At 38.6% G+C, this 57671-nt stretch carries 45 protein-coding genes, 1 tRNA gene and 19 pseudogenes (2 of these 65 only partly in view); 41 read left to right on the top strand and 24 right to left on the bottom strand.

The features are described 5' to 3' along the window. The 4 genes and pseudogenes from coaA to MAQA_RS05705 all read left to right on the top strand — a co-directional run. Positions 1-841, top strand: the 3' portion of a protein-coding gene (coaA, locus tag MAQA_RS05720) for a type I pantothenate kinase (RefSeq protein WP_036072116.1). The gene continues 80 nt to the left of window position 1, outside the view; only the last 841 of its 921 coding nucleotides appear in the window; its start codon lies beyond the left edge, outside the window; it ends in the stop codon at positions 839-841. A 100-nt stretch (positions 842-941) separates the two neighbouring features. Then, positions 942-1665 (top strand): annotated as a pseudogene (locus tag MAQA_RS05715) (ABC transporter ATP-binding protein). Then, positions 1662-2793 (top strand): annotated as a pseudogene (locus MAQA_RS05710) (ABC transporter permease). The pseudogenes MAQA_RS05715 and MAQA_RS05710 overlap by 4 nt, the downstream one beginning before the upstream one ends. 82 nt (positions 2794-2875) lie before the next feature. Next, positions 2876-3473: pseudogene (locus tag MAQA_RS05705) on the top strand (TetR/AcrR family transcriptional regulator). A 40-nt stretch (positions 3474-3513) separates the two neighbouring features. Here the strand turns inward: MAQA_RS05705 and kdpDN are convergent. From kdpDN to ltaS, 4 genes and pseudogenes are all read right to left on the bottom strand, one after another. Next, positions 3514-4663, bottom strand: a pseudogene (gene kdpDN, locus MAQA_RS05700) (KdpD-like non-kinase potassium sensor). Between the two features lie 165 nt (positions 4664-4828). Beyond that, positions 4829-5578, bottom strand: coding sequence for an SDR family NAD(P)-dependent oxidoreductase (locus MAQA_RS05695; RefSeq protein WP_036072114.1), 750 nt, complete (start codon positions 5576-5578; stop codon positions 4829-4831). Between the two features lie 99 nt (positions 5579-5677). Then, positions 5678-6923: pseudogene (locus tag MAQA_RS05690) on the bottom strand (dicarboxylate/amino acid:cation symporter). Between the two features lie 112 nt (positions 6924-7035). Then, on the bottom strand, positions 7036-9036 hold the full coding sequence (ltaS, locus tag MAQA_RS05685) for a lipoteichoic acid synthase (protein ID WP_036072112.1): 2001 nt from the start codon (positions 9034-9036) through the stop codon (positions 7036-7038). 194 nt (positions 9037-9230) lie between these two features. Between ltaS and MAQA_RS05680 the strand changes: the two genes are divergently transcribed. From MAQA_RS05680 to MAQA_RS05665, 4 genes and pseudogenes are all read left to right on the top strand, one after another. Then, complete coding sequence (locus tag MAQA_RS05680) at positions 9231-9842, top strand: DNA-3-methyladenine glycosylase (RefSeq protein WP_036072109.1); 612 nt, start codon at positions 9231-9233, stop codon at positions 9840-9842. A 54-nt stretch (positions 9843-9896) separates the two neighbouring features. Further along, positions 9897-10570 (top strand): annotated as a pseudogene (locus tag MAQA_RS05675) (class A sortase). Between the two features lie 115 nt (positions 10571-10685). Beyond that, positions 10686-11417, top strand: a complete 732-nt coding sequence (locus MAQA_RS05670) for an MBL fold metallo-hydrolase (RefSeq protein ID WP_036072107.1) — start codon at positions 10686-10688, stop codon at positions 11415-11417. A gap of 15 nt (positions 11418-11432) precedes the next feature. Beyond that, the gene (locus MAQA_RS05665) at positions 11433-12428 is read left to right on the top strand and encodes a lipoate--protein ligase (protein ID WP_036072105.1); all 996 of its coding nucleotides are present in this window, start codon (positions 11433-11435) and stop codon (positions 12426-12428) included. A 59-nt stretch (positions 12429-12487) separates the two neighbouring features. Here MAQA_RS05665 and MAQA_RS13650 read toward each other — a convergent pair whose 3' ends face one another. The 3 genes from MAQA_RS13650 to MAQA_RS05655 all read right to left on the bottom strand — a co-directional run bounded on the left by MAQA_RS13650 (position 12488) and on the right by MAQA_RS05655 (position 15381). Beyond that, positions 12488-13828: a MucBP domain-containing protein gene (locus tag MAQA_RS13650; RefSeq protein ID WP_149023318.1), complete on the bottom strand. Its 1341-nt coding sequence runs from the start codon at positions 13826-13828 to the stop codon at positions 12488-12490. Between the two features lie 148 nt (positions 13829-13976). Next, positions 13977-14414, bottom strand: a complete 438-nt coding sequence (locus tag MAQA_RS13645; protein ID WP_052008485.1) for a hypothetical protein — start codon at positions 14412-14414, stop codon at positions 13977-13979. Between the two features lie 403 nt (positions 14415-14817). Beyond that, positions 14818-15381: a helix-turn-helix domain-containing protein gene (locus MAQA_RS05655; RefSeq protein ID WP_036072103.1), complete on the bottom strand. Its 564-nt coding sequence runs from the start codon at positions 15379-15381 to the stop codon at positions 14818-14820. Between the two features lie 505 nt (positions 15382-15886). On the opposite strand from MAQA_RS05655, the gene putP reads away from it, so the two are divergent. Continuing rightward, entirely contained in the window at positions 15887-17359 is a 1473-nt protein-coding gene (gene putP, locus MAQA_RS05650) for a sodium/proline symporter PutP (protein WP_036072101.1), read from the top strand. Between the two features lie 60 nt (positions 17360-17419). On the opposite strand, the gene MAQA_RS05645 is transcribed toward putP, so the two are convergent. Together MAQA_RS05645 and MAQA_RS05640 are read right to left on the bottom strand one after the other, a co-directional pair. Then, complete coding sequence (locus tag MAQA_RS05645; protein WP_036072100.1) at positions 17420-18214, bottom strand: SDR family NAD(P)-dependent oxidoreductase; 795 nt, start codon at positions 18212-18214, stop codon at positions 17420-17422. A gap of 17 nt (positions 18215-18231) precedes the next feature. Next, a complete protein-coding gene (locus MAQA_RS05640; RefSeq protein WP_036072098.1) occupies positions 18232-19074 on the bottom strand; it encodes an aldo/keto reductase in 843 nt (280 codons plus the stop codon). Between the two features lie 131 nt (positions 19075-19205). On the opposite strand from MAQA_RS05640, the pseudogene MAQA_RS05635 reads away from it, so the two are divergent. Then, a pseudogene (locus tag MAQA_RS05635) lies at positions 19206-19563 on the top strand (winged helix-turn-helix transcriptional regulator). A gap of 14 nt (positions 19564-19577) precedes the next feature. Here the strand turns inward: MAQA_RS05635 and MAQA_RS05630 are convergent. Then, entirely contained in the window at positions 19578-20546 is a 969-nt protein-coding gene (locus tag MAQA_RS05630; RefSeq protein ID WP_036072095.1) for a glycosyltransferase family 2 protein, read from the bottom strand. Positions 20547-20562: 16 nt separating this feature from the next. After that, positions 20563-22690: pseudogene (locus tag MAQA_RS05625) on the bottom strand (glycosyltransferase family 39 protein). Between the two features lie 214 nt (positions 22691-22904). On the opposite strand from MAQA_RS05625, the gene MAQA_RS05620 reads away from it, so the two are divergent. From MAQA_RS05620 to nfsA, 4 genes and pseudogenes are all read left to right on the top strand, one after another. Further along, positions 22905-22975: transfer RNA gene (locus MAQA_RS05620), tRNA-Gly, on the top strand. Positions 22976-23068: 93 nt separating this feature from the next. Further along, positions 23069-24172 (top strand): annotated as a pseudogene (gene queG / locus MAQA_RS05615) (tRNA epoxyqueuosine(34) reductase QueG); the annotation flags it as partial. Between the two features lie 43 nt (positions 24173-24215). Continuing rightward, positions 24216-24725: a tRNA (uridine(34)/cytosine(34)/5-carboxymethylaminomethyluridine(34)-2'-O)-methyltransferase TrmL gene (gene trmL, locus MAQA_RS05610; RefSeq protein ID WP_036072092.1), complete on the top strand. Its 510-nt coding sequence runs from the start codon at positions 24216-24218 to the stop codon at positions 24723-24725. 16 nt (positions 24726-24741) lie between these two features. Beyond that, entirely contained in the window at positions 24742-25479 is a 738-nt protein-coding gene (gene nfsA, locus MAQA_RS05605; RefSeq protein ID WP_036072090.1) for an oxygen-insensitive NADPH nitroreductase, read from the top strand. A gap of 39 nt (positions 25480-25518) precedes the next feature. On the opposite strand, the gene MAQA_RS14420 is transcribed toward nfsA, so the two are convergent. From MAQA_RS14420 to MAQA_RS14410, 4 genes are all read right to left on the bottom strand, one after another. Continuing rightward, positions 25519-25683, bottom strand: a complete 165-nt coding sequence (locus tag MAQA_RS14420; RefSeq protein WP_149023317.1) for a lmo0937 family membrane protein — start codon at positions 25681-25683, stop codon at positions 25519-25521. 71 nt (positions 25684-25754) lie between these two features. Continuing rightward, complete coding sequence (locus MAQA_RS05600) at positions 25755-26225, bottom strand: low molecular weight protein-tyrosine-phosphatase (protein ID WP_036072088.1); 471 nt, start codon at positions 26223-26225, stop codon at positions 25755-25757. A gap of 139 nt (positions 26226-26364) precedes the next feature. Beyond that, positions 26365-26718 carry a hypothetical protein gene (locus MAQA_RS14415; RefSeq protein WP_149023316.1) on the bottom strand — a complete coding sequence of 118 codons (354 nt, stop codon included), beginning with the start codon at positions 26716-26718 and terminating at the stop codon, positions 26365-26367. Continuing rightward, a complete protein-coding gene (locus MAQA_RS14410) occupies positions 26684-26965 on the bottom strand; it encodes an SMI1/KNR4 family protein (protein ID WP_149023315.1) in 282 nt (93 codons plus the stop codon). The genes MAQA_RS14415 and MAQA_RS14410 overlap by 35 nt, the downstream gene beginning before the upstream one ends. A gap of 183 nt (positions 26966-27148) precedes the next feature. Here MAQA_RS14410 and MAQA_RS05590 point away from each other — a divergent pair, with 183 nt between their 5' ends. The 4 genes and pseudogenes from MAQA_RS05590 to MAQA_RS05575 all read left to right on the top strand — a co-directional run bounded on the left by MAQA_RS05590 (position 27149) and on the right by MAQA_RS05575 (position 29593). Next, positions 27149-27622, top strand: coding sequence for a Dps family protein (locus MAQA_RS05590; protein ID WP_036072086.1), 474 nt, complete (start codon positions 27149-27151; stop codon positions 27620-27622). Between the two features lie 168 nt (positions 27623-27790). Next, on the top strand, positions 27791-28093 hold the full coding sequence (locus MAQA_RS05585) for a HesB/YadR/YfhF family protein (protein ID WP_036072083.1): 303 nt from the start codon (positions 27791-27793) through the stop codon (positions 28091-28093). 79 nt (positions 28094-28172) lie between these two features. Further along, a pseudogene (locus MAQA_RS05580) lies at positions 28173-29343 on the top strand (MBL fold metallo-hydrolase). 13 nt (positions 29344-29356) lie between these two features. After that, positions 29357-29593 carry a DUF3006 domain-containing protein gene (locus tag MAQA_RS05575; protein WP_173400306.1) on the top strand — a complete coding sequence of 79 codons (237 nt, stop codon included), beginning with the start codon at positions 29357-29359 and terminating at the stop codon, positions 29591-29593. A gap of 91 nt (positions 29594-29684) precedes the next feature. Here MAQA_RS05575 and MAQA_RS05570 read toward each other — a convergent pair whose 3' ends face one another. Both MAQA_RS05570 and MAQA_RS05565 read right to left on the bottom strand, forming a co-directional pair. Continuing rightward, on the bottom strand, positions 29685-30917 hold the full coding sequence (locus MAQA_RS05570) for a CynX/NimT family MFS transporter (RefSeq protein ID WP_420911931.1): 1233 nt from the start codon (positions 30915-30917) through the stop codon (positions 29685-29687). A 5-nt stretch (positions 30918-30922) separates the two neighbouring features. Then, positions 30923-31597: a FadR/GntR family transcriptional regulator gene (locus MAQA_RS05565; protein ID WP_036072078.1), complete on the bottom strand. Its 675-nt coding sequence runs from the start codon at positions 31595-31597 to the stop codon at positions 30923-30925. Between the two features lie 149 nt (positions 31598-31746). On the opposite strand from MAQA_RS05565, the pseudogene MAQA_RS05560 reads away from it, so the two are divergent. Both MAQA_RS05560 and MAQA_RS05555 read left to right on the top strand, forming a co-directional pair. After that, positions 31747-32806 (top strand): annotated as a pseudogene (locus MAQA_RS05560) (AI-2E family transporter). Positions 32807-32865: 59 nt separating this feature from the next. After that, positions 32866-33249: a GNAT family N-acetyltransferase gene (locus tag MAQA_RS05555; protein ID WP_052008484.1), complete on the top strand. Its 384-nt coding sequence runs from the start codon at positions 32866-32868 to the stop codon at positions 33247-33249. Positions 33250-33310: 61 nt separating this feature from the next. Here the strand turns inward: MAQA_RS05555 and MAQA_RS05550 are convergent, their stop codons facing one another. The 3 genes and pseudogenes from MAQA_RS05550 to MAQA_RS05545 all read right to left on the bottom strand — a co-directional run bounded on the left by MAQA_RS05550 (position 33311) and on the right by MAQA_RS05545 (position 35030). Then, a complete protein-coding gene (locus MAQA_RS05550) occupies positions 33311-34027 on the bottom strand; it encodes an alpha/beta hydrolase (RefSeq protein WP_241463121.1) in 717 nt (238 codons plus the stop codon). Further along, a complete protein-coding gene (locus MAQA_RS15435) occupies positions 33964-34182 on the bottom strand; it encodes a hypothetical protein (protein WP_241463110.1) in 219 nt (72 codons plus the stop codon). Before MAQA_RS15435 ends, MAQA_RS05550 begins: the two co-directional genes overlap by 64 nt. 21 nt (positions 34183-34203) lie before the next feature. Beyond that, positions 34204-35030: pseudogene (locus MAQA_RS05545) on the bottom strand (alpha/beta hydrolase). Between the two features lie 139 nt (positions 35031-35169). On the opposite strand from MAQA_RS05545, the gene MAQA_RS15430 reads away from it, so the two are divergent. The 12 genes and pseudogenes from MAQA_RS15430 (at position 35170) to MAQA_RS05485 (ending at position 45061) form a co-directional block, all read left to right on the top strand. Continuing rightward, a complete protein-coding gene (locus MAQA_RS15430; protein ID WP_036072074.1) occupies positions 35170-35442 on the top strand; it encodes a hypothetical protein in 273 nt (90 codons plus the stop codon). 7 nt (positions 35443-35449) lie between these two features. Continuing rightward, positions 35450-35632: pseudogene (locus tag MAQA_RS15425) on the top strand (DUF4064 domain-containing protein); the annotation flags it as partial. 309 nt (positions 35633-35941) lie between these two features. Then, positions 35942-36886 carry an alpha/beta hydrolase gene (locus tag MAQA_RS05530; RefSeq protein WP_036072072.1) on the top strand — a complete coding sequence of 315 codons (945 nt, stop codon included), beginning with the start codon at positions 35942-35944 and terminating at the stop codon, positions 36884-36886. A 110-nt stretch (positions 36887-36996) separates the two neighbouring features. Next, positions 36997-37785 carry a glucose-1-dehydrogenase gene (locus tag MAQA_RS05525; RefSeq protein ID WP_036072070.1) on the top strand — a complete coding sequence of 263 codons (789 nt, stop codon included), beginning with the start codon at positions 36997-36999 and terminating at the stop codon, positions 37783-37785. A 15-nt stretch (positions 37786-37800) separates the two neighbouring features. Then, a complete protein-coding gene (locus tag MAQA_RS05520) occupies positions 37801-38652 on the top strand; it encodes a GRP family sugar transporter (protein ID WP_036072067.1) in 852 nt (283 codons plus the stop codon). A gap of 16 nt (positions 38653-38668) precedes the next feature. Then, positions 38669-40122, top strand: a pseudogene (locus MAQA_RS05515) (catalase). A 105-nt stretch (positions 40123-40227) separates the two neighbouring features. Further along, on the top strand, positions 40228-40473 hold the full coding sequence (locus MAQA_RS05510) for a hypothetical protein (RefSeq protein WP_036072066.1): 246 nt from the start codon (positions 40228-40230) through the stop codon (positions 40471-40473). A 132-nt stretch (positions 40474-40605) separates the two neighbouring features. Then, the gene (locus MAQA_RS05505) at positions 40606-40923 is read left to right on the top strand and encodes a lmo0954 family membrane protein (protein ID WP_036072065.1); all 318 of its coding nucleotides are present in this window, start codon (positions 40606-40608) and stop codon (positions 40921-40923) included. Positions 40924-40941: 18 nt separating this feature from the next. Next, positions 40942-41896 (top strand): annotated as a pseudogene (locus MAQA_RS05500) (PspA/IM30 family protein). Positions 41897-42464: 568 nt separating this feature from the next. Further along, the gene (gene nagA, locus MAQA_RS05495; RefSeq protein WP_036072064.1) at positions 42465-43598 is read left to right on the top strand and encodes an N-acetylglucosamine-6-phosphate deacetylase; all 1134 of its coding nucleotides are present in this window, start codon (positions 42465-42467) and stop codon (positions 43596-43598) included. An 18-nt stretch (positions 43599-43616) separates the two neighbouring features. Beyond that, positions 43617-44321 carry a glucosamine-6-phosphate deaminase gene (locus tag MAQA_RS05490; RefSeq protein ID WP_036072062.1) on the top strand — a complete coding sequence of 235 codons (705 nt, stop codon included), beginning with the start codon at positions 43617-43619 and terminating at the stop codon, positions 44319-44321. Between the two features lie 17 nt (positions 44322-44338). Next, a complete protein-coding gene (locus MAQA_RS05485; protein ID WP_036072061.1) occupies positions 44339-45061 on the top strand; it encodes a GntR family transcriptional regulator in 723 nt (240 codons plus the stop codon). A gap of 47 nt (positions 45062-45108) precedes the next feature. On the opposite strand, the gene MAQA_RS05480 is transcribed toward MAQA_RS05485, so the two are convergent. Further along, positions 45109-46047: an LCP family glycopolymer transferase gene (locus MAQA_RS05480; RefSeq protein WP_036072059.1), complete on the bottom strand. Its 939-nt coding sequence runs from the start codon at positions 46045-46047 to the stop codon at positions 45109-45111. 221 nt (positions 46048-46268) lie between these two features. Here MAQA_RS05480 and MAQA_RS05475 point away from each other — a divergent pair. The 3 genes and pseudogenes from MAQA_RS05475 (at position 46269) to MAQA_RS05465 (ending at position 49603) form a co-directional block, all read left to right on the top strand. Continuing rightward, positions 46269-47338, top strand: a pseudogene (locus tag MAQA_RS05475) (MraY family glycosyltransferase). A 114-nt stretch (positions 47339-47452) separates the two neighbouring features. Next, on the top strand, positions 47453-48361 hold the full coding sequence (locus MAQA_RS05470) for a peptidase U32 family protein (protein WP_036072056.1): 909 nt from the start codon (positions 47453-47455) through the stop codon (positions 48359-48361). Positions 48362-48376: 15 nt separating this feature from the next. Further along, positions 48377-49603, top strand: coding sequence for a peptidase U32 family protein (locus MAQA_RS05465; protein ID WP_036072054.1), 1227 nt, complete (start codon positions 48377-48379; stop codon positions 49601-49603). 100 nt (positions 49604-49703) lie between these two features. Here MAQA_RS05465 and yjbH read toward each other — a convergent pair whose 3' ends face one another. Together yjbH and MAQA_RS05455 are read right to left on the bottom strand one after the other, a co-directional pair. Then, on the bottom strand, positions 49704-50486 hold the full coding sequence (gene yjbH / locus MAQA_RS05460; protein WP_036072052.1) for a protease adaptor protein YjbH: 783 nt from the start codon (positions 50484-50486) through the stop codon (positions 49704-49706). Between the two features lie 204 nt (positions 50487-50690). Beyond that, positions 50691-51298, bottom strand: a pseudogene (locus MAQA_RS05455) (CYTH domain-containing protein). Between the two features lie 132 nt (positions 51299-51430). Between MAQA_RS05455 and yjbM the strand changes: the two are divergent. From yjbM to fabI, 4 genes and pseudogenes are all read left to right on the top strand, one after another. Further along, positions 51431-52094: pseudogene (gene yjbM / locus MAQA_RS05450) on the top strand (GTP diphosphokinase). A 24-nt stretch (positions 52095-52118) separates the two neighbouring features. Then, the gene (locus tag MAQA_RS05445; protein WP_036072050.1) at positions 52119-52916 is read left to right on the top strand and encodes an NAD kinase; all 798 of its coding nucleotides are present in this window, start codon (positions 52119-52121) and stop codon (positions 52914-52916) included. 9 nt (positions 52917-52925) lie between these two features. Continuing rightward, positions 52926-53831 carry an RluA family pseudouridine synthase gene (locus tag MAQA_RS05440; RefSeq protein WP_036072048.1) on the top strand — a complete coding sequence of 302 codons (906 nt, stop codon included), beginning with the start codon at positions 52926-52928 and terminating at the stop codon, positions 53829-53831. A gap of 62 nt (positions 53832-53893) precedes the next feature. Continuing rightward, positions 53894-54683, top strand: a pseudogene (gene fabI / locus MAQA_RS05435) (enoyl-ACP reductase FabI). A gap of 76 nt (positions 54684-54759) precedes the next feature. On the opposite strand, the gene MAQA_RS05430 reads toward fabI, so the two are convergent. Then, a complete protein-coding gene (locus MAQA_RS05430) occupies positions 54760-56232 on the bottom strand; it encodes an LM6179_1298 family efflux MFS transporter (protein WP_036072046.1) in 1473 nt (490 codons plus the stop codon). Positions 56233-56368: 136 nt separating this feature from the next. On the opposite strand from MAQA_RS05430, the gene MAQA_RS05425 reads away from it, so the two are divergent. Then, a complete protein-coding gene (locus tag MAQA_RS05425; protein ID WP_036072043.1) occupies positions 56369-57424 on the top strand; it encodes a M42 family metallopeptidase in 1056 nt (351 codons plus the stop codon). Between the two features lie 18 nt (positions 57425-57442). Further along, on the top strand, positions 57443-57671 hold the start of the coding sequence (locus MAQA_RS05420; protein WP_036072040.1) for a glutathione peroxidase. It continues 242 nt past the right edge of the window; only the first 229 of its 471 coding nucleotides appear in the window; the start codon lies at positions 57443-57445; its stop codon lies beyond the right edge, outside the window.

Genomic DNA, 57671 nt, shown 5'->3' with positions numbered 1-57671 from the left:
GCAAGAAGAGCTTGAACAAATTCGCGGGTTAAATGACCGGATTTCACTTTCTGATATTGCTGAAATTTATTTGCCACTAGTTAAATTACTTGCGATTCAATATCATGAGGCTATTTTTATTCATGGTGAAAAAATGGATTATCTGAAGAAAAAAGAAGACCGACCGCCATTTATTATCGCGCTTGCAGGAAGTGTAGCGGTTGGGAAAAGCACTACAGCGCGTGTTTTAAAGCTGATGCTTGATCGCTGGTTTTCGAAAACACGTGAAGTGGAACTGGTCACAACAGATGGCTTTTTATATCCTAATGCTGAGCTTGAAAAGCGTGGCATTATGAATAAGAAAGGCTTCCCGGAAAGCTATGACAAGAAAAAATTTATGGATTTTCTGATTGATTTGAAAAATAATAAAAAAAATATGGAAGTTCCGCTTTATTCGCATCTCACTTATGATGTATTACGAGATACGCGGAAGCTAGCGAACCCAGACATTGTGATAGTGGAAGGCATCAACGTGCTACAAGCAGATTTGGATCAAATCTTTTTTCCAAGTGATTTTTTTGACTTCTCGATTTACTTAGATGCTGCAGAAGAAGACATCAAGCGTTGGTACTTAGAACGTTTCTTCATGCTTCGTGAAACTGCCTTTCAAGATGAAAGTTCCTATTTCCATAAATATAGTGACTACAGTGATCAAAAAGCAGATATTTATGCACGTGAAGTGTGGGACACGATTAATGGTCCGAATTTAAAAGAAAATATTGAGCATACCAAATATCGAGCTGATTTGCTTCTTTATAAAGGGAGCAACCATTTGATCAGTGATGTTTACTTGCGGCGATAACCATTTCGATTTCGAAATGGTTTTTACTTTACAAAAAGCTACTTTTCTTTTAAGGTGTAAGTGAGTACTCACTCATTTTATTCTGAAGGAGTGAAAGAAAATGGAAACCGTTATTGAAGCAAACGCATTAAATGTAGGTTTTAAGCATAAGCAAATATTATTTGATTTATCACTATCTGTGAGGCGTGGCGAAATTTATGGTTTGATCGGCCCGTCTGGGGCAGGGAAAACAACACTTGTCAAAACGATTATTGGTATGGAAAAAGCACAGAGTGGGAGCATTGAAGTTTTAACACATGCAATGCCAAATCTTGCAGTAATGGAAAACATTGGTTATATGGCACAATCGGATGCTCTTTATACAGATCTCACAGCTAAAGAAAATCTGGACTTTTTCGCTTCGCTCTATCAGCTAAAAGGGGAAAATAAGAAAAAGCGTATGGAATATGCTGCAAATCTGGTTAACCTCACTCCAGATTTAGGGAAAAAAGTGGCAAATTTTTCTGGAGGAATGAAACGAAGGTTATCTCTCGCTATTGCCGTACTACCAGATCCGGAAGTGCTAATTTTAGATGAACCAACTGTTGGAATTGATCCAGAATTGCGCCTTTCAATATGGGAAGAACTTCAAACGCTTAAAAAAAAGCGGGAAGGCGATTCTTGTTACGACGCACGTCATGGATGAAGCGGAAAAATGCGATCGCCTCGCCATGATTCGCGGTGGACATGTGATTGCGACGGGAACCCCAGATGAGCTGAAACAAGAGACAGGAAGTCAGAACTTAGAAGCAGTATTTCTTAAATTTGGGAGGGAGACGAAATGAGAGTTTTAGCTATCGTGAAGCGTATTGTGAACCAGTTTAAACGAGATAAACGAACGCTTGCACTAATGATGCTCGCGCCGCTCCTTTTAATCACACTCTTAAACTTTATGTTTAACGGCGAAAGTGTAAACCCTAAAATTGGTGTTAGTGGACTAAACAAAAGTTTGGTCACTTCACTTAAAAAGAAAGATCTTGATATAAAAGAATATTCATCAGCAAAAAATCCCACTCAAAAGATCAAAAGTGATAATCTCGATGCATTTTTAGATCTGCAAGGGGAAAAACTCGCGATTACTTATGAAAATAGTGACCCATCCATTACGACACAAATCAATGCAAAACTACAAGGGGCTCTCATGGCAGAACAATCCGCTGAAATGAAGCAAGCCGCTCAATTGTTCAAGCAAACGATGAAACAACTTGAAAAAAGTGGGGCAGGAGTGGAAGTATCAAAAGCCGCTAATTTAACTGGCGGCACGCAACATGTGGAAGTAAAAGCGAGCTACGTGATTGGAGATAAAGATACCAGCTACTTTGATACAATCGGCCCGATTTTCATTGGCTTTTTCGTCTTTTTTCTTTGTCTTTTTAATTGCCGGGATTTCTTTCTTGCGTGAGCGAACAACAGGTACGCTTGAACGGCTATTAACTACCCCAATTCGACGCTTTGAGATTGAACTTGGCTACATGATCGGCTTTGGCATTTTCGCACTGATTCAGTCTGTTCTTGTGGCTCTATACTCTGTTCATGTTCTTGGAATGATGCAAAATGGTTCAATCTGGTATGTGCTTATAATCACACTTACACTAGCGATGGTTTCTCTTGCGCTTGGAATGTTGCTCTCTACGTTTGCAAACAATGAATTTCAAATCATTCAGTTTATCCCAATTGTGATCGTGCCTCAAGCTTTATTTTGTGGTATTTTCCCACTTGAAGGAATGGCTGACTGGTTACAATGGCTTGCCCATATCATGCCGATGTACTACGGGGCAGAAGCGCTCAAAGATATTATGATTCGCGGAGAAGGCTTTACTGGTTTTGCCAATAGCTTTTACATCTTGCTTGGTTTTGCAGCCCTCTTTTTGATTTTAAATATCTTTGCCCTGAAAAAATATCGCAAAATTTGACTAAGGAGCGAAAATAAAGTGGAGAAAAAAACAACCTGATTTATTAAAACAAATTCTCGATGTGACAGAAAAGGATCAGCATATGAGTGAGAAGCAAAAAAAATATTTTACAAGCTGCAACCGAGCTTTTTGCAGAAAAAGGTTTTTCCGCAACGAGTACAAGTGAAATTGCAAAACGAGCGGGTGTTGCGGAAGGAACGATTTTTCGGCATTATAAAACGAAAAAAGATTTGCTGATGGCGATTACGATGCCGACGCTTGTTGAAGGTGTTATCCCGTTTCTGGCAAAAGAATTTGCAGAAGAGGTTTTCGAGCAGGAATATCCCGATTTTAGGGCTTTTATTGAACAATTGATTCGAAATCGCTTTGAATTTGCTCGCGAGAACGGAAAACTACTTAAAATTTATTTTATGGAACTTATGTATCACAGTGAACTTCGCGCACAGTTTTCCGATATTTTTATGACCCATGTGAAGGATAAATTTGATCACGTAATTGATTATTATAAAGGGAAAGGGGAACTAAAAAATCTACCGAATAGTACGATCATGCGTGCTTTAATTACTAATATCGTTGGCTTTATGATCACTCGGTTTGTAGTTATGCCAGATGCGGAGTGGGAAGATGAACGTGAAATCGAGTTTACGATTGATTATGTTTTAACAGGTATTTTGAAATAAAAAAAGAGGCAAGAAAAACGAATGTTTTTCTTGCCTCTTTTTAACTTTTTCTAGAGTTAGCGACGATATGAATATCAACACCATCAGTTTGACGCATGATGGCATTTACAATGGAACCTTTTGCCAATTCTTCCACACGTGATTTGACTGATTGGCCCAAGATAATCTGTGTGATGTGTTTCTGATTGGCAACATCCGTAATAACTTGCGAGATCTTACGTTCTTGAATCGGTTCTACCAAAAAGTGAGCGTGAAATTGTTCGGCCAGTTCTTGCCATTCTTTATATTCATTTTGGATTTGTTCTGGAAGATCAGATAAATTTCGATCGATTGCCGTTAAAATAAAAAGTTCACTTCGCAGTCGGTCAGCGATGCGAAAGCCGCGACGAATCAATTTTTCAGCATTTGCATCATTTTTAATACAAACGAGAATTTTTTCATTCATCATGGCTGCACGCAAACGTGCGGCTTTTTTATCGGCTTTATCATCAACATCATCTGCAACTTCACGGAGTGCAATTTCACGAAGTGCGGATAGATTTTTGGTTGTAAAGAAATTTTCAAGTGACTGTTCAATCCTTTTCTTTTTTATAGATTTTGCCTTCTTTCAGTCGCTTTTGAAGTGTCTCAGCAGTGACATCAATCAAAATCACTTCATCTGCCGCATCGAGAATACTATCAGGGATTCGTTCGCGGACTGAAACACCTGTAAGCTCTCTAACGACACCGCGGAGGCTTTCTAAATGTTGGATATTGACAGCAGTTATTACGTTAATACGATGTTCAAGGATTTTTTGAACATCTTCATAACGCTTTTCGTTGAAGGAGCCCGGCATATTTGAGTGGGCAAGTTCATCAATGATGACTACTTCTGGATCGCGTTCGATAATTGCGTCTACATCTAAATCATTGTAGACTTTTCCGTTGTAGGTCACTTCACGCAGTGGAAGCTGTTCAAGACCTGGAATAAGCGCCGCTGTTTCTTCGCGGCCATGTGTTTCAACTAGACCAATGACAACATCAATATTTTCCTTTTGCAGTTCATGGGCTTCTGTTAACATTCGGTAAGTTTTGCCTACACCTGGAGCTGAGCCAATGTAAATTTTTAGCTTTCCCCGTTTTAATTTTTCAATTTGTTTCAGCAACTCTTCCGGACTTTTTCTATGAAAGGAAATATTATGGTTGCTCATCTCATACACCCCCAGAAATAATAGGATCGAAGATGTTAAAAACTCGATTGAAGTTCCATCTTTTCACACTTCATTCATTGTAGCACAATCTTAATTTAGAAAGAAGGGGGAGAACAAAAAAAGAAGAGTAGCAAAAAGCTACTCTCCTTTCGTCATTTTCGAGAATTATTGTGCGTAATATCCCCCATCAACTGGAAGCTCGATTCCTGTTACGAAATTAGATTCGTCACTTGCAAGGTAAAGCACGCCATAAGCAATATCGATTGATTTGCCAAGTCGTGGAAGCGGAGTCAATGATTGGAACCAGTCGTGTGTTTGCTCATTTTCAAAGAGTTCTTTTGTCATTGGTGTTTCAATATATCCTGGGTGTACGGAGTTACAACGGATATTTTTCTTCGCAAAGTCAACAGCAACAGCTTTCGTTAACAAACGAACACCGCCCTTAGAAGCTGTATAAGCACTCGCACCTGATCCTCCAGTTAATCCAGCGATGGAAGAGATATTCACGATAGAACCGCCACCATTTTTTTCCATGTGCGGAATAACATGACGCATACCAAGGAAAGTACCCTTTAAGTTGACGTCAATGACCTGATCCCATTTTTCGAGACTAGTTTCTACAATGTTAAGGTCTGTGCTGATTCCGGCGTTATTGACAAGTATATCAACCTTACCAAATTTTTCTATTGCAAGATCTACTACTTTTTTCCAGTCTTCATCTTTGGCAACATTATGCACCATTACTTCTGATTTTGGACTGATTGCTTTAATTTCTTCCCCTGTTTTTTCCATTAGATCTTTTTGCATATCCGTTGCAATAACGATAGCTCCTTCTTTTGCAAATAAAAGGGCTTCTTCTTTTCCTTGACCACCTGCTGCACCAGTAATAATTGCTACTTTGTCTTGTAATCTCATCTTGTTTTTCCTCCTTTTGAAAAACGATATAACGCTTACATTTTTATTATAAACCACAAAAAAGAGCAGTTCCATTAAACTGCTCAAATTTGAGTACCTTTATTTAGTAATGATTTTTTTCTTTAGCCAATTTTTCCCTTCAACGAAACGGGAAACAAGCATGGCACAGACAGTATTTCCAGTTGAATTGAGTAAAGTAGCAGGAACATCAATAATGGTGCTGATGATCATGATGGTAGCAACAAGCTCAGCTGGGAAACCGAAAACTGCACAAATTAAGAGTTCTCCTGTCATACCACCACTTGGAATCGCGCCCATAACAGCACCGACTAGAAAGGCTACACCAAGCATGGCTAGAATGCTTCCAAAGCTCGACATATCTTTCCCGAATAAAGTGAACAAAAAGGCGATTTTGAGCATGCCACCGATCACTGAACCGTCTTTGTGGGTATTTGCACCAAGTGGAATGACAGTTTCTGCAATATCATCTGGAACACCCATTTTTTTGGTCGCAACAAGATTAACAGGAATACATGCAGCACTTGAAGAAGTTGCAATAGCTGTAATGGCAGGCGTAAGAACATTTCTCCAAAAAGTTCGGATACCCGCTTTTCCACCCGCAATAAAGGCATAGAGTGTATTTAAACCGAAGAAACAGACAAATGCTAGCGCAAGATAAAGTAAAAAGGCATTTAGATAACCACTGATGATTTGAGGTCCAAGTTTGCCAACCGTAACTGCAAAGTAGCATCCAAGTCCGATTGGTGCTGCGTACATAATGATCTGTACAATTTTTAAAACGACTTCAGTCGCAGAACGAAGAAGATCAGCTACGGGACGTCCTTTTTCACCAGACATGGTTGTTGCAAGTCCAAATAAAATAGAGAAGATGATAAGTGGCAATAAATTAGACTTCGTAAATAAATCAAGAAAATCAGAAACCGTAAATGTATCCACTAGAACTTGTCCAATTCCTTTACCACTTGTAGCATCGACTTTTGGTAAGTTAGCAAGCAAAGATGACGTATCTACATTATGTAAAGGATTAAATAATTTAACACCAATCAGGGCAACAATTGCTGCAATAATCGCTGTTGAGAAAAATACAATAAAGATTGTGCCAATAATTTTACCAAGTCGTGCCATTTGTCTCATATTGGCGATAGCTGAAGAAACGCTTAAAAAAAACAAGTGGCACAATGACAACGAACATCAAATTCAGAAAAATATCACCGATCGGTTTTACAATGACGGTGCCTTCACCGAAAATAACGCCAGCGATCCCTCCAAGAATGATCCCTGATAGCAAACAGATCGTAAAAGCATAATTTCGTAAAATTTTCATATTAACCTTTCCTTTCTCATTAAAAAAAACCCCTCTTAAAAATATAGCAAAGTTAAGCAAGAAAGAAAAGAGCAAAAAAGCTTCCTAAACCTTAGGTTTAGGAAGCTTTTTTTTAGTTACTACTTTCGTTTGTCGACTTATTTGATGTGGATTTACTATCTGATTTGTTCTTTTTCGTTTTTTTATTGTAATTGTAATCATTTGGATCCGTCTTTTTGAACCCTTCAGGTGTATAGAAACGTAAAAGGTCACCTTGTAAAACAGAATCGGAAAGTTGCAGTTCTTTCGATACGGTTTCTTTTGTTTCTTTCATTTCAGGTGTTTCTGTTTCAATCACTTCGCCTGTTTGTTGATTATAATATTTACCACCAATTAAGGAATAGGTTGGGCTAATAAAGTCACCATTCCTAAATGGTACAAGTTGTTTGTGTTCCTTCGAAAGTAAATCTGATCCCATTTGTAGATAGTTCTTTGTATCAATACCTAGCAAGCTAAGTACAGTCGGTAAAACATCAATTTCGCCGCCATACTGTTCTTGGATACCACCTTTAACACCAGGAACGTGAACCATGAATGGAACGCGTTGTGCTTGCGCATTTTCAAATGCATTATAGTCTTTGCCAAGAATCTTCGTCATTGCTGCAGCGTGGTTATCAGAGATTCCGTAGTGGTCACCATACATGATAATCACGGAATTGTCATACAAACCTTTTTGCTTCAAGTAGTCAACAAAAGATTTCACAGATTCATCCAAGTAATGTGCAGTTTGGAAATAGGTATCTACGGAGGAATCTCCTGTATTTGCAGGCTCAATCGTTGCATCCTCATCGCTAATTGGATAAGGGAAGTGGTTCGTTAACGTAATGAACTTCGCATAAAAAGGTTGTTTTAGTGAGTCAATATAGGGCTCTGATTCTTTAAAGAAAGGTTTATCTTTTAGTCCGTAGTTGGAAACATCGTTGTCATTCATGTCATAGTAGCTAGCATCAAAGAAGTTTTTATATCCGAAGTGTTTATAAACTTCGTCACGGTTCCAGAAGCTCTTATAGTTACCATGGAAGACAGCTGAATCATAACCCTGCTGTCCAAGTATTGCCGGGGCAGATTGGAAAGTATTAGAACCTTTCGTTGTAAATGCTGAGCCTTGAGGAAGTCCGTAAAGCGAATTCTCAAGCATCATTTCTGCATCAGCCGTTTTTCCTTGTCCAGTTTGATGGAAGAAATTCGTAAAGCTCAATGTATTTTTATCTTTGAAGAACGAATTGATAAACGGCGTAACTTCTTGCCCGTTTAACTTATAGTTCACTAAAAACTGTTGGAAACTTTCAAGGTGAATGTAAATAACATTTTTCCCTTTAGCTTTTCCAAAGTATTCCATGTTCGGGGCTGCGTATTTCGATTTTGTATAGTTTAAAACTTCGTTTACATCACTGCTATCAGCAAGCGCCCGTTGTGTTTGCGATTCTGTGCTTTTAACAGCATCATAAATTTGGTAGTTGGTCATACCGAGATATTTCACAATATAGTTTCGGTCAAAAGTTCTTGTCAAAAGTTCAGGACGATCAATTTCGGCCATTCCTAAATTGGCAAGGAACATAGCTACACCAAGTGTTAAAACCCCAACCACTTTTCTTGCACGAATTCTTGCCGTGCGATCTGGTTTCGCAAATTTAAAAATAAGCAAACCGATTAAGAATAGGATATCTACAAAGAATAAAATATCTGTCCAGTGCATGAGTGCTAGGACACTACCACCCATATCGCCCATATTTTGCATTTGTTTTGGATTTAAATTTGGAAGTGTGATGAAATCTGAGAAGAATCGATAATAGACCATATTTGCATACAGCACAAAGGTCAGTAAAAAGTCGATGATAATAATCCAAATAAAGGAACGACGTCCCTTTGCGAAAAGAGCAAGACCCATAAAGAATACCGCGGTACTCAAGGGGTTAATAATAAGTAAAAATTGTTGCATTGCATTTTCTATACCGAGTTTAAACTGCGTTTCATAAGCAATTACTGATTTTAGCCAGAATAAAATGACGGCTAGAATAAAAAATCCATAATTCTTGCTGAGGAATGTCTGGATTTTTCCTTTTCCATCCTTCATGTTACACCTCTCCTACATTCTATTTAATAGTTATTGTTTTTCTATACGTCGTAAAAATTCATAAAATGTTAAAACTATACGTCTAACATTTTAACACAATTTTAACATAAGGGAAATGATAACACATGCGTCTCAAGTTGGAAAAAAGAAATCGTTTTTTGTATGATAGGAGAAAAAGATAAAGAGGTAATCGAATGAAACAGTCAGCTGCTTTTTTTGAAAAGAAAAATACGATTGAAGTCGCACGGGATTTGCTTGGCACGATTCTTGTGCATGACACGGGACGACACTGTTATAAAGGCATTATTGTTGAAACAGAAGCTTATTTGGGGGGCTTAGACCAAGCAGCTCATAGCTATACAAACAGGAGAACAAAACGAACAGAGATTATGTTCGGGAAGCCTGGTGGGATTTATATGTACCAAATGCATCAGCAAGTGTTACTTAATTTCATTACGATGGAAGAAGGAATCCCAGAAGCCGTTTTGATTCGCGCGATCGAGCCGCTTACGGAGCTATCGACTATGCAAGAAAATCGCGCTGGAAAAGGTGGTCTTGAGCTTACAAATGGCCCAGGAAAACTCACACAAGCGTTTGAATTTAAGATTTCGGACTACGGAAAAACTCTATTTGATAGTAATATCTGGCTAGAAACAGGGAAGCCTCCTAAGCAAATTGATGCGTCTCCAAGAATTGGCGTTCCTCGAAAAGGACTAGCTACTTATTATCCACTACGCTTCACAGTTCACGGGAATCCCTATCTATCTGGGAAAAAGCAATTGATTAGAAGCGATCATGGATTTTAATTTGAAGTTAGAGAATCTCTAAGCTATAATAAAAAGGCATTGAGGAGGAAAAGTATGAGTAGAACAAAGAAAATTATTGCTATTATCATTTTGATCATCGGATTGTTACTTATTTTTTCACCGTTTATCAAAACTGCTATTGTCAAATACATGAGTTGGCACGGTGACCTTACTAGTTATTCTGCAAAAGATATCGAAAAAAAACAATAATAAAAAAAGCAACCTTTGATTACGATAGTGTTGAACTTCCGTCTATGTCAAGTGTCATAAAAGGCGCAACAAATTATGACAAAAATGCTGTTGTTGGTTCCATTGCAGTCCCATCGGTTAATATTAACTTGATGATCTTAAAAGGAACAAATACATCAAATTTAATCGCTGGAGCAACAACCATGCTTCCTGACCAAACGATGGGGAAAGGAAATTACCCGCTTGCAGGGCACCACATGCGCAATCAATCTGTATTATTTGGTCCGCTTATGGATGTGAAAAAAGATGCTAAAATTTATACGACAGACCTGAAAAATGTCTATGAGTATAAGGTTTCTGAAACGAAGATAGTAAATGAAACAGAAGTTAGTGTGCTTGAAGATGCAGGAGATAATCGAATCACTTTAATCACTTGTGATAAAGCAACGGAAACGAGCAAACGACTTATTGTTGTCGGTAAGCTTGTCAAAACGGAGAAACTAACAAAAGAATTGCAATCCAAATACTTTGCAAAATAAGCGTAAAACCTTTCTGGGGAATCCTAGAAAGGTTTTTTATCATGCAAAAACTTGTTGCTTTGGTTTCAAGGTGAAATTGTTGTATGATAAGAAGGTGAAGAGAGGGTGAAATCAAATGAAATTAACAGTTTTTGGACACTGGGGTGGCTATCCGAAAGCAAACGATGGCACTTCTAGTTATTTACTTGAGGAAGACGGTTTTAAACTCTTAGTTGACATTGGTGCAAGTGCAGTTTCGATCATGCAAAATTATTTAGATCCTGATACGATCGATGCAGCGATTATTTCCCATTATCATCCTGACCATGTCGCAGATTTAGGGATTTTGCAGCATGTGCGGTTATTGTCACCTAATCAAGAAAAACCGCCTGTTCTCCCTGTATATGGACATAAGGAAGATGATCGTGGCTTTTCTTATCTTGAAATGGAAGGCGTTACAAAAGCACATGAATATCGTGAAAATGAAGTGCTGACAGTTGGGCCTTTCACTATTTCATTTTTGAAAACGATTCATCCTGTACCTTGCTATGCGATGCGTATCGAAGCGAATGGAAAAGTGCTGGTTTATACAGCAGATAGTGCTTATCAAGAAAGTTTTATTCCGTTTGCAAAAGAAGCTGATTTGCTCATTACGGATACAAACTTCTTTAAAGAGATGGCAGGTAAATCCAAAGTGCATATGGCAAGCGTTGAAGTCGGAAAACTTGCGCAACAAGCGAATGTCAAGTCACTTCTTCTTAGTCACTTACCGCAAGTGGGCGATCTGGAAAAGTTGAAGCAAGAAGCAAGCGAAGTTTATTCTGGACCAGTCGAAATTGCAACAAAAGGTTTCACAAAAAATATATAAAAAGGGGAAAAGCAGATGTATTTTGTCGACAATAACAACGAAAAAGATCCACGAATTAATTTAGCAGTAGAAGAATTTATTTTAACAGAGTTAAATCTTGATGAACCCGTTCTTTTGTTCTACATTAATAAACCTTCGATTATCATTGGCCGCAACCAGAATACTATAGAAGAAATTAATACGGATTATGTTGAAAAAAATGATATTATCGTTGTGCGTCGCCTTTCCGGTGGTGGTGCTGTTTATCACGATGAAGGAAACCTTAACTTTAGTTTTATCACAAAAGATGATGGTGATTCCTTCCATAATTTTGCGAAATTCACACAGCCTATTGTGGAAGCCCTTCAAAAATTAGGGGTCAATGCAGAACTAAAAGGGCGGAATGATTTACTTATTGATGGCTACAAAGTTTCAGGAAATGCACAATTTGCGACAAAAGGGAAAATGTTTTCGCATGGGACCTTAATGTATGACTTAAACTTAGAGCACGTGGCGGCATCTCTTAAGCCTCGTAAAGATAAGCTTGAGTCTAAAGGAATTAAATCTGTACGTAGCCGAGTAGCAAATATTGCTGACTTTATGGATAAAGAAATGACGACAGAAGAGTTTCGTGATTTATTGCTACTTTATATTTTTGACGTGAATGATGTTTCGGATGTGAAAGAATACAAGTTGACAGATGCGGACTGGGAGCGAATTCACGAGATTTCAAAAGCCCGCTATGCAAACTGGGATTGGAATTACGGAAAATCGCCTAAGTTTGATTTGGAACGCACAAAACGCTTCCCAGTTGGTTCCATTGATATTCGATTGAATGTTAATAAAGGGAAGATATCTGCTATCAAAATTTTTGGTGATTTCTTTGGGGTGGCAGATGTAACAGAACTTGAGAAAAAACTTGTAGATGTACCTTATAAAAAAGAAGAACTAGAAGCTGTATTATCAGATATAGATATCCAAAGTTATTTTGGGAACATAACAAAGGAAGATTTTTTAGAGCTACTCTACTAAGGCTAAATAACTAAGCAAAAACCGACTGATTATTTAATCAGCCGGTTTTTTTGATTTTATTATAAATGGAATGACTGGCCATTCATGCGTTTTCGTTTCAATAAAAACCAACTAGTTAGAATAAAAATGAATCCACTTAGTACATATAAAAGAGCGGAGGACGTATCCCCAGTTTTAGGTAAAAGCTTCTGAGTGTTCTTTTTATTGGTTATAGGTTTTGCAAGAGATGTTTTCACAACCGTATTTTGAAAACTTGGCAAATCAGAAGAAACGCTTGCAAGCGGTATAATCCTATCCTTTTCTAAGCATGAAATTTCTTTTAAATGCTTTGTGGGTTTTTCGATTGGATCAAGAGGCATGACTTGATTTTGATTGATGATTGGTTTCTCTGGCAGGATACTTGCCTTAGCTTCTTCGTAAACAAAAGTAACGGCTTGATTAACCTCTGAAAATTGACCATCTACATTTGTCGGAATGGATTTTAGATGCCAACCATCTATCTTCTTAGGAACCACATGAAATGGATCGCCAAGTTTCCCAGTCAAGGAATCAGCAGGAGCTAGTTCGTTTCCACTGGTATCCACATATTTCACAGTAACAGGTTTTCCGTCCACTTTTTCGTAAATATAAGTAACGGTTTGATTAGCTGCTGTATATTTTCCGGATGGACTTCCTTCCACTTTTTTAAGTTGATAGTTGTCGATTTGTTTTTGAACGGTTTGATAGTTATCATCAATGTTCCCACTCAATACTTCTTGGGAAGCTAGCTCTTTACCCATTTCATCTTTATAAAAAACGTGAACACGACCAGTTTTTGCTGCTGGGCGAACTTGTATCGGCTGTGTGACTTTCAGTGAATAATCCATCGGGACACCACTATTTGAAGTAGTATGGAGTTCCACATTGTAAGTTGCTGTTGTTAATCCCTCTGGTAAATTGCTAAAGGAAATCGTTTTATGATCATCTGAAATTTTTCCAGCATCAGAAACGCTTGTAACGGGCATAGGGTTTCCGTTAAAATCTAACGTTGGATTGTTAGAAACAGCCGTCTCTCCTTTTTGTACAGTTACTGGAGGCAAGTTGATCGTTTGATTTTGTAATTGCATCCCTTGATAGTCTCCGATTTTGACCATGCTTTCATAGAAATTTTTCATGGGACTCAAATCTGTGATGTGGTTGCCATCGAAATAGGCCAGTTGTAAATGGCGTAAAGACTTCAGAGCTTCAATGGAAGTTAGATTGTTTTGATTAAGATAGAGAACATTCAAGTTTTTCATTGTTGAAATAGGAGCAATATTTGAAAGATGATTATGATTTAACTGAAGGTTTTCGATATAATCATTACCCGTTAAAGGCGAGAGATCAGATACTTGATTCCAAGACAAGTTGATAAATTTCAAACCTTTTATATTTACAAAATTTTCAAATTGACGATCGTTGATTTGTGGATTCGAAGGATAGAGCCATGCCCCTGAATCATAGGTAAAAGCAGTTAGGTTTTTAATTTTATAAATAGGTGAAAAATCTTCAATTGGATTGTAACTTATATCAACAGATTCTAAAGCAGGAAGTGTTGCGAGTGCAGAGATATCTGTTAATCCATCTTGAACAGCAATAACTTTTTTTTAGCAATGGAAAGTTAGCGATGGCATCTAAGTTTTTGGTCTGGTTATAAGAAAAAACAAATTCATTAATGTTTGAGGCATATTGCAAACCAGTAAGATTAGAGACAGGCCCTGGTACAGTTGCATTTGCTCCAGCTAGATTCGTAAGGTCAAGTTTTCCAGTGATTGAAGCAAGATCTCCTTTGGTCAAAGAATCAGCAAATGGCTTATCTAAACGCTTTTTTAAACCTGCTAGTAAGTTTTTGTCAGGAATAGCAACCGTATCATTTGAAGCTGCTTTCGCTTGATAACTCGGTACTATTAGACCTATTACGATTGCTAAGGCACAGAACAATTTCATTCCTTTTTTTATACAGAACATAAGTATAACTCCTCTCAAGTAGTGTCTTTCCACATTTATAGTATCTCTTTTGCAGAAAATTTGAATAGAAAATTTCAAATATGAATATTTTGTAATTTCATTTCAAGGTCTGGAATGATTTCACAACAAATTTGCGCTATGAGCTGATAAAAATTAGGATTGTCGACTACATCTAGTGCAATAAAACTTTTTAAAAGTTCTGTTTCGTGATAAGCGGGAAGGGAGAGGGCGAAAGCAGAAGCGTGAAAGGTGATTTTGCTGACAATTAATTCAAAGGTATTAGCATGTTTTTTTTACGGTTTGAATAGAAATGGAGGCGAATTTATGACTTTCTTTAAAACGATGAGCTTCTAATAAAAGAAGGGATGCATTATACAAGATAGCATTAGCAATATAGCATTTGTCAGTGATTGCAAATTTTTTTCAACTGTACTTCTGTTTTTTTCGCAAAGTAAATCACCTCATTCATTTTAAATGTTCCTAAAGCATTGTTTAGCAAAACAAATTCATAGATGCCCCAATTGTTTACTTTCCTTAAATAACTTTTGATTGTTTCAAGTTTTCCTTGTAAATCAGCTAGGTTAAAGCCGTTATTAAAAAGGGAAAGATACACTGTGGCAAGCTCGTTGAGGTGATGAAAGGCAAGTTCATTGTTATTTTCAAGAATCTTGGAGGTCTCTTCAATAATTTTAGAAAGCTTTAAAGTATCACCAGCCGTAAAAGCATTGGCAAAATCATGAGAAAGACCTTTTTTGAGCATAAATATTTCAGATGTGTCCTTTAAAATAAATTCTTCATAGCTTACATTTAAGCGATGCAAAATCATTAAAAAGTTTTCAATGTTCGTTGTTGTTTCACCTCGCTCAAATTTGCTGTAGTGTGATAAATTCATAATTCCAGACGCAGTATATTTTTGAGTTAGATTTTTATCCAGTCTGATTTGTTTAACCATAAAACCAATATTCATTTATTTTTACCTACCTTTATGTGAAAGTACGATCATGAGAAGGCTTAAAATAGGGATACAACTATCACATGGCTATTCTCAGCACAATAAATATTACCATAATTCCAAAAATTAGAAAGAGAAAAAAATTACATAAAATAAAGTAAAGTGAGAGAAAGATTTACAGGATTTTAAGCTAATTAATGATAGTACTTACTAAAACAGAGTATAGATTTGTTTGCGATGATTAATATTCAAAGTTTCTGGAATTCCTCTATACTCCCTTTTTGTAAGGAAAAGCGAATTGCAGCTTTATTGCATTTAGATGTAGGTCTTTTGCCTTATTTTTTGTTCTCGATAATAGTAACTCACAGGCAGTTCTAAGAGGGAGCGAGACAATCCTATAGGACTATTTTCAACTTGCAATCAGTTTTCAGTATTGTTAAGGTAAAAAACATATCACTTAGCAAAATTAGAAATTTGAACATTTTGAATTTTTGCTTATCAAAAAGGAGTGGCTTATTTCATGGAATTTGGAGTATATTTTTCAGTTGGGGTCTATTTACTATTAATGGTCGCAATTGGAATTTATGCGTATAGGAAAACGAACGATATGTCTGACTATATGCTAGGGGGACGCTCACTAGGACCAGCAGTAACAGCTCTTTCAGCAGGTGCAGCGGATATGAGTGGCTGGATGATCATGGGGCTTCCAGGCGCAATCTATAGCACAGGTCTTGCAACAGCGTGGCTCGCACTGGGACTCGTTTTAGGCTGTTATTTAAATTACATCATTGTGGCCCCACGACTGCGTGTTTATACAGAAGTAGCAAAAGATTCTCTTACACTTCCAGACTTCTTCAAAAATCGCTTTCAAGATAAAAGCAACGTACTTCGGGTAACCTCAGGCCTCATTTTAATCATTTTCTCGACATTATATGTAACAAGTGGAATTGTCTCTGGTGGAAAATTATTTGAATCCACGTTTGGAGCACAATACTTAACAGGTGTTTTGATTACGATGGGAATCGTTGTGATCTATACGTTTATTGGTGGCTTTCTCGCCGTCAGTTTAACGGATTTTGTCCAAGGCGCACTGCTTTTACTGGCTCTTGTCGTCGTACCGATTGTCACACTCACAAATATCGGGGCAGGAGAAGGAGTCAAAGTCTATCATCAAATAGTTGGAGCTAATCCTGATTTCTTCAATATTGTCACGGATGTTTCGATTTTAACTATTATCGGCTACTTAGCTTGGGGACTTGGCTATGCCGGTCAACCACACATTATCGTCCGTTTTATGGCGATCAAAAGTCATAAACAAATGAAGTCCGCAAGAAGATACGGTGTTTCTTGGATGATTGTCAATATGCTTGGCTCAATGGGAGCCGGCCTAACGGGTCTGTTTTATTTTAAACAGCAAGGCCTGACACTTGCTGACCCAGAAACCGTTTTTCTAAAACTAGCAGATGTTTTATTTAATCCATACATAACTGGATTTATCTTAGCGGGGGCACTCGCGGCGATTATGAGTACGATCTCATCACAGATCCTCGTTGCATCAAGTTCACTTGTAAATGATTTATTTCTTCTATTGTTCAAGAAAAAAGCTTCAAGTTCACAAAAAGTGCTTTATAGCCGCTTAGCGGTATTACTTGTTTCGATTGCTGCAACCGTTTTGGCCTTCATGCCTAACAAAACGATTTTAGAAATTGTAGGATATGCATGGGCAGGATTTGGATCGGCATTTGGCCCAATGATTATTTTCAGCTTATACTGGAAACGAATGACCAAGGAAGGCGCCGTTTCGGGTATGCTTACGGGTGGAATCGTCGTTGTGATTTGGATTGTTTCAGGATTGTCTAGCTGGTTGTATGAAATGGTGCCAGGATTCTTATTATCTTGCCTTGCCATTATTATTGTCAGCAAACTAACGAAAGCGCCACAAAAAGGGGTATTACGTCAACATCAGGATCAAAATGAAATTCTAGAAAAATAATCACAAAAAGAAAGCGGAAACCATAGCATTTCATCTTGCAGGTTTCCGCTTTTTTTTATTTTAAAAAATGGTAGGAACTAAGCCGCCATCCATACGTAAGGCAGCTCCTGAAAAAGAAGGGGAGAAGGGGCTTACGACGAAAGCTACAAATCGGCCAATTTCTTGAGGACGAATGAGCCGTTGAATTTGAGAAAGTGGACGATGATGCACCATAAAGTCCTGCTCCCATTCCTCCTTTGGTAAATTGCTATCTCGATACATTGCTTCAAGCATCTCCGTAACCCCTTCAGTGAGCGTGGAGCCAGGAAGGATGGTATTTACAGTGACTTGTGAACCTCGAGTTAATTTGGATAGACTTTTTGCAAGCGATAGGTTCATAGTTTTAGACATACTATATTGAGGCATTTCGCCAGAAGGCATTATTGCTTCCTCACTTGCAATAAAAAGGATTCGGCCAAAATTTTGTTCAAGCATTTGTGGCAGATAATGTTTGGCAAGTGCATTTCCAGATAAAACATTGACTTGAAAGAATTTTTCCCAAGTGGCATCTGAAATATCTTGGTAAGCCATTGGTTCAAAGATTCCCATGTTATTAATCAGAATATCCACTTGAGGAAAAGTACGAATTAAATTTTCTCGTTCAGTTTCATTTGTGATATCGGCTGTAGCAGCTTTTACAGTAGCATTTGGCAGCTCTTTTTTTATTTCAGCAATCGCTTGCTCCACAGCTTCTTGTTTGCGGCCATTTATAAGCGGGATGGCGCCTTCCCGTGCCAATTCAAGAGCAATTGCTTTTCCGATCCCTTTCGTTGAACCGGTGATCAGAACAGTTTTATTAGTTAAACCTAAATCCATTTTCGCTTCTTCCTTTCTTAATTAAAATCAAATTGATCGGGATCCGGACCGACGCGGTGGTTTTCATTGAGTGCGTTTATCGCGTTTACTTCTTCTTGGGTTAATTCAAAGTCAAACAGTTGTGCATTACTTTGGATTCGCTCTGGTTTTGTGGATTTGGAGACGACTAAAATATCTTGTTGAATACCCCAGCGAAGCACAATTTGTGCAACAGATCGCTGATGAGTTTGAGCGATATTCTCTAAAACAGGATCCGATAGAATCTGGCCTTGCATGAGCGGGGACCAAGCTTGGATGCGGATGTCTCTTTCCTCACAAAAAGTGCGTAATTCTTTCTGGGTTAGTTTAGGATGTAGTTCAATTTGGTTGAGGACAGGTTTGATGGTTGCAAACTCTAGTAGTTTTTCTAAATGATGTATTTGGAAATTACTTACGCCAATGGCTTTTATTTTTCCTTCTCGGTATAAATCTTCTAAGGCTTTGTAAGAAGCACGAAAAGCATCTTTCCCCGGCCAATGAATTAAGTAAAGATCTAAATAATCAAGCCCTAGTTTTTCAAGACTTTCATGAAAAGCCTGTACGGTTTCCTCATAAGAAAGATGGCTGTTCCATACTTTAGAAGTAACAAATAAATCTTCACGTTTCAAGTTAGTTGCTTTTAATCCTTGTTTTATTCCCTCACCAGTTCCTTGTTCATTTCCGTAGATTTGGGCAGTGTCAATTAGACGGTACCCCGTTGTAATTGCTTCTTTCACAGCAGAGCTAGTTTCTTGATCTGCTACTTGAAAGACGCCTAGACCAAAACCGGGAATTTTTGTACCATTTGTTAATTTAACAGAATCTTGTAATGACTGAATCAATTTAAACACTCCTTTTGATTAATTATTGGAATACTATATAATGAAACTATCAGTAAAGCTAGTACCTACTTTTTGGTATGATAGAGACGAAAAAGTAAGTAATGGATAGGAAAGGGATTGAAAGAAGTTTCATGATAACAGAAAAAACTTATAACATTGGAGTAGAAGCAACGATGGATGTGATTGGAGGTAAGTGGAAACCGATTATTCTATGTAACTTGCGCTACGCTTCTCTACGCCCAAGTGATTTAAAACGAAAAATTCCGAATATCAGTCAAAAAAATGCTGACTCAACAACTTAGAGAACTTGAAAGAGATAATATTGTAAGTCGCGAAGTGTATCAGCAAGTTCCACCCAAAGTAGAGTATTCACTTAGTGATTATGGAAAATCGCTAACAAAGGTGTTAGATATTCTATGCGACTGGGGCGAGGCTCATGTTGAACATTTAATGCAGAACGGTGAGAAAGTTGTACTTCGCTGTGAATAAGAAAAAAGAGAAGCTTAGGAAAGCTTCTCTTTTTTTCTTGCACCGGAAGTAAATCCGTTTGCCTCATCAATGATATAACGTGGCCGCACTTTGATATCCTCAAATAATCGAGCAAGGTATTCACCGATGATCCCTAATAGAAGAAAACAACTTCCAAAAAGAACAAGCAATAGAATGGCGATACCGTTCATTCCAGATATTTGATGATCAGTAAACGTCCATCTAATCAATAGAATGAAAAAGTAAAGAAACCCAATCCCTAAAGTGAGACTTCCTAAATAATTAGCGAGTTTAAGTGGCAAATAAGAAAACGAGGTGATTCCATCAAGAGATAATTTCACCATTTTTTTGAGTGGATATTTTGTTTCGCCAGATAAGCGCTCATCACGAATATAGGTGATTTCCGTTTGTCTGAACCCAATCCAACTCACCTGCCCTCTAACGAATGGATTTTTTTCACCAAGTAATCGTAACTGCTCGCACACTTTTTTATCCATTAAGCGGAAGTCGCCTGTATCTACCGGAATAGGAATTTCTGATATTTTATCTAGAAGCCGGTAGAACAGGCTTGCTGACATTTTTTTAAATGAAGATTCGCCTTTTCGTGCCAAGCGCTTTGCATAGACGACATCATAGCCTTCCTGCCATTTTTGAATCATCTCCGGGATTAATTCTGGCGGATCTTGAAGGTCTGCATCAATTACGATGACAACCTCTCCAGATGCATAATCTACTCCAGCTGTAATTGCCAGTTGATGACCAAAGTTTCTTGAAAAATGGAGCACTTTGACGTTTGTATCCTGTTTTTCTATTTGATCGAGTTGTGCTTTCGTTCCGTCTTTACTCCCGTCATTGACAAAGAGAAGTTCATAATTTGCCTTAAGCTTCTGTAAAACCTCTGTTAATCGTTCATAGCTACTTTGTAAAACTTCTGCTTCATTATAAACAGGAATAATGACGGAGTAATCAACTTTGAGTAGCATGTGAATCATCCTTTCCTTATTTCAGCAGATAAAGCGTGCCATTTCCAGTGCCGTTTGTTCCTTTTAAACCATTGCCGTTTTGTGGGCTATTTCCGGTTTGGCTGGCAGAAGAAGTAGCGTCTGTATCAGTTTTGTATTCCGAAGTATCAATTTCTGTGCCGTTTTTCTTGATCCACTTAATAACGGAGGAATCTGCTGCTTTGCTGTTGTTTGGAAGATAAAAATATTTCAGTTCTCCTGATTTAATCATCTGTTTAAGTTTTTTTACAGTGAGTGCTGGGTCTGTACCATTAAAACCGCCAAGCGCCAATACTGCTTTTTTCGTGCTGATGATATAAGGGCCAGCAGTTGTCGAATCCGTAGTTCCAAATAGATAAGTTTCACCGGAATTATTTTTCTTTAAATAATCAATTAGTTCAGTATCAACAGAAGCATCGGCGAAGCCTCCACCACTTGAAGTAGCAAGCTGTGGTCCAGTTTCTGGAAGTGAACTATTGCCTCCATAAATGAGCGGAGTAAGCGACCAGTAGGTAGGTGCAACAAGTAATAAAATCAGCGAAATAGTAGCAAGACCAGTTGTTGATTTTTGTGATTTCATTCGGGAGAGGAAGAGCAATCCAGATCCTATAACTGCTAAGACTCCGAGTGTCATTCCTAAAGTTAAACTGTATTGACCAACATAAAAGGCCTGTAGCACCCCTGTTGCTGTAATGGCTGCTGGTAGAAGAGCTGTTTTCCAATTTTTTTCTCTGTGGAATAATTGGAGCAATGCGACAAAGCCAGCGCCTGATAAGGCTGCGATAGCTGGTGCAAGCATGATCAAGTAGTAATGGTGGAAAAATCCTGCAACACTGAAGAAGCCTGCAACTGGAATCAGCCAAGCTGCCCAGAAGACCATTTCTTTTTGAGTTTCCGATAAGTGGAACCATTTTTTCTTTTTATCACGATAATTGAAGAAAATCCCTAGTATACCGAAAAGCGCAAGCGGTAGGAACCAGCTGATTTGATCGCCAAGAGCTGTTTGGAAGAGACGAAGCGGTCCTTTTTCACCCGTCCCGAACATTCCCCCGTTATTTTTCTGCATTTTCGAACCACCATTTCCACCAGGTGCTCCGCTATTCGCGCTATCTGAAGAATTAGGCCCTCCTCCTGCACGACTTGGAGGTCCGCCTTGCTGCCCTCCAGAAGGTGGTTGTCCGCTAGTTCCTGATTGCCCATTTCCACTAGGAGCACGACTTGGAGGAGTCCCTCCGCTACTATTTCCATTTGATTGCCCACCGGAAGGAGGTGCTTGCATACCTTCACTATCACTGCCTGACGATGAGCCAGGAGCACCGCCAGATCCGCTAGTTCCCATCCCAGTTTCTTGACCTAAGAGACGTTCTACACCGTTATAACCGAAAGCAAGCTCAAGAACAGAATTCGTTTGGCTACTGCCGATATAGGGACGCGAATCAGCATTTGTGCTGTCCACAACAACTGCCCATGATACAGAGACACCTAACATAAGAACAAGAGCGATCCCTAACTGCAGAGCTTTTTTCTTCCAAGAAATTTTTGACGCAATGAGATAAAAAAGAATGAAGGCTGGGAGTACCATATAAGCCTGAAGCATTTTGACATTGAAGCCAATGCCCACCATGACAAAAGCAAGCAACAACCATCCGAATCTTCCTCGGTTCACAGCCTTAAATAAAAAGAAAGTACCGAGAAGGAGGAAGAAGACGAGAATCGCATCCACATTGTTTGTTCGAGTCACTGCAACCGCAATGGGTGTTATAGCAAGAACAAGCGAAGCAATGCGTGCCGCCCATTTTCCAAAGCGTGGTTTAATTAATAGATATAGTAAAAAGACGGAACCAATACCTGCAAGGGCTTGCGGTAAAATCACACTCCAGCCATGAACGCCAAAGATTTTTGCACTGAGAGCTTGGAACCAGAAGGCGACAGGCGGCTTATCCACAGTGATAAAACCCGCTGGATCGAAAGCCGCATAAAAAAAAGTTGTGAAAATTTTGTACCATACTGGTTACGGCTGCAGTATAATAAGGATTGACTGTTTCATCATTCCATATCCCATAAAAGTTAAAGAAAGCAGCAATTAAGAGAATGCCAACTAAATAAGGATCTATTTTTTTCTTCATCAAATCACCTCGTTCTGTTAGATTACTTTTAGTGTAAAAGTAAAATGTGAACAGGCTATGACGCTTCTGCGAATAAATTTTAAAAGGAGTAAGAATAGAATTGGATGACCATGAAGAAAAAGGAAGAAAAATTCATAAAAAGTCTTGTCAAAATGGAAATTCGGTGATATGATATAAAAGTTGTTACAAACAACTCTTATAACCTAGTCATGATGCGGGTGTAGTTTAGTGGTAAAACCACAGCCTTCCAAGCTGTTGTCGGGAGTTCGATTCTCCTCACCCGCTCTTATAAAAACTGTTACTAACGCAGTGTTTCGACCTTTTTAAGCGAAGCATTGCGTTTATTTATTTTCTAAGCAAGAAAGGCGGGGACGCGAAGTGAATTTAGAACAATTAAAAGTGGACATACAAGCATATGCTACTGAAATTGGCATCCAAAAAATCGGTTTTACGACGGCAGATCCCTTCTTGTTTTTGAAAGAACGACTTGAAATTGCGGAAAAAGAAGACGTACTGACGGGATTTGAACACCCAGTTTTAGAAGAGCGCGTTTATCCAGATCGTATTTTTACCGAACCAAAATCCATTATCGCTATCGCGCTTAGCTATCCGTCCAAATTAAAAGCTAGCCCAGTAAGTCGAAAAGAGTCGCGGCGGGGCGTTTTTGCGCGTGCTTCGTGGGGAATCGATTATCACACCATCTTGCGAGAAAAGCTAGCGTTACTTGAAACATTTATCAAGAAGCGCGTTCCCGAAGCTGTTATGAAATCGATGGTGGATACCGGAGAGCTTTCGGATGTAGCTGTTGCAGAGCGAGCAGGGATCGGGGCACGTGGTAAAAATACATTACTCTTAACGAAAGAATATGGTTCTTGGGTCTACCTTGGAGAAATGATCACGAATCTTGCTTTCCCATCAGATAAACCAATCGGCGACTTGTGTGGTGATTGTAATCAATGCATAAAAGCTTGCCCGACTGGTTCCTTACTTGGTGAAGGAAAAATGAATCCCAAAATCTGTTTAAGCTATTTAACACAAACGAAAGGGTTTCTGGAAGATGAGTATCGTGAAGTTTTACATAATCGACTTTATGGATGTGATACTTGTCAAGTCGTTTGTCCGTATAACCGTGGCAAAGATTTTCATCTGCATGAGGCGATGGAACCGGATCCAGAACTTGTTCGCCCGGAACTTAAACCCTTACTTAAAATTTCAAATCGGGAGTTTAAAGAGAAATTTGGGAATATGGCTGGATCGTGGCGTGGCAAAAAGCCTATTCAGCGGAATGCCATCATCGTTTTAGCAAGGTACAAAGACAAAACAGCTGTTGAACCGCTGATTGATTGCTTAAAGAATGACCCGCGACCTGTTATTCGCGGAACTTCAGCTTGGGCACTTGCTAAAATCGGCGGAAAGGAAGCGGAGCAAGCAATTTTTGAGGCGTTAACTGTGGAGCAAGATCAAGAAGCGCTTTTAGAACTTGAAAAAGCAAAAAAAAATCATAGAAACAAGGTGAAGAAAAACTATGCCAAATCATGTTGTACTCTATCAACCAGAAATCCCTGCAAACACAGGGAACATTTCACGGACGTGTGCAGGAACTGATACCCATTTGCATTTAATTCGCCCACTGGGATTTAGCACCGAGGATAAAATGCTTAAACGAGCGGGACTAGACTACTGGGATCATGTTAACTTGACTTATTATGACTCACTGGAGGATTTTTTTGAGAAGAATCCAGATGGGCATTATTATATGATTACAAAATTTGGACGTCATCTTTATAGTGACGTTGATTATAGCGATGCGCGTGAGAATCATTATTTTATTTTTGGAAAGGAAACAACGGGACTTCCAGATGAACTTTTGCGAAAATACGAAGAAACGGCACTTCGAATTCCGATGACAGATAAAATTCGCTCGCTCAATTTGTCGAATACGGCTGCGATTTTAGTTTACGAGGCACTTAGACAGCAAACGTTTCTCGATCTCGACCAGATGCCGCATTATGATCGTAAAATATTTGAGGATTAAAAAGGAGAGAACTTAAATGAACCAAACCACTGAACAACTACTTAGCCATTATTCCGTCCGCGCATTTCTAGATAAGCCACTTTCAAAAGACCAAATTCGTCTACTTGTCGAAAGTGCCCAAGCTGCGTCCACCTCGAATTTCGTACAAGCCTATTCAATTATTGGCGTAAGCGACCCGAAAATTCGCAAGGAACTTGCAGGAATCGCCGGCGGAATGAGTTATGTGGAAAAAACAGGACAGTTTTTCGTTTTTGTAGCGGATTTAAACAGAAATAAAGAAATCGCAGAAAGCAAAAATGAAAATCCTGCTTCACTTGAAACCACTGAAAAAATGCTCGTAGCTATCATTGATGCGGCCCTTGCAGCCCAAAACATGGCTGTCGCTGCAGAATCAATGGGGCTAGGAATCTGCTATATTGGCGGTATTCGAAATGACATTAAACGTGTCTCTGAACTATTAAAAATCCCAGAACATGCGATACCACTTTTTGGCATCACGATTGGGTATCCAGAACAAAATTCAGCACCCAAACCGCGGATGCCTTATCAACTGGTTTATCATGAAAATGAATATCAAACGAAAGAAACAGCTTTGTATGAAGCGTATGACGAGATAATTAGTGATTATTATACGAACCGGACCGGTGGAGCTCGGAACGAAACGTGGACTGAACAAATTGCGCTTGGAATGAAAAAACCCACTCGGCTAGATATAAAGGCTTTTATAGAAGCACAAAAATTGGGACTTAAATAAAAAAAAGGTTGCCGCTTGCGGCAACCTTTTTTTTATGTATTAATGATTTCTTTTATTACGGGCAGATTGAATCAAATTCCAGATAATCAAAATTAAGATGACGACTAAAAGAATGTTGATCAAGCCGCCTGCAATGTGGAAGATGATTCCAATCAACCAAAACACAAACAAAATGACAATAATTCCCCAAATGATTCCAAGCATGTGATTTCCTCAATTCTTTTTTCTTTTGATTTGCTAACTTTCTTTTCCCGAAAGAAAAGTTTTTTAAAACATTACAGCTGTTTTTCACTTCGAATGGTTTCAAGTAGTCCTTTTACGCCAGCTGTTATTAGGCGCTCGGTTTCCTCAAAGTCCCCTGTATAGTAAGGATCTGGAATATTTGCTTTTTCAGGGTTGGGCACGAAATCCATGAGTTTGCGTATGACAGCGTGTGATGCTGGATCCCGCAAATCTTCAATATCTGAAAGGTTAGTATCATCCATCCCGATAATGTAATCAGCTGTTAAATAATCCTCTTGATCAATTTTTCGTGCACGCATGCCATCTGTATCTACTTGGTGTTTTTTTAGAACTTGCTTCGTTCCGCGATGAGGAGGATTGCCCAAATTCCAAGATCCAGTTGCTGCTGAATCTACAGTGATCGCATCCGAAAGCCCTTTTTCTTGAACTAGTTTTTTAAATAGACCTTCTGCCATTGGTGAGCGACAAATATTTCCTAAACAAACAAATACTACTTTGATCATGTCTAAACCTCCATTTTAATAATTATCTTGCCATTCCTTTTTTAAGTTTGCAAGTGCCTGCGTTTGATTCTTGAAAAGCGAAAAGAAGGCATTTACGGTTTCTTTTGGTAGCTTTCGCTTGAAATAGAGAATTTGATTTTCAAAAAGGCGGTAAGTGATATCCTCGTTTCCTGCTTCTATTAGTTTTTTTTAACTGCCTGAAGTACCATTCTTTATCCGCATCATCTTCGAGCTCTTCTAAAATCATTGCTTGCTCGTTAGCTGAACGACTAAGAAGCATGAGTTCAAGCTTGTCGTGGCTGTAATTTGTGAGCTGTTCACCACTAAAAGGAGCGTGATAGAGAGAAGCAAGAAAAGCATCAAAATTTTCTGCTACTGTTAAAACTTGTAGCGTTTCAAAATCAGCGTATATGATTTGGGGAGCTGTAGTGATATAGTCGAAACCGAGAAAACGATTTTCATCTTTTGAAAAATAAATTTTTTTTACCTGCAAGTGGATTTTGATCTTGAAAAGGAATCTTTGTAATTAATTCTTCCAGACCTAAGAGGCGGTAAACTTCTAAAAAATCTAGACCGTAAGAAGTCGGTTCTTGCGTTTTTAAATGGTTTTTTCGCAGTAAACCGCCATTTTGCATAAGAATTAACTTTTTATAGCTCTCTGGTAAAAGAATTCCTTCTTCTGCTTCAAATTGCCAAATGGAATTTTCTTTTGCCGCAAATTTACTTGCCTCAGGCCACATGCTGTAACACCTCCGATTTCATTATGCCGAAGTTTACCTGAAGATGCAATGCAAATTGACGTTTGATTTAAGAAAAATGTGGTATAAATGAACTAGTGAGTCATCTTGGCTAGACATCTGTGAAAAAATATACTATAATAATTATTAAATAATAATAATTATAATTTAAAGGAGCTAAAAAACATGAAAACCATTAATTCAGTAGACACGAAAGAATTCTTAAACCATCAAGTGGCTAACCTTAACGTCTTTACAGTGAAGATCCATCAAATCCACTGGTATATGCGCGGTCGTAATTTCTTTACGATGCATGAAAAAATGGACGATTTGTATAGTGAATTTGGGGAACAAATGGATGAAGTGGCAGAACGCTTACTTGCAATTGGTGGAAGTCCATACAGCACTCTTAAAGAATTTTTGGAAAACGCAAGTGTAGAAGAAGCACCTTATACAAAACCAAAAACGATGGATGAAATGATGGAAGATTTAGTTGCTACGCTTGAATTGCTTCGTGATGAATATCAACAAGGCATTAAGCTTACTGAAAAAGAAGGCGACGATGTTTCAAACGACATGCTGATTGGATTTAAAACAAGCATTGATAAACATATTTGGATGTTTAAAGCTTTCCTTGGAAAAGCTCCACTTGAAAAATAAAATAATAAGAGAGACTCGGGTGTTAAAAAGGCATCTGGGTCTTTTTTTTCTTTTCCTGTGTTTTAAAATTTTTTTTTCGTGGTAAAATGAAGAATACTCCATGAAGCAGATAATGTGCTTTTTAGGGAAGAATCTGCTAATCTTACATTAAACTGAAGGAGTGAGGAAATGGAAATTAAAGTGACGGAAAAAGCGCGCGACTGGTTTAAGGATGAATTTGATACTTCTGGTGAAAACGGCATTCGTTTGTTCGCAAAATACGGCGGTTCCAATAGTTCCTTGCATCCCGGTTTTTCAATCGGAGTAGCTGCTGAACCACCTGTTGAAGCAGTTGTTACTGTTAACGAAGATGGTCTTCTCTTTTTTATTGAAGATCATGACTTTTGGTATTTCAAAGATCACGACTGGGCAATTGACTATGATCCGAAGACGGAAGAAGTGAAATTTTCTCATCGCGAAAAAGTAAAATAAATGGGTTATGGCGGTAGATCTAAAAGATCTACCGCCTTTTTCTTAACGTGCTTTGACTAAGAACGAATGTTCTGGTATAATGAGCAAGTTGAGGAGGATTTACATAGTGAAGAAATGGTTATTTTGGGGATTAGGATTATTGCTGTTACTTTCTGGCTGCAGCAATTTTTTAGCGTCATCGGAAGAAAGTGAGCCCAAGCTTTCAAGTGATACACTTAAAGGTGCGCAATTTGATTTTTTTGATGTTGGTCAAGGGGATAGTACTTTAATTCGATCAGATGATGGGACAACAATTTTGATCGATACTGGGCGCCAAGATGACGACCGGATCATGACGCTACTTCAAGAAAAAGAAATTAAGAAAATTGATTTGTTACTTCTAACACACCCGCATGCTGATCATATCGGAAATGCGGATAAAATAATTAAAACCTATCAGCCTAAAGAAATTTGGATGGACGGACTTGCTTTTAATAGCTCGACTTATGAAAAGGTAGTGGATGCGGCGCTTGCTTCAGATGCTCATTATAAGGAGCCGAGAACTTTTGATAAGGCAAGTTTTGGACCTTTTAGTTTAGAAGTGTTAAGTCCGAGCAAGCTAAGTGGTAATGCCAACGATGATTCAATTGCTGTTCGCTTGACTTATAAGGAGATCTCAGCAATTTTTACAGGAGATGCTGAGGAGGGGCGAGAAAAAGAAATGATCGAAAGTGGATTGCCACTTCAAGCGGATATCTTAGATTTAGGTCATCACGGTTCGTCTACTTCAAATTCTCCAGCATTTTTGGATAAGGTAAAGCCAGAAGTGGCGATTTATTCTGCTGAAAAAGGGAATAGTTACGGACATCCCCATGTTGAAGTCCTAGAATGGCTAAAAGAGCGAAACATTACGACTTATGGGACAGATGTAAATGGGACGGTAACACTGACAACGGATGGCAAAAAGCTGAACGTTGTAACTGAGAAAGAAGGCAAGATTAAAGCAGGAAGTAGTTACTCGATAAGCAAAAAAAACGGAAGAGGCGTCAAAAACAGAAGACAGCGGAAATGAAGAGATGCCTGATTCAATTAATTTAAATACAGCTAGCGCGAAGGAATTAGAATTTTTACCTTTGATTGGACCAGAATTAGCACAAAAAATTATTGCGAGTCGTCCATATTCGTCGATTGATGATTTGAAGCGGATTAATGGAATTGGTAAAGGAATCGTTCGACAAATTAAAGAACAAGGTCTTGCGACTACGAAATAGGTAGGTGATGAAAATGGAACGGAGAATAAAAGCGACGCTTGATCGGATAGAAGATGGAATCGCTGTTTTTATTGTGTCGGAAAATGAAACATCGCTCGAATGGCCAGAAAATGAGCTACCGGATGATATTCAGGAAGGGGATACAGTTACAATTTTTATTCGAATGGAGAAAAATTTGGATGAAACGCGTGAAGGAAAAAAACGTATTGCAGACAAACTAGAACAGTTGCGAAAAAGAAATGGAAAATAGGGATTGAAGTATTTTTCAAAAAGAACAGGAAAGATAGATAACAAAGCTGTTGTCTATCTTTCCTGTTTTTTACTAGAAAAGAGCGCTTATTTTAGGAATGGAATAGTTTTTGGTTTTTAGCGGCTCCTTGACCGGCAAGAAATAGCCCAATACCGGCAAGAAGTAAGACGAGAAGCGCGACTTCAAAGTTTCCAAGCATATCATGTAAGAATCCAAAAAGAAGGGGACCAAAAGCGGCTAACACGTAGCCAACGGATTGTGCCATTCCTGAAGTTTCAGCCGCTTCTTCTGGAGTATTTGTGCGTAAACTAAAAAACATCATTGAAAGACTAAAGGCCATTCCCCCGCCAATACCCAGTAAGACTGAAATTATGGCTAGATAGAGAAGGTTTGCAACTGGTAACATGAGACCAACGATTCCAAGACAAATGAAAAGACTTGCTAGATTCATAAGCAAGCGCTGATCTTTAGTTTTTCCAGCAATAATCGGAATAATAAAGGTGATCGGAATAATACCAAATTGCATGAATGAAAGCATGAAGCCACCATCGGAAGCAGTAAAACCGCGATCCTGTACAATAACTGGTAGCCACGCCACATTAATATAGAAAACAGCAGATTGAATCCCCATAACAATGGCGATTTGCCATGCAAGCTTCGATTTCCAAACGCTACGGTGAGCGGGAGCGGATCCCTTCAAGTTTGCTGAAGAAAATGGTTTTTGTTTCTTGTTTAATTGAGGTAACCAGATAATAAGCGCAAGTACGGCAAATCCAGCAAAAATGTACAGTGTACCTCTCCAGCCAAGGCCAATATTACTTGCAAGCGGAAAACTGAGACCAGAAGCGATTGCTGCAAATAAATTCATAGAAATAGAGTAAACTCCCGTTAACAATCCTAGCTTAAAAGGAAATTCTTTTTTGATGATGCTCGGTAAAATTACGTTTCCAATGGCAATGCCAATCCCTATTAGTAAGGTTCCAGCTAGAAGAAAAGCAAGATTATTTCCTAGAGGACGAATAAAACTACCAAAAACAAGGAATAACAAAGTATAAAAAACCAGCTGCTCAACGCCTAGTTTGCGGCTGAGTTTTGAGACAAATGGTGAGATTATGGCAAAGGCGATAAGTGGTAATGTAGTTAGAAAGCCCGCAAGTGTATTTGACATGGGTAAGTCAAAGCGAATGAGTTCAAGCAGTGGACTAATAGATGTAATGGGCATTCTTAAATTGATTGCCACAAAAATAATCCCTAAAATGAGGGAAAGTTTTCGAGTTCTTGTTTCTTCAAGTTCTCGCTTCAATAAGTCAGGTTGTTCGTTCACAATCATTACTCCTCTATTTTTAATTTCTGTTTGTAAGCCGTAATATAGATGTCTACCTCTTGTTTGGCACGTTCTGCGTCACGTGCTTCGATCGCCTGGAGCAAACTAGTGTGTCCGTATGTGCTGTCCTTTTCGAGAACCGTTGTACTATAAATAGAAACCTCGATTTCCTCAAGCAAACGCCCATATAAATCAACGAGCAAGCTGTTATGGGAAGCTTTTGCGATTGCTTCATGTAAAGCCGTGTCACTTTTAACAAACTTCGCCACATCTTGATTTTGGACAGCCGAGATACACTGTTTAGACAGAATTAAACAAGTTTTTAAATCCTCATTCGTTCTTCTTTTACAAGCAAGAACCGCGATTTCAGTTTCTAGCGCATGACGAACTTCAAAAATTTCGCCAAGTGAAGACTTAGCAATTCGACGCTGCAAGCTGGCGCTCCATTCATCATTCGCGAGCACGATGGTACCGGCGCCTTGACGAACTTCAAGAATGCCTACATGGACAAGTGCGCGAATCGCTTCGCGAAGAGTATTTCGACTGATCCCAAATTCTCCCATTAAACTTTTTTCACTGGGAATTTTGCTATGTAGTGGCCAAGCGCCAGAAGTGATTTTTTTGAGCAGTAAATCATAAACTTGTTCCGCAAGTGGTTTGCGATCAAGCTGTGCAGACATAAAAAAAAACTCCTCTCTAAAGGTAGGATGATAGGTTCAATTTTAACGTAAAGTAGAAAAGAAGTAAATAGGGCTTAGTTAAAAAAGTGCGGGCGGGGCTTCTCATATGGTAGAATAAAGAGACACATAGAAAGAGGGTTAGAATATAGATGGAATGGCTGAGCGAGCTCTTGAAAAAGGATACGCTGCGAAGGCTGCTTGTGTTTGTTTTACTCGGGCTGGTTTTATATTTTGTTCGCAGCATGATTGATTTAATTATTTTAACGTTTATCTTTGCATTTCTCGTAACGCGTCTTGAAAACGTCATTTTAAAACGAATTCGAATGCCAAGAAAACTAATTGTTATCGTGCTTTATGTGGCTGTAGCAGCCTTTTTTATATGTTGCCATTGTACATTATTTACCCATTTTGATTCACCAAATTTCGCAGCTAGTGACTTTACTTGTAAAAATGTACAACCATCCAGGCGATAATCACATCGTTATTTGGATTGTAGAATGGCTGAAACAATCCAATATTGAAAAATATTTGCAGTCGGGCGTAGAGTTTTTAATTGCCTCACTTTCGGGAATCGGCTCTTTAGGGCTATCCTTTTTCATGGCTTTGATTTTAAGTTTGTTTTTCTCGTTAGAAAAAGAACGCGTCACACAGTTTTCTGCACGTTTTCTAACCAGTAAAGTAGGCTTTATTTTTCAAGATGTTGCTTATTTTGGGCGTAAATTTGTTTCTACATTCGGCGTTGTGCTTGAAGCGCAACTTTTGATCGCTCTTGTGAATACAATCATTACAACTGCCGTTCTTTACTTAATGCATTTTCCGCAACTCCTGAGCCTGTCCATTATGGTTTTCGTTCTAGGAATGATTCCTGTTGCAGGCGTGATCATTTCATGCGTTCCGCTTTCGATCATTGCCTATTCGGTTGGCGGCTTTACAGATGTTTTCTATATTTTGCTAACCGTTGTTGTCGTTCACGCGATCGAAACGTATATTTTAAATCCGAAATTAATGTCTTCCAAAACGGATCTACCTGTATTTTATACGTTTATCGTTTTGATTTTTTCCGAACAATTTTTCGGTGTGTGGGGACTCATCGTTGGGATTCCGGTCTTCGTCTTCTTGCTTGACGTCCTCGATGTGCGCAGTACAAGCGAGATACCACGTAAAAACTTTTTTGGAGGAAGGAAGAAAAAGAAAGATGGAAATTCTTGAGCTAAAAAAAAGACTTCCCGCTCGATTTATTACTTGAAGCCGATCCTAACCAAGAATATGTGGAGGATTACCTTGAACGCGGCCAAGTTTTTGCTCTTTTTGACCAAGATGGGACTGCTGAACTAATCGGCGTTTATGTACTTTTAAAAACGCGACCTGGAACGATGGAACTTGTGAATTTAGCCATTCGAGAAGAGTTTCGTCGCAAGGGATATGGCAAGCGCTTGATTAAAGATGCGCTAACGCGTTCTAAACAAGCGGGCATTCGGACGCTTGAAGTTGGAACCGCAAATTCATCACTTGGTCCGCTTGAACTCTATCTTAAGTGTGGTTTTCGGATGACCCATCTAGATCTTGATTTCTTTAGAAGGCACTATCCCGAACCTATTTTTGAAAACGAGGTAGAGTGCAGAGACATGGTGCGCTTAAAGCATGATTTATAAAAAAGACTGATCCATTTGTTAGGTTTTAAGAAAATCCTATCAATTAGTTCAGTCTTTTTAGTTAATCCCAAAGGAATTCAGAGACAGTTTGATCAATCTCTTCGTTCTCGTGTAAATTACTGTGTGAAGCAGCTTTTCCACTGAACACTTTTTCGTTATAACTGGCTACATTTTGGAAAATAAATTTAGCAGATAACGCACTTGCAAGCGGAACACTGCCGTCGCTTTCCGTTCCATCGAGCACATCACCAGCGATGGTGTAGACTTGAATGGATTTAGGGATATTTTCTCGGTTTTTATAAAGGTTTGCATAGCGTTCTGTTTCTGTTTTTGGCCCATTTTCAGAAAGCTCATAGCGACTATCAGAAATGGCAAGTCCATTTAACGGGGCGCCCATTAAAACTAATTTCTCAGTAATAGGATAAGCATTTTGGGTGCTCGTTTTTTCTAAATAATTGGTGAAACTGACGCCTCCCATAGAATGAGCGACAGCATTAATCTTAGCGACATGGTAGTCGCGTTTTAAAGCAGCACAAACCGTTTTAAGCCATTCAGTTTGATTCACCATGGAGCTTTTATTATCTTCGAACAAAACTTGAATCAGCGGGCGTCTACTGAATTTATCATATTTCCCTTTAATGGAAAGCGTGCCATCTTTTTTTACAGTGATGACTAGCGCTTTATGAGCTCCGTCTGCTTTTTCTAGTCGACTCATCATGGAACCAAGTGAATTTTTAGTTCCCGCATAGCCGTGTACAAAAAGAGTAGGCGTTCCAATTTCAGTAGTTTGTTTAACTTTCTTTTTTTTCTTTTTGCTTTTACTTGATCCGTTGTTTTCTTTTCTTCAGACACGCGGTGTTCCGTTGTGGCCGTATAGATAAAACCAAAACCGATCAAAAAAGAACTGCAAAAACCAGTAAAATAACTAGCCATTTTTTCATTTCTCACAATCCTTTACTTCGAATTTGAAAAAAGGAAGTGGCCAATATAATCATCAATTTGCGGAAGTTCATGCAAATTGGTGTGCGTGGCTTGTTTTCCTTTTAAAATGTGAACTTCAAGCGGTTGTTCAGTGAAAAGTTGCTTGCCATAAAGAACGCTAGCTAAACTTACGACGCCGTCACTTGCTGTCCCGTCAAGCAAATCACCGCCAATAATCATGATTTGAATATCTTTAGGAAGTATTTTAGCCATTTTTTTTGGCAAACTTTGTATGAATCGCAGGGGCGTTTTTTAAATCGACAGTCGTTTCACCATTAATGTATTCTTCTGGATAAAACGGGACGCCTAGAAAAACGATTTTATTTACTTGCGGGTAATTTTCGTTTTTTTCATAAGCCGCAAGGTAAGAAATGAAAGCACCGCCGCCCATAGAATGTCCGATCGCATTAAATTTCATAATTCCATGTTTTTGTTTTAAAAATAGCATAACTTTTTTTTGTCCAAAGAGCTTGTTGCGGTAAGCTAGCTCGATTATTTTCAAAAACAACATTGATTAAAGGATTTTTTGCCGATTTTCGGTAGTGACCGCTTTCGGATATCTTCCCAGACTTACTGATATGAATAACCAGTGAATCTGTTCCCCAGTGATATTTTTGATCGAAACGACGAATCATTCCATGAAGTGAACGGTCTGCTCCTTTGTAACCATGTATAAAAACAGAAGGAATCTGTTGGTTTTTCATTTCTTCGTGCGAATCATTTAATTGCGTAAGAGCAAATAGAGCCGTAACTAAGCATAAACAAGGTAAAATCCCCGCAAAGAGTATTCGCTTGAACATTATTATCTTCATTCCTTCCAAGAATCGTACTGCTATAATTATACATGGATTCGGACGGTTCTGCATCTTTTAATAAGATGACTTGGCAGTAGAAAACAATAATAGTATACTAAAAATGATAAGAACGGAGGGATTCTTTTTGATTAAACGAACGGGCGAAGTGGTTTTAAGCGTCATTGGTTTAGTTTTGGCGCTTATATTACAAGGTGCGATGACGGTTGTTTCTTTTAATTTCATGACAAAAACAAACACGGAATCGGGCTATCAAGTTTTTGCTGATAACTATGAGCAAGCAATACGTGATGCAGGTGTAAATTTAAATGATGCGCCGGCTGCTAGGTCAATTGTCGATGCGTTACATGGGTTTAATACTTTTTTTCATTGTGGCGCTTATTGTTGTGATTTTGCTTAGCATTTTAGGAATTATTTTTATTGTAGGTAATAAAAAACCAGTGCTTGCCGGATTTTTATTCTTATTTGCGGGAATTGTTGTGATTTTAGCTACTTTTCTTGTCGGATTTGTTCCAGCACTTTTATTCCTTATCGCAGCTATTATGTGTTGGGCCCGTAAACCAAAACGAGATGCTTTTTCAAACTTCTAAGTCGGGACTAGCCTAAAAACAGCTTTTCTTTTTCTCAATTGTAGAAAAGGAAAAGCTGTTTTTTTTATTTTCAAAAATAAATTTAGAGTATTAGCATGATGAAGTACTACTAGCTCAACGAAACACCAACTTTACCGATATGAAAACCGTTTTTTTGACTGAGAAAATACGATTAAAAAATAGAAGTGCTGGGTAAATTTTTAGAGTCAGAGGGATTCATGAGACATTCATCAGCGAAGGACAACAAGAATCTCTCTGACAAGCAATGAGCTCTTTACATGAAATTTTATTAGGATTGGATGGATGAAAATGGTAAAACGAATTTCTTTGGAAAAAGAAGCACTTGATTTTTGTATTGCGAATGAAAAACCGCCCTTTTTGTATCAGCTACCTGTTGATGAAGCGAGAAATGTGCTTGAGACGGTTCAAAAACAACCCGTTGAAAAATTACCTGCTGATATAGAAAATCGTGAAATGGATTTGGGTGAGCATGGAAAAATCAACGTACGTATTGTAAAACCCCAAAATAGCACAGAAACTCTTCCCGTCATGCTTTATGTTCACGGAGCTGGTTGGGTACTTGGAAGTGCAGACACACATGACAAGCTTGTAAGAGAACTTGCGGTTCGAACAAATTCTGTTGTCTTTGTTCCTGAATATGATCGTTCCCCAGAAGCTAAGTATCCGGTTGCTATTGAACAATGTTACGCGACGCTGCTCAAAATTGCAGAAAATGCCCAAAAAGAAGCTTGGGACACAAATCGCATTGTCATTGCAGGAGACAGCGTAGGCGGAAATATGGCAACGATCTTAACAATGCTTGCGAAAGATCGTAAAGGTCCAAAAATTGACAAGCAATTACTTTATTATCCAGTTACAAATCATGCGTTTGATACAGAATCGTACAATCAATTCGAGAAAGATTACTATTTAACAAAGGAAGCCATGAAATGGTTCTGGGAAAAATATCTTCCAGCTGGACAAGATACGAAAATTAAAACCATCTCGCCACTTCATGCAACAAAAGAAGATCTACAAGGTTTACCACCTGCGATGATTTTAAACGGTGAAGCAGATGTTCTTCGCGATGAAGGGGAAGAATACGCTCGTCACTTGCGCGAAGCAGGCGTTCCTGTAACACAAGTTCAATTTCAAGGAATGATTCACGATTTCGTGATGCTAAACACTCTAGATCAAACAAAAGCCACTCGTGCTGCTATGGAACTTTCGACAGCATGGGTAAACAAAAAATAATCTGGCTAGAAACAAAAGAAGAAGTTTTAAGCGTTTTGATGAACCTAATCTAAATGCTTGAAACTTCCTGTTGAGCCAAGAAAAAACGATGAAAAGATTAGGAGATAACAATGGTATTTCAAGAATTAAAAGGTAAAGTAGCCGTTATCACAGGCGGCTCTATGGGAATCGGTTCTGCAATCGCGAAGCGTTTTGCAGAAGAAGGCATGAAAATTGTCATCAATTATCATAGCCATCCAGAAGCAGCTAAAGAACTTGTTGAGCTTCTAAAAGAAACTGGCGGAGAAGGCGTCGCTATTCAAGCAGACGTGAGTAGCGAATCTGATGTACAAAAGCTAGTTGATACGGCAGTTGAACAATTTGGTGGCATCGATATTTGGGTGAATAATGCTGGAATGGAAAACAAACATAACACCCATGAATTGCCGCTTAAAGATTGGCAACGAGTTATTGATGTCAATCTGACAGGGGTCTTTTTAGGCACCAAAGCCGCGTTGAATTATTTTGTTACGAATAATAAAAAAGGAAATATTATCAACATGTCTTCTGTTCATGAACAAATCCCTTGGCCAACATTCGCTCATTATGCGGCTTCAAAAGGTGGAGTCAAACTCTTCACAGAGACAGTGGCAATGGAATATGCAGCACGAGATATTCGCATAAATAACATTGGTCCCGGAGCGATTAATACACCTATCAATGCTAAGAAGTTTGCTGATCCAAAACAACTCGAAGCAACAACAAGCATGGTACCGATGCAGCGAATTGGAGATCCAAGTGAAGTAGCCGCTGCTGCTGCTTGGCTAGCATCTGATGAATCAAGTTATGTAACAGGAATTACACTTTTCGTTGACGGTGGAATGACCCTTTATCCAGCATTCCAAGGTGGAAAAGGCTGAGAGAGGGCTAGCTAAATGAATGTATTAATCGCTTTACTTCCTGCCATTGGTTGGGGAATTCAACCACTTATTCTACGGAAAATCGGTGGAAAGCCATCAAATGAAATTTTTGGAACAGGTATTGGTGCTCTTATTGCTGGCATCGTTGCAACAGCTCTTTTTTCACCTCATTTTGTTGCAGCGAATGTATTTATCCTTAGTTTGTTATCGGGATTATTTTGGGTAATGGGGCAAACTGGGCAGTATCATGCTTTTGGACTAATTGGTGTATCGAAAACGATGCCGATTTCAACAGGATTCCAACTTGTTGGAACATCACTAATTGGTGTGATTTTGTTTGGGGAATGGCCAGGAAATTTGAATAAAATTATTGGTTTTCTAGCGATTTTGTTACTTATTATTGGTGTATTGCTTACTTCTGTTTCGGACAGTACGCAAAATCGCTCAGAAACAAAGCGAGGTATCTTTGTCCTTGCCGCAACGAGCTTAGGTTATTGGGTCTACAGCGCCCTACCAAAAGCTGTATCAGCCTCTGGGTTGTCAATCTTTTTACCACAAATGTTAGGTGTATTTATTGGTGCAGTGCTTTATGCTTGTATCAATAATAAACGCGTTTTTCAAGAAAAAAAGAGTTGGAAGGCCGTTATCGTCGGACTGATTTTTGGTCTTTCAGCACTTGCTTATATATTTTCAGCACAAAAAAATGGCGTTGCGACAGCCTATATTATTACACAATTAAATGTTGTGATTTCGACAATCGGGGGTATAGTAATTTTGAAGGAATCAAAATCAGGACAAGCGCTTAAAAAAACAATTTTTGGCTTATTGCTAATTGTAATTGGTAGCGTAATTACAGTTCTGATTTAAAAAAATAAGAAATGAGATGATTGAAATGCAAGACAAACTAACAACAAATGCAGGACAGCCATGGGCAGACAACGAACATTCACAAACAGCAGGAAAACGTGGCCCTGTTTTAATTCAGGATTATGCTTTGCTTGAAAAACTGGCACATTTTAACCGTGAACGGATCCCTGAGCGAATTGTACATGCAAAGGGAGCTGGGGCAAAAGGTGTTTTTGAATTAACTCATGATATGAGTGCCTATACAACAGCAGATTTATTTAATGGAGCTGGTAAAAAGACGCCATTAATGGTTCGCTTTTCTCAAGTTGCTGGTGAAGCTGGATATCCAGATACGTACCGGGATGTTCGCGGTTTTGCCGTTAAATTTTACACGCAAGAAGGAAATTATGATATTGTCGGAAATAATACGCCCGTTTTCTTTGTGAATGATCCACTTAAGTTTCCAGATTTCATTCACTCTCAAAAACGTGATCCACGAACTCATAAACGGACACCTGACATGCAGTGGGATTTCTGGTCGCTTTCCCCTGAGTCTGTTCATCAGGTGACTTATCTAATGGGGGATCGTGGGATTCCGGCAAGTTACCGGACAATGCACGGATACGGTAGCCATACCTTCAAATGGGTGAACAAAGAAGGTGAACAGTTCTGGGTGAAATATCACTTTAGAACGGATCAAGGTGTTAAGAACATGTCAAATGAGCTAGCTGATCAAATGCTGATTAAAGATTTAGATTTCTTGCAGAATGATTTATTTAATGCCATTGAAGATGGAGAATATCCGTCGTGGACACTTTATGCTCAAATTCTTCCTTATGAAGAAGGTTTAAAGTATGAGCACGATATTTTTGAATGTTACAAAAGTAGTTTCGCAAAAAAAATACCCATTAATTGAAATTGGGAAAATGACACTTAATGAAAATCCAACGAATAACTTTGAAGAGATGGAGCAACTAGCTTTTTCACCTGCTAATCTTGTTCCAGGAATTGAAGCTTCACCTGATAAACTTCTTCAAGGCCGACTATTTGGTTACAAAGATGCACAGCGTTATCGTCTTGGAGCAAACTTTGAGCAGCTTGCTGTGAATCGTCCACTTACTAATGTTAAAAACTACGAGAGAGACGGGTTTATGGTATCGGGACAAGATGGTAGCGTTAATTATGAGCCAAATAGTTTCAACGGTCCTGTAGAAGACCCAGAAGCGAAAATTCACGGCGATGAGCTAGAAGGAAAAGCTGGGAATTATGCTTATGATGATGACTACTATTCCGCAGCAGGTGAGCTATACCGACTTATGTCCAAAGAAGAAAAAGATCGATTGATCGAAACTATCAAGGAAAATCTTGGGCAAGTCTCGAAAAAAGAAATTCAAATTCGCGAAAACGCGTCAATTTTATTTAGCTGACCCAGAATATGGCATTCGAGTTGCTGAAGCACTTGAACTCCCTTTGGATCAGATTAAAGGATAAACAAATACAAAAACAGGTACTTAAGGACTCCTTAAGTACCTGTTTTTTGGTTTAGTCTATTTTAAGAAGGGGAAAAACCAAAAGAATGGCAAGGAGGAGATGACATTGCGGCGGAAAACAAAGCAAATGCTATTTTTTTCAGCAATAGTTCTTATAGTTTCTAGTATAGTTGGAGCTAAAAAGTGTAAGTCAAAAGCAGATCCATTTCGTTCAGTAGAAGACATCAAACGTCGATATTTAATGACAGAAATGGATAAAGAAGCAGAACTAGCGGCAGACAACATGTTTTCTGAAGGGGCAATGACTGTTGTCAATTATGAAAATGAAGAGCAAGCGCTAGACGGGAAGTAGGGAGATTGAGCAATAACTGCTCAATCTTTTTTTATAGGCCTCAAGACTTACCTGAACTTCCTTCTATAGTTTGTTACGAAGGTTATGATTTTGCGATATTATAGATATTAGTTAGAGAAGGAGGAAAACAATATGAAAGGTTTCATCATCGCACTACTGGTTATTATTCTTGCTGTGTTACTTTTGACCATGCTTTGGCCAGCGATTATCGCAACAGTTGGTGCAGTACTTGGATTTTATTCCTATAGCAAACTGCGCGAGTCGAATTCAGTTGGAGAAAAAATCCTTTATGGTATTTTGATCGCACTCGGTGCCCTCATGATTTTCTCTAATTTAAAAGGCGCAATTGCAGTGATCGTGGTTGCAGCGATTGTTTATTTCTTATTTAGAAATAAAAAGTCTAAGCGCTACAAAGAAAATGATACATTTGATTACCCATATAATAAATAATTTTTGGAGGAGACAATTATGGCAAATCTATTTGATAAATTAAAACAATGGAACAAAGATGTGAGCAAGAAATTGGACGAACGAACTGAAAAAAAAACGTAATTCCGTTAGTTACTACATGGACAAAACCAAAGCTGAAATGAAAGAAGCAGAACGCATGGTAGAAAAACAACGCGAATTAAAATCACTTTTCTATAAAGAATATAAAGAAATGGAAATTTACGTTGAAAAACGTCGTCACCAAGTTGAAGTGGCAAATGAAGCGGGGGGAAACAAAACTAGCTGATTTTGCTCAAAAAGAAGTCACTCAGTATGAAGAGCAGCTTGCTGCAACGAAAGAGCATTACGATCAAGCAACGACTAGACTTGAAGAATTAGAGCTTCAAATGCATGAAATGCGTCTCAAATGGAAAAACTTAAAAACGCAACATTTGGCGGAAATGGCAGAGAAGAATGCCGAAGAGACATCACAAAAAATGGATAAAGTTATTCATGATATGAGCTGGGGAAGTGTGTCTGACTACCATGAGGCACAAAAACAACGAGACTTGGCAGAGGAAGCGAATAAAAAAAGCTGATATGGCAAAAGAGTTATCGCAGTCTTTTGATGACCTGATGGATGAGCTTGAAAAGAAAACTACGAAAAGTAAAGAAGTTATTAAAGAAAAGACACAAGATTTTACTTCAATGGTAGATGATTTGATTGAACGAGAAAAGCAAAATTTCAAGAAAAAAAGATCGTGCTTCAATGGATGAAAAATTAGATCAACTAGAAAAAGAAGTCGGGAAAAAAGAGTCAGATAAGATAAAGGATACAGATGAAATCAATCTGGATGACGAGAAAAAGCGTGAAGGTGAAGAGCCAGAACAAGAACAAAACAAAAAAATAAGAAATAAAAAAACAGAGTGGGAAACACTCTGTTTTTTTGTTAAAATCATTCGAGCAGTTATTGAGCTAATTTTTCACGTGTGAGTTCTGAAAGCAAACAATCGAGTAACTGATAATCATTGTGGGTGAGATTTCTGTGGAATAAGGTAAAGACTTTACTTGATGATAAATTAGAAGGAACTGAGCTAGAAATTAATAAATCATAGTTTGTTGGTGTATCTAAATAACTAAGAAAAAGACAGTGATAATCAAGCTTTTTGATCTGCTTTATTAAGTGATTATGCTGTTGTTTTTTATCACTCTGGAGCAGAAGGCTAAGTTTTATTTATTAAGTTCAGAGAAGAAAATATTATAGAACTTGAAGAATGATATGTTTTGCCTCATTGAATTAAGACTTAGGAATTTGTGTTTTTTTTAAATTTTTAAAAAAATCAATTGTTTGTAAAAATGAGGAAAGAATTTTTTTTAAAAGTCATTTTCTAATAAATCAAAAACGGAGTAGAGGAAGATTTTATGTAAAAATTTAATGATGAAATTCTTGATTCGTTTTAAAGCATCCGGGTAAATATCAAATGAAATGAGAAGTTGCTTTTTTGATTAAAAGAGGTATAATAATTGGTATAGACCGATTAAATTTAGGAGGCTTATAATTATGGCAATAAAAGTAATAACAAATGCAACCATTTATACTGGTAAATTGGTACTCGAAAATGCTTATATTCGCTTTGATAAAGAAATTTTAGAAGTTGGTCAAATGGTAAACTTTAAAGCAGAGAAAAGCGAAGAAGTTATTGATGCCAAGGGTCAAAAAATTGTACCTGGTTTTATTGATGTTCACTCGCATGGTGGATATGGACATGATGCAATGGACGCCGATCCAGAAGGTTTGAAAAAACAAGTTCGTGGGATGCTTCGCGAAGGCATTACTACTTATTTCCCGACAACGATGACTCAGTCAAAAGAAAATATCGAAAAAGCCTTACGCGTTATTAATGAAGTAGCAAAAGAAGAGCCTCTTATTGGTGGGATTCACTTGGAAGGACCATTTGTGTCCACTGTCTTCAAAGGTGCCCAACCGGAAGAATACATCATGGCACCAGATTTGGAACTTTTTAAGGAATGGTTTGAAATTTCAGGTGGACTTATTAAGCTCGTAACTTATGCACCAGAACATGAAACTTCACCTGCGTTTGAAAATTTATGCTATGAACTTGGTGTTGTACCAAGCATTGGGCACTCAAATGATGTGCGGGAACATTTAAAAACAAGTAAGGCAACCCATGCAACACACCTTTATAACGCTTGTCATAGAATGACACACCGTGAACCTGGAGTTCCTGGACATGTGCTTTTAGAAGATGGTATTGAAGCAGAATTAATTGTCGATGGCATCCATGTAAATCGTGATATGGTCAAATTGGCGTATAAAATGAAAGGTGCACATGGCATCTCACTTATTACAGATTCAATGAGAGCTAAAGGAATGCCTGAAGGAAAATCAGAACTTGGTGGTCAAACTGTGATCGTGAAGGATAAGCAAGCTCGTCTAGAAGATGGAACACTTGCTGGAAGTGTTTTAACTTATGATGATGCTTTCCGTAACATGATTGAATTCACAGGATGTACGATTGAGGAAGCGGTCTTGATGAGTTCTGTAAACCAAGCAACGGAATTTGGACTTACTTCAAAAGGAAGTCTTGAAGCAGGGAAAGATGCTGACTTCAATATTTTAGATCAAGATTTACAAATTACGGCTACGTATTCATACGGCCAAAAATATGTGTGAAATGAGAGGAAAAACGATATGCAACTTATTAAAGTAGAAGATAAACTAAGCGGTTCAAAAGAGGGACTTAAAATTATTGAATCTGCCATTAAAGCTCAGAAAGTGAGCACACTTGGTCTCGCAACTGGGAGTACACCAGAAACACTTTATGCAGAATTTATTAAAAGCGATATAGATACAAGCGAAATTACAACTGTTAACTTAGATGAATATGTAGGTCTTGCAGCGGACGACCCAAACAGTTATCATTACTATATGAATGATTTGCTTTTCTCGAAAAAGAAATTTAAGGAAAGCTATTTACCTGATGGCCTTGCAAAAGATGCAGAAGCAGAATGCAATCGCTATGAAGCTATTTTGAACGAACATCCAGTTGATATTCAAATTCTTGGAATCGGAACAAATGGACATATCGGCTTTAATGAACCGGGAACATCATTTGATTCATTGACGCATAAAGTGCTTCTTACAGAATCAACACGTGAAGCAAATAAAATTTATTTTGAAAAAGAAGAAGATGTGCCGACACATGCCTATTCGATGGGGATTAAATCCATTTTGAATGCTAAAAAAATTATCTTGCTTGCTTTTGGGAAAAGCAAGGCGGAAGCGATTAAAGCGACGGTAAATGGACCGATCACAGAAGATTGTCCTGCTTCTGCACTTCAAAACCACCCAGATGTAACTATTATTGTAGATAATGAGGCGGCTTCACTTCTATAAAAAATGAGGGCTGAAAAATGATCGATAAAAAATCAGGAATTCCAATTTACATGCAAATTCAGGCAGATATTAAGCAAAAAATTGAGGTGGGGACTTGGGAAATTGGTTCGTCTATTCCTGCTGAAAGACAACTCGCTGAAATGTTTCATGTAAGTCGGATGACTGTGCGCCAAGCGATTCAAGGCTTAGTAGATGATGGGATTTTACAACGTCGTGTCGGGGCAGGTACTTTCATCGCTGAAAAGAAGTTAACTGAACGACTGGAAGCGGTGACGAGTTTCACTAATTTAATGCTTCAAGAAGGAAAAATCCCTTCAACGCGTATTGTATCTTATGGGATCCGTCCAGCAAGTATTCAAGAGCAGGATGCGTTAAACCTCAGTGGAAATAGTAATGTTATGAAAATTGAGAGGATCCGTTACGGGGATCAAATTCCCATTTTGTATGAAGTAGCAGCCATTCCAGAGCAAATTGCTTCGCTCCTGACAAAAGAGGATATCATGGATTCACTGTATAATGCTATTGAAACGAAACTCGGACGGAAAATCGGCGATGCTGAGCAAGTGATGGAAGCTGCGCTTGTTTCTGAAAAAGTAGCGCCATTTTTAGATGTGAAATTAGGCTCCCCAGTTATGAAGCTACGCCAAATCACAGCGCTTGATGATGGTCGACCATTTGAGTTTACACGCTCACAATATGTGGGAAGTCGTTTTCAGTTTGTTGCCAAAGTTAAACAATAATTTTTCAATAAAAAACGCCAAAACCTCCATGGTTTTGGCGTTTTTCGTTAATCTAAGTTTTTTTCTAGTTCATCGTGTAGACGAGCACGTTCAGAATCTGAAACATTGAAGTACCAAGGTCCACCAGAATCTCGGCCACCTTCTCCTTTAACTTGTAGGTTCTCTACATTTGAGAGGGCACCACGGTAATTTTTAGCAATTCGTGTGATATCAGTCATTGTAAAGTCTGTCTCGATGTTATCACCAATTGCATTTAAAATCCCATCAAATCGCCAAATAATGCCGGTGCTAAGTGCTTTTTCAGCAATTGCAGACATCACTTGTTGTTGCCGCTTTTGACGACCAAAGTCACCTTCTGAGTCAGATTTCCGAATTCGAACGTAAGTTAAGGCATCCTCACCGTTTAAGCTGATCTTGCCTTTTTTGAAGGATTTTCCTTTTAAACTCAATCCTTCTTTTTCATTCGTTACTTCAATACCACCAACCGCATCTACAAGGTCACGAAATCCTTCCATGTTGATCTTAATATAGTAGTTGAATGGAATACCATTTAAAAATTGAGTAGCTGTGGCATCCGCCATTTTTACTCCACCATAGGCATAAGCAGCATTAATCTTGTGTGGGTTGGAATCGTATCCAGGGATAAGTGTTTTTGTATCACGCGGGACACTAAGCATTTGGATTTTGTTTGTTTTCCCGTTTACAGTAGCTGCAATTAATGTATCAGAACGTCCTTTGTCGCCTTCCCGTTCATCGACCCCGAGAATTAAAACAGAGAACGGTTGTTTCTTATCAAGTGCAACACCCGTATTTTCCTTTCCACTGATAGGTGTATGAATTTTATTAAAGGTTGAAGTCGTTTTCCAGTAAGCAAAGCCCAAATAGCCGACAATCAGCAAAATAATCACAAGTAATACGAGCAAAAAGATTTTAAGGCCTTTTCTTTTCTTTTTACGTTTTCTTTTTTCAGTCCGCAAATTTGTCATCCTTTCCTGCATATTTACATTACCATTTTATACTACTTTGACTCATTCGTCAGCAATTTACAAAAAATCGTTAAAAAATAGACACAAATTTTTCAAGAAGTATTTATTCTTAAAGAATTTTTAAAAGAACAGACAAGAAACAGGATTTTCATTGTTTTTCATTTTGAAAGAACGTATAATTAACTATTGAATAAAGCTATAGAAAAAAAGGAGGGCCTCCCTTGATTTTACCCATATTAATTATTTGTCTTTTGGCTTCTTTGATTTTAACACCGTTTATCCGGCAAGCAGCCCTTTATTTCGATGTGACGGATAAACCAGATAAAAGACGGGTAAACGTGAAACCAATACCAAGTCTTGGCGGATTAGCCATTTATATAAGTTTTAGTATAGGTCTTTTTCTACTTCCAATTGATAAAACGATTCTTTGGCCCATTTTTATTTCTGGAACAGTGATGATGTTTACTGGATTTATTGATGACTTATTTGAAATCAAAGCCAGATATAAGCTTTTAGGTCAAGTTTTAGCAGCTTTCATCATTGTTTTCTGGGGCGGTATTACGATCGAATTTATTAATTTACCCTTTGGTGGCGAACTACATTTTGGGATTTTTAGTATTCCGCTTACGATTTTGTGGATTGTTGCCATTACGAATGCCGTAAATTTAATTGACGGACTAGATGGATTGGCTGCGGGCGTCTCTACGATCGCGCTTATTACTATTCTTGGTATGGCTTTTATCATGTCAGATCCAGTTGTGATCATGATTTCTGCACTTTTAATTTGCTGCAACGTTTGGCTTTCTTCCGTTTAACTTTAATCCAGCTAAAATTTTCATGGGAGATACAGGAGCACTTTTCTTAGGGTTTTTAATTTCTATACTTTCTGTGATGGGCTTTAAGAATGTTACTTTTATTTCACTTATTGTCCCCATTTTAATTCTTGGTGTTCCAATTTCTGATACTATCATTGCAATCATTCGTCGTATAGTTACGAAACAGCCACTTGCCATGGCAGATAAATCACATATTCACCATCAATTGATGGGATTAGGTTTTACCCATCGTCAAACCGTGATTTTAATTTATGCGATTTCCGCACTTTTTTTCCCTCTTTTCTTTTCTTTTCACGATGTCGACGGTTTGGGGTTCCGTTTTACTTATGGCTATTTTATTGTTGCTTGTAGAGGTTTTGATCGAATCACTTGGTTTAATCGGACAAAATTATAAACCCATTATGAAACTTTTACGAATTGAATCTGATTCATCAGACAAAGAAAAAAATGAATAACTGAAAGGCCTGGTTAGTTTTGAACCGGGCTTTTTTTCTTGAGAGATATTGATGCAAGGCGTAAGTTGTGATACATTATTTCAGTAAGCCTAAAGGAGAAATGAGGAAAATTAAATGGAAATTATTGCGACAGCAGAATCAGCACTGCAAGCCGAAAATTTGCTTCGCACAGGAATTGATACGCTTTATGTGGGAAATAGTCGTTTTGGACTTCGACTACCTACTTCGTTTAGCCTTGCTGAACTAGAAGAACTAACGAAACTCGCACATGCGTATCAAAAGGAGATTTTAGTTCCTGTTAACGGACTCATGCATAATGAGCATTTCGACGAGCTACCTGAATTTTTAAAGGCGCTTGCGGAAATGAAGGTGGATAAAATTGCTTGCGGAGATCCTGGGGTTATTTTAACACTAGAAGAACTTGAACTTGACTTGCCTTATGTGTATGATGCGCAAACTTTTGTAACAAGTGCTGAACAAATTGATTTTTGGGTGAAACAAGGAGCGATTGGAGCTGTTCTTGCTCGGGAATTAACGAGACCTGAGTTGTTTGAAATCAGTCAAAAGCTTGATTCGCCAGTGGAAGTGCTTGTTTATGGGCCAACTTGTATCCATCAGTCAAAACGTAAACTTGTGACAAACTATTATCACATTGTGGAACTGGATGAAGATGCAAGCAAGGAACGTGGTCTTTATCTCCGTGAACCAAACGATTCGGACAGTATGATGCCAATTTATGAAGACGAAAATGGGACGCATATTTTTAGCTCCGAAGACATTTCGATGATGCCGTATTTGCAAGAACTTTTTGATGCGGGATTAACGACTTGGAAATTGGATGGGATTTTATTACACGGAGCAGATTTTGTTGTAATTGCTAAATTATTTGTAAAGGCAAGGGAAGCGCTTGAAAGTGGGAATTTTGTTGCGGAAACCTTTGTGAATCATTTAGCAGAAATTGCGCCAAGTACACGAAATATGAATGCTGGATTTTATCTTAAAGATCCAGGAGAGGTCAAGTAAGGGGGAGACATAACAGTGAAAACAATCACGAAAAAACCTGAGGTGCTTGCGCCGGCAGGAAATTTAGAAAAATTGAAAATCGCCATTCGCTACGGAGCGGATGCTGTTTATATTGGCGGACAGGCTTTTGGGCTTCGTTCGCGTGCAGGTAATTTTAGCTACGAAGAAATGATTGAAGGTGTTGCATTTGCTCATCAGCATGATGCTAAAGTGTATGTAGCTGCCAACATGGTTGCCCATGAAGGGGATACAAAAGGTGCGGGTGAATTCTTTTTAACATTACGTGATATTGGAATTGATGCTGTCATTGTGTCAGATCCTGCCCTTATTCAAATTTGTTTTGATAGCGCGCCAGGACTTCCGGTGCATCTGTCGACACAAGCATCCGCGACCAACTATAAGACGCTTGAATTTTGGAAAAAACGTGGTCTTGAACGAGTCGTTTTGGCTCGTGAAGTGAGCATGGAAGAAATTCGTGAAATTGGTGAAAAAACGGATATCGAAATGGAAGCTTTCATTCATGGAGCGATGTGCATTTCTTATTCAGGACGTTGTACGCTTTCGAACCATATGGCAAACCGAGATGCCAATAGAGGTGGCTGTGCACAGAGCTGTCGTTGGAAATATGATTTGTTTGAAATGGACCGGGGTGTGGCACAGAACTTAGTGGATGAAGATGAAGAACCATTTTCGATGAGTGCAGTTGATTTATCCATGATCCGTTATATTCCCGATATGGTGGACGCGGGTGTTGATAGCTTGAAAATAGAAGGCCGTATGAAATCGATTCATTATGTTTCTACAGTTGCTAGTCTTTACCGCAAAGTGGTTGATGCCTATTGCGCGGATCCAGAGAACTTTGAATTTGATCCAGCATGGGAAGATGAACTTTGGAAAGTTGCACAAAGAGAACTTTCAACTGGTTTCTTTTACCAGGAGCCAACGGAAGATGAGCAGCTTTTTGGGAAAACAAGAAAAATTCCTCAATATGCTTTTGCAGCACAAGTACTAGCTTATGACCCGGAATCGAAAATAGCGACGCTTCAACAGCGAAATAATTTCGGTGTGGGAGATGAAATCGAATTTTACGGTCCAAGTGATACAGGCTTTAAGCAAGTTGTGCGAGACATTTGGAACGAAGACGGTGAATCGATTGATCGTGCGAAAAATGCTATGATGACAGTTAAAATGGTTGTCGATGAACCAGTTGAGCAGTTTTATTTTATGCGCAAGAAAAAATAAGAAAAAAAGGAATCCCTTTCTTGAAGGATTCCTTTTTTCATAAAGAAACAGCCGAAGCTGAATTCGGCTGTTTTAATGTTTGACGTATTGCCAAAGCACATCACCATTTTTTTAAATGGATCGGGGACACTTTTTGCTGTAGACGCCACTTTTTCATTTGTCGTTCAATTTGACAAGCTGGGACATCATAAAACTGTGCCATGGCTTCAACTGAAGTAAGTTTAACTTCCGCTATATAATCTTCCATTTCTGGTTTTTTGGGTTCGGGAAAATGATTTAAGAGTTCAGAAAGAATATGCACATAAACATCATAACGATGGAGCCCGCTGATTTTAAGTCCGACTTCTTCAATATTTCGGTTAAAGAAGACGATTGTTGGATTTTCAGTAATATCCATTTCTCGTGCCACTTTTTGATCCCCAACATATGCACGTTTTGCAATACTCGAAGAAAAATCCTTTTTGAATTCAGCTAAGTCAAGTCCAACTTCTTCGGCTTTGTCAAAAAGAACGGATTCATTTGAAAGATCTTCACCGTACACAAAATAAGCTTCTTGAATCTTACGTAAAAAAGCAATACCGAGATTTTTCCCTTGCATTTCGGCGGCTTTAACAGCGAGACAAGAAACATAAGACTGATGTGCCTGTTCTTGCTGTTCTTTTAGCGGAATACCATCCGCCGCGCGCTTTTTCCTGCACATAAAAGTTTGTAAGTTATTGTGGAGAATATATCGTAACTTGAAGTAGTTTCCATATTCCATCTCAAGGCGTCTGATGTTTGATTCCAACTCAAAACAATCGTGACAAGCAGGATCGAAAAAGAGATAAATCTCAATCGGTTTACTGTTGGCGACAGATTTATAATAAAGATTTCGATTGATCATTTTAATCACCTGATTTTTTATTTCTAATCTTATTTATCTATATTTAGATCCTAATGAAATTCTATAGAAGTATAGTTGTAAAAGAAGGATACAATATAGTATCTATTTCTATTTTATCAGCGTCAACTCCATTTAACAAATAATTGCAACTTGAAACACCGATTCTTCTAAAAAAGTGCTCAAGAGGAGCACTTTTTAGAAATGTTACGCATCTTTATTTTGGTAGACATGTTTGTAAAAACGTTCGATCTTATTCGGCGCTTCTTCTTGGTGGATTTCGTGTTTTTCAAGGAGCTTATAAAAAAATTTTTTTCGCCTTCTTCATAATCTTTTACTTCATATTCTAAGTCAAAATCCGTTATGCCACCGTATAAATTTTTGTCAAAAACGAGAAGCCCGTCTTGATAAGGTTTTTCAGCTCGAATCGTTGTAAGTGCACCAAACATTTCTAGATCGTTGTAGTCGATACCTAGCTTTTCAAGCAAATTTCGAACGGAACCTGTTGGAATGTTCGATCCATTTAAAATCGCTTCAGCCTGGTCACTTCCAAGGATCTGTGTGGTTTCAAGCAAACCTTTACCCTCTGGCGTTTTTAAAGTGAGTTCATATTGATCAGACCGTTTGCGAATTCTTAAGGCACTCTGCCCGTTCTTGAGCGCAAAAGCTCTTGTATCCAGGTAATAGTTGGTTTGTTCGAAAAAATCTTCTTCTTTTAGGCGGAATAAGTCAATTAAATAATGGTATTCTTGTTCAGTTAGCATATTGCGAAATTCAATTTCGAGTTCTTGCAAACGAAGCGCCTCCTTTTTCATAAAACACTCTTTGTTTCATAGTAGCACGAAAAAAATAAAAAAATACGAAGAAAGTGATGACTGCCGAACTGGAACGAAATGTGATAAAATAAGTGAGGTAGAAAATGTAAATTTTATTTGAGGTGAGTTTTTGTGAGTCATTGGGAAGATTTCTTAACACCTTATAAGCAAGCGGTTGAAGAGCTGAAAATAAAGCTTAAAGGGATGCGAGGGCAATTTCAACTTGAAAATAATCATTCACCGATTGAATTTGTAACTGGTCGTGTGAAACCAATTGCGAGTATTTTGGATAAAGCCAATCAAAAAAAATATTCCACTTGGCCATTTGGCGGAAGAAATGCAAGATATTGCCGGACTTAGAATGATGTGTCAGTTTGTGGATGATATTGAGACGGTAGTTCAGTTGCTACGCCAAAGACGCGACTTTCATATTGTCGAAGAGCGTGACTATATTGCAAACAAAAAACCAAGTGGTTATCGTTCCTATCATGTTGTGATTGAATATCCAGTTGAAACGATCCAAGGCGAACAGAAAATTTTAGTCGAGATTCAAATTCGAACACTAGCCATGAATTTTTGGGCAACAATTGAGCATTCACTCAACTATAAATATCAAGGAGAATTTCCAGAAACGATGAATAAACGTTTGAAACGAGCAGCAGAAGCCGCTTTTCAACTAGATGAAGAAATGAGCCAAATTCGTGAAGAAATTCAAGAAGCGCAAGTTTTCTTTTCTGAAAATAAAATCGCACAAAAAGGAGAAGCTTTAAGGAGCTCAGAGGTTCCGAAAAAATAGCTGGCGGATAAAGGAGGAAATACTTTGAAGTATGTCATCACGTCTAAGGGGGATGAAAAGTCCAATTTGCTAAAACTCTCGATGATCGCGGAGTTTGGAGCCTATGAAGATATGATTTATGATGAAGCGGAGCCTGAGATTGTCATCTCTATTGGTGGAGATGGAACGCTTCTTGCTGCATTCCATGAATATCAGGAACGGCTTTCTGAAACAGCCTTTGTGGGGATTCATACGGGGCATCTTGGTTTTTATGCGGACTGGCGCCCGCATGAAGCGGAACAGCTAGTCTCAAAAATTGCTAAGGGGAAATTTGAACGTGTTAGTTATCCTCTTTTAAAAACAACGATTTATTATAATACTGGGAAAAAGAAAGATGAATATTTGGCGCTCAATGAATCAACCATTAAAAGTTCAGGTGGCCCATTTGTTGTCGATGTCGTAATTAACAGTACTCAATTTGAACGGTTTCGTGGGGATGGGCTCTGTATGTCAACACCGAGTGGAACAACGGCTTACAATAAATCACTGGGTGGGGCTTTAATTCATCCCTCTGTGAAATCTATGCAACTCACGGAGATGGCTTCGATCAATAACCGAGTGTACCGGACGATTAGTAGCCCACTAATTTTTCCAACACATCACCGCGTGCATTTAAAACCAGTAGATGATCGTGATTTTCAAATTTCGATTGATCATCTTAGCATTTTGCACCGAGATGTCCATGAAATCATTTATGAAATTTCAGACAAAGAGATTCAGTTTGCTCGGTTGCGCTCATTTCCTTTTTGGCACCGAGTGCATGATTCCTTTATTGAAGACTAGGAGGAAGACGTGTTTTTAGAATGGATTGCAGAAGAAAAGGATAGCGATTTACTACTTAGAACTTTTCTTCGCCATAAGCATATTTCAAAGCAGTTACTTGCATCAGTCAAATATAATGAAACAGGAAAAATTGAAGTGAACGGCAAGGAAGAGAACGTTTTATACCGGGTAAGGTGTGGAGATAAAGTGCGTGTTACTTTTCCTCCTGAGAAAGAAAACGCCCAATTAATTGCCGAACACGATCAGTTGAATATCCTTTACGAAGATGATTTCATTATCGTTTTAAATAAAAAAGCAGGAATGGCTTCTATCCCTGCGCAGTTCCACCCAAGCGGTTCTGTTGCGAATCACCTAAAAGGCTATTATGAAACAAAAGGTATCTCTTCTGCGATTCATATTGTCACGCGACTCGATCGCGATACTTCTGGTCTCATGCTTGTTGCTAAAACGCGCTTTGCCCATGCGAGACTTAGTGAAACGCTTCAAAGAGGACTCTTAAAGCGTCGCTACCGGGCACTTGTATCTGGGAGGCTTCAAGCCAGTCATGGGAGCATCGAAGCGCCAATTGGGCGCAAAAGTGATCTCAGCATCATGGAACGTATCGTGACAGCAGATGGGAAATATGCTAAAACTAATTTTAAACGGCGAGCTCGGTATACGAATTTTGATGATGTTGAAATTGAACTTGAGACGGGGCGGACGCACCAAATCCGTGTCCATTTTTCGCATATTGGACATCCTTTGCTCGGAGACGATATGTATGGTGGAAGCTTAGATTTAATGTCCCGTCAGGCACTGCATTCTTGTCATCTGCATTTAGTTCATCCGTTTACAGAAGAGTATCTGGAGTTTAACATTCCACTTCCAGATGATATTTTGTCGGTTATCAAACAAAGTAAGAAAGAAATAGATTGAAAAAAAAAGGGCTGTCATGTGAAAATAGAAAGGGCAATCCGAAAATAGGAGGAGAAACAAAAATGAATTTGACATTAGCTGGAAAAACTTATGTTGTAATGGGAGTAGCAAACAAGAGAAGTATTGCTTGGTCCATTGCGAAGTCATTAAATGAAGCGGGAGCAGATTTAGTTTTTACATATGCAGATGATCGCGCGAAAAAAAAGCATTGATGAATTAAAAACGTCGCTCAACGAAAATAATCATGAGGCACCTGTTGTTCAGTGTGATGTAAACGATGAAGAAGGCATCAAGAAGGCTTTTGAAACGATTAAATCCGCAAAAGGAAAAATTAGCGGACTTGCACATTGTATCGCGTTTGCGAACAAGGAATACTTGACTGGTGACTATTTAGAAGTGGACCGCGAAAGCTTTTTACAAGCACACGAAGTAAGTTCTTATTCGTTCACTGCTGTTGCTCGGACATTGAAACATTTAGATATGCTAACAGAAGATGCAAGTTTACTAACACTTACTTACCTTGGTGGAGAGCGCGTTGTTGAAAACTATAACATTATGGGTGTAGCGAAAGCTTCGCTTGATGCATCTGTAAAATATTTAGCAGTGGATCTTGGAAAAGTAGGGGTTCGTGTCAATGCGATCTCTGCAGGCCCAATTCGGACACTTTCTGCAAGAGGAGTAAGTAGCTTTACAAAATCACTTTCGATTGTGGAAGAAAAAGCACCTCTGCAACGTTCTACAAATCCTGATGAAGTGGGAGACACCGCTTTATTCTTGTTTAGCCCACTTTCACGTGGGATTACAGGCGAAATGATTCACGTGGATAATGGCTACCATATCATCGGCTTCTAAAGTCAAAAAAAACGCTCTAAGCAGATGCTTAGAGCTTTTTTTTTACATGTGTAAACACGCAAGTTTTTTTTGCTTTTTAAGGACGAACTTTGTGCTTGTTTGGTAAAATGAAATGTAAGAAAAAGCTGATGATAGCAAGGAGAAGCATGCTCCAAAAAACAAGATGGAGTCCTTGATATAAAATATCACGTAGGGGTGAGATCAACTCTGCCGCCACTTTTCCTGAAGTTTTCGGACTGATAAGTAGATTTAAATTGCTGCGATTCAGTCCGTCAAGACTAGCAGCTCCAAACTGTTTGGCAAGAATGGAATTGAAAATCGTTCCGAGAATTGCAACACCAATCGTTTGACCAACTGTTCGAAACAAGGTGTTCGATGCTGTTGCAATACCTGTTTGGTGTTTTGGAACGGCATCTTGAACGGTAACAGTGGTAGTTGTGAAAATGACGCCAAATCCAAAGCCCATTAAAGCACTGTTTAAAGAAAAGTAAAGGTCCCCTGTGTCTTTTGGAAAGAGTGCCAAGATGATGCCGCTTGCGATTGTAAAAAGAATTCCAATACCAACCGTTCGACGGTTTCCAATTTGAGTGAGCCACTTACCACCAAGAAATGAACCGAAAATCCAAGTGACAGATAGCGGGGCAATCATAAGACCAGCAATCGTTGCTCCGTGGCCAAGCATGCCCTGCGCCCACATTGGAATGTAGACATTAATTCCAATTAGAAAAGCGCTGATGAAAAAACCAATCAAATTGCCTATCAACACTACGGGGTTCTTGAAAAGAACAAAAGGCATAATCGGGTCTTTTGCTCGTTTTTCTACAAAGTAAAAGCTTGCAAATAAAACGATTGCGAGTGCAAAGAGAATGAGCACAAGAGGCTCTGTCCACTGCAATGTTTCCCCAGCGCGTTGTAATCCGAATAGTAGCACTAAAAGAGCGATTGTAAAAATAGAGGCCCCAAGGTAATCAATCGGCAAGTGTTGTTTTTCAATGTCTTCTTTTAAGTAAAGCCAAATCAAGGCGATAGTTACGATGCCAACGGGGACGTTGATGAAGAAAATCCAGTGCCAAGAAAGTTGATCCACTAGAAAGCCACCTAAAAGTGGGCCAAAAACCCCTGCGATTCCCCAAGCCGATCCCATGAAACCAAGCACTCGAGCCCGCTTTTCAAATGGATAAACATCGGCAATGATTGTCATAGTAGAAGGCAAAATTCCTCCTGCACCTATTCCCTGAATCGCTCTAAAAATAATTAATTGTTCCATGTTTTGGGCGAAACCACATAACACAGAGCCAATGATAAAAATAAGTGTTGCAATCACAAAAATAAGCTTCCTACCGTAAATGTCGGATAGCTTACCGTAAATCGGTACAGTGACGGCGGAAGTAAGCAAATAGACAGAAAATATCCAGTTCATTAGTTCAATGCCATTTAACTGGCTCACAATCGTTGGAATCGCTGTGCTCACGATAGTCCCTTCGATAGCTGCCATAAAAGTAGCGACGAAAACGGCAAGTGTGACAGCTTTCACTTTAGTTTGTTCCAAAATCTTACCTCCCTCTATCTCTATATCTCAAGGCATTATAGCACAAAACAGTCATATTTTGAATCACTCGAAGCACTTTTTTTATGCCTTCTATGCGTATTTTCGCTATAATGAGAAGGTGAAGGAGGCGAAGCACGTGACTTATCAACCAAATACAAAAGAAACGATGCAACTGATTCAAATTTTAACTGAAATTCCTAGCCCTACAGGAAATACAACGGTCATTATTCAAAAAATTGCCGAGTATTTGGAGCGCTTGAATGTAACGTATACTAAAAACCACAAAGGGGGCTTGATTGCCACTTTGCCGGGAGAAAACAAGGCTAAGCACAGAATGCTTACGGCGCATGTGGATACACTTGGGGCGATGGTGAAAGAAATTAAAGCTGATGGTAGGCTACTGCTTTCACTTATTGGCGGTTTCCGTTTTAATGCGATCGAAGGCGAATATTGCCGAATTGAAACAAGTTCTCGGAAAACTTACTCGGGAACGATTTTAATGCATCAAACGTCAGTTCACGTTTATAAGGATGCAGGAACGGCAGAGCGAAATGAGCGCAACATGGAAGTGCGGATTGATGCACGAGTGTCAAGTGCTGAGGATGTCAAGAAACTAGGGATTGGCGTTGGCGATTTTGTTTCGTTTGATGCGCGTACTGAAATTGTGGAAGACGAATTTATTAAGTCACGCCATTTAGATGATAAGGCAAGTGTTGGCATGCTGCTACGCCTAATTGAGCATATTCAAAAAGAAAAACTCTCCCTTCCTTATACCACACATTTTTTGATTTCGAATAATGAGGAAATTGGTTACGGGGGGAATTCTAATATTCCAGAAGAAACAGTGGAATATTTAGCTGTTGATATGGGGGCACTTGGTGACGGACAATCTTCCGACGAGTACACGGTTTCGATTTGTGCAAAGGACGGATCTGGCCCTTATCATTACGGGTTACGTAAACACCTAGTTGCGCTTGCGGAAAAAGAAGAGATAGCTTATAAAGTGGATATTTATCCGTACTATAGTTCAGATGCGAGCGCCGCCATTCATGCTGGGAATGATATTATTCATGGGCTTTTAGGCGCTGGGATTGATGCGAGTCATGCTTACGAAAGAACGCATAAAGATTCGCTTTACTATACAGAGAAGTTGCTTTATCATTATTTATTCTCGGAAATGGTGGAAGAATAAAGAAGGAGATGGCGAAAAATGAATGTTCATGATTTTAAAGAAACGACCATGGCAGGTGAAGAAATAACGCTTGACACGTTTAAGGGCAAGGTTATTTTGATTGTCAATACGGCGAGTAAATGTGGTTTAACGCCTCAACTTGAAGGACTTGAGAAACTTTATGAGACCTATCAAAATGAAGGACTTGAAATCCTTGGTTTCCCGTGCAACCAGTTTTTACGGCAAGATCCAGGAACGAATGAAGAGA

The organism is Listeria aquatica FSL S10-1188 (genome assembly GCF_000525795.1).
Taxonomy (GTDB): Bacteria; Bacillota; Bacilli; order Lactobacillales; family Listeriaceae; genus Listeria; species Listeria aquatica.
Note: the sequence above shows the minus strand (reverse complement) of the source record. Positions and strands in the feature narration are given on the sequence as shown.

What these genes read in the sequence shown, in the direction of transcription:
- MAQA_RS05695 (WP_036072114.1), bottom strand. Translation starts at nt 5,578, where the DNA reads ATGAGATTACAAGACAAAGTAGCAATTATTACTGGTGCAGCAGGTGGT.
- ltaS (WP_036072112.1), bottom strand. Translation starts at nt 9,036, where the DNA reads ATGAAGGATGGAAAAGGAAAAATCCAGACATTCCTCAGCAAGAATTAT.
- MAQA_RS05680 (WP_036072109.1), top strand. Translation starts at nt 9,231, where the DNA reads ATGAAACAGTCAGCTGCTTTTTTTGAAAAGAAAAATACGATTGAAGTC.
- MAQA_RS05670 (WP_036072107.1), top strand. Translation starts at nt 10,686, where the DNA reads ATGAAATTAACAGTTTTTGGACACTGGGGTGGCTATCCGAAAGCAAAC.
- MAQA_RS05665 (WP_036072105.1), top strand. Translation starts at nt 11,433, where the DNA reads ATGTATTTTGTCGACAATAACAACGAAAAAGATCCACGAATTAATTTA.
- MAQA_RS13645 (WP_052008485.1), bottom strand. Translation starts at nt 14,414, where the DNA reads ATGTTCTGTATAAAAAAAGGAATGAAATTGTTCTGTGCCTTAGCAATC.
- MAQA_RS05655 (WP_036072103.1), bottom strand. Translation starts at nt 15,381, where the DNA reads ATGAATATTGGTTTTATGGTTAAACAAATCAGACTGGATAAAAATCTA.
- putP (WP_036072101.1), top strand. Translation starts at nt 15,887, where the DNA reads ATGGAATTTGGAGTATATTTTTCAGTTGGGGTCTATTTACTATTAATG.
- MAQA_RS05645 (WP_036072100.1), bottom strand. Translation starts at nt 18,214, where the DNA reads ATGGATTTAGGTTTAACTAATAAAACTGTTCTGATCACCGGTTCAACG.
- MAQA_RS05630 (WP_036072095.1), bottom strand. Translation starts at nt 20,546, where the DNA reads ATGCTACTCAAAGTTGATTACTCCGTCATTATTCCTGTTTATAATGAA.
- trmL (WP_036072092.1), top strand. Translation starts at nt 24,216, where the DNA reads ATGCCAAATCATGTTGTACTCTATCAACCAGAAATCCCTGCAAACACA.
- nfsA (WP_036072090.1), top strand. Translation starts at nt 24,742, where the DNA reads ATGAACCAAACCACTGAACAACTACTTAGCCATTATTCCGTCCGCGCA.
- MAQA_RS14420 (WP_149023317.1), bottom strand. Translation starts at nt 25,683, where the DNA reads ATGCTTGGAATCATTTGGGGAATTATTGTCATTTTGTTTGTGTTTTGG.
- MAQA_RS05600 (WP_036072088.1), bottom strand. Translation starts at nt 26,225, where the DNA reads ATGATCAAAGTAGTATTTGTTTGTTTAGGAAATATTTGTCGCTCACCA.
- MAQA_RS14410 (WP_149023315.1), bottom strand. Translation starts at nt 26,965, where the DNA reads ATGTGGCCTGAGGCAAGTAAATTTGCGGCAAAAGAAAATTCCATTTGG.
- MAQA_RS05590 (WP_036072086.1), top strand. Translation starts at nt 27,149, where the DNA reads ATGAAAACCATTAATTCAGTAGACACGAAAGAATTCTTAAACCATCAA.
- MAQA_RS05585 (WP_036072083.1), top strand. Translation starts at nt 27,791, where the DNA reads ATGGAAATTAAAGTGACGGAAAAAGCGCGCGACTGGTTTAAGGATGAA.
- MAQA_RS05575 (WP_173400306.1), top strand. Translation starts at nt 29,357, where the DNA reads ATGGAACGGAGAATAAAAGCGACGCTTGATCGGATAGAAGATGGAATC.
- MAQA_RS05565 (WP_036072078.1), bottom strand. Translation starts at nt 31,597, where the DNA reads ATGTCTGCACAGCTTGATCGCAAACCACTTGCGGAACAAGTTTATGAT.
- MAQA_RS15435 (WP_241463110.1), bottom strand. Translation starts at nt 34,182, where the DNA reads ATGGCTAGTTATTTTACTGGTTTTTGCAGTTCTTTTTTGATCGGTTTT.
- MAQA_RS05530 (WP_036072072.1), top strand. Translation starts at nt 35,942, where the DNA reads ATGGTAAAACGAATTTCTTTGGAAAAAGAAGCACTTGATTTTTGTATT.
- MAQA_RS05525 (WP_036072070.1), top strand. Translation starts at nt 36,997, where the DNA reads ATGGTATTTCAAGAATTAAAAGGTAAAGTAGCCGTTATCACAGGCGGC.
- MAQA_RS05520 (WP_036072067.1), top strand. Translation starts at nt 37,801, where the DNA reads ATGAATGTATTAATCGCTTTACTTCCTGCCATTGGTTGGGGAATTCAA.
- MAQA_RS05505 (WP_036072065.1), top strand. Translation starts at nt 40,606, where the DNA reads ATGAAAGGTTTCATCATCGCACTACTGGTTATTATTCTTGCTGTGTTA.
- nagA (WP_036072064.1), top strand. Translation starts at nt 42,465, where the DNA reads ATGGCAATAAAAGTAATAACAAATGCAACCATTTATACTGGTAAATTG.
- MAQA_RS05490 (WP_036072062.1), top strand. Translation starts at nt 43,617, where the DNA reads ATGCAACTTATTAAAGTAGAAGATAAACTAAGCGGTTCAAAAGAGGGA.
- MAQA_RS05485 (WP_036072061.1), top strand. Translation starts at nt 44,339, where the DNA reads ATGATCGATAAAAAATCAGGAATTCCAATTTACATGCAAATTCAGGCA.
- MAQA_RS05480 (WP_036072059.1), bottom strand. Translation starts at nt 46,047, where the DNA reads ATGACAAATTTGCGGACTGAAAAAAGAAAACGTAAAAAGAAAAGAAAA.
- MAQA_RS05470 (WP_036072056.1), top strand. Translation starts at nt 47,453, where the DNA reads ATGGAAATTATTGCGACAGCAGAATCAGCACTGCAAGCCGAAAATTTG.
- yjbH (WP_036072052.1), bottom strand. Translation starts at nt 50,486, where the DNA reads ATGATCAATCGAAATCTTTATTATAAATCTGTCGCCAACAGTAAACCG.